Here is a 57,671-nt window from a genome sequence, read left to right as displayed (position 1 = left end):
TTATCTTTCTGGGTAACTTTAATTGCGTTGAGTTTGGCTGTAAATGTCTCGGCTACTTGTTTACTTTGCTCAATATGGCCCGTTATTTGACCTAGTTTTAGTATTTCCGAGGCAACCCCTTCAATAGAACTTGGATCACTTAAATATAATTCAATTCCTAAACGCTTTATTTGTGCTAAATCTTCAGCCTGATTACCACTTTTCCACGCAATCACCATGTCAGGTTTTAGCATGAGTAACTTTTCAATAGAAATGCCATTGTAGCCACCAATACGCTCAATTTTAGTCGCCTCTTGCGGGTAATCTGCGTAATCCAGCGTGCCCACTATTAAATCACCAGCACCAATAGCATATAAATTTTCAACTATGTGTGGTGCTAAAGCCACTATACGAAGCGGCTTGTCAGCTAGGGCTTGAGGTACATTAACAGCAAACAATAACAGCCCAAAAACAATACGCTTTAACATTAGTAATCAAAGCCTTTCAATGCTTTTACGCCCGACTCAAACGCATGTTTTACATTACGTACTTCACTTACCGTATCGGCAAGCTCTATTAAGGTCCGATGCGCAGCACGACCAGTAATAATTACCGATTGCATAGGCGGTCTATTATTTACAGCAACAACCACTTCTTCAAGGTCGATATAACCATAGGTCACCATATAGGTGAGTTCATCGAGTAATACCACATCGATACTGCTGTCGCTTAGCATCCGCTTTGACTCTTGCCATGTTGCTTGCGCTGCCGCGGTATCGGCCTCTTTATTTTGCGTATCCCACGTAAACCCGGTGTTCATAACAGCAAATTCAACCCCAGCACCTTGCAGTAAATTACGCTCACCACACTCCCATGTGCCTTTAATAAACTGACATACCGCAGCTTTTTTACCGTGACCAACACAGCGTGCAACCACACCAAAACCAGAGGTTGATTTACCTTTGCCATTACCAGTAATAACCTGAAAAATGCCTTTTTCTTGCTGTGCCGCTGCTACTCGAGCATCAACTTGTTCTTTTACTTTTTGCTGGCGCTGTTGGTGCTTGTCGTTTGTTGATTCAGTCATTGTTATGTCCTTGGTAAATTTTAATAATTTGTTCAATATTTAAATGTGTTTGGCACATTTCAGCGAGGCGTTCTAGCTGGCGCTCGCGATGCTCATTGATGCTGATACCACTAATTTCACTGTCTGGTTTTAGCCACTTTAATAGCAGCTCTGTAGCAGCTGCGTTGTCAAATAAGCCATGTAAATAAGTACCAGCAATAGCATTATCATCACTAATAAAACCATCAGTTTCAAAGCCATTTGGGTGTTTATTAAAGCGAATAAGTGGTTTGTTGAGCGCTTGACCTTTACTGATCCCAGCATGTATTTCGTAACCCTGACAAGCAACCTGCTGCTGGTTTAAATTGAGTATTGCATTTACTTGGCTTAGCACTTTTTGCTCACCTAAAATGGTATTAAAATCACTAAGCGCTAACCCAGCTATTTGCCCTAATGATGATTCCACCGCATTAGGGTCACAAATCGTATTACCTAGCATTTGCATACCGCCGCAAATACCCAATACTTTGCCACCATAGCGTAAATGGCGTTTTATTTGCTGATCCCAGCCTTCATTTTTTAAAAATACCAAATCGCTAAGTACATTTTTACTGCCAGGCACAATAATTAAATCAACATCAGGAATTGTTTGAGTATGGCGCACATAGGTTATATTTATATTTGGGTGTAATCGCAGTGCATCAAAATCGGTATGATTACTAATATGAGGCACTAGCAGCACCGCAATATTAATGCTGGCCTCGGTCACATTATTATCTATGGCAACGGCATCTTCGGCATCAAGTGCTAAATCGTGTAGGTAGGGTAACACCCCTAACACAGGTTTACCGGTGTACTCTTCAAGCCAATCTAACCCGCCTTGTAATAGGCTAATGTCACCACGAAAACGGTTAATCACAAAGCCTTTTACCCGTGCTTGCTCTGATTCGCTTAATAGCGCCAAAGTCCCTACTAGGTGAGCAAACACACCCCCTTTATCAATATCAGCAATAATAATAACCGGGCAATCGACCTTTTCGGCGTAGCCCATATTGGCGATATCGTTTGCGCGTAAGTTAATTTCAGCTGGGCTACCAGCCCCTTCAACCAACAATAAGTCAAAGCGTTTAGCTAAACGGTTATGCGAGGTTAATACCGCTTCCATAGCCACTTTTTTGTAGTCATGGTAAGAGTCGGCTTCCATATTACTAATAGCCCTACCATGAATAATAACTTGCGCGCCGGTATCACTATTGGGTTTGAGTAATATCGGGTTAAAGTCTATTTCAGGTGCAACTTTTGCCGCAACGGCTTGTAATGCTTGTGCTCTACCAATTTCACCGCCATCATGAGTTACGGCACTATTAAGCGCCATATTTTGCGGTTTAAACGGCGCAACATTAACACCTTGATTAGCAAACACTCTGCAAAGTGCTGCAACCAGGGTACTTTTACCCGCATCTGAGGTAGTGCCTTGTACCATTAGTGTTTTCATTATTGAACCACCAGCTGGCGCTTACGAAAATACAATATACTTAAAAAGAATAGACTGCCGATAGCCGCCGTGATCACCCCGATTGGCAACTCTTGATTACTTAATAGTGAGCGAGCAAGCACATCGACCCATACCATAAATATGCCCCCGACTAATCCGGTCATTAATAACCCAACACGGCTACCTTGAGAGATAAAAAAGCGCACTATGTGCGGCACCATTAAGCCAACAAAGCCAATTCCGCCACAGTTAGCAACCAATACGGCCGTGATCAACGAGCTTAAAATAAGCATTAAAATTCTAAAGCGATGCACCCTAACACCAAGCGTTGTCGCGCTTTCATCGCCTAACAACATCGCATTAAGCTGGCGCCTAAAACCCAACATGATTATTGTACATGCCATAATGACTAAGGCAGGTAACAGCAGCGACTGCCACTGTGCTCTAGCAAAACTACCTAAAGTCCAAAATAAAATAGCCGCGACTGCTTGTGGATCGCTCCAATAAAGTAACAAACTAGTAAAAGCACTAAATAAAAATGATAAGGCCACCCCTGCCAATAACATCGACTCAACTTGAGCGTTGCGCTGGCTACCTGCAATTAAAATTAATAACCCCATCGCAACTAAACTGCCGGTTAATGCCGCCCCAGATAGTGCAATACCCGCCCCAGCTCCTACCAAGGACATTAATATAACCACCCCTAATGAAGCACCAGACGAAATACCAAATAAATAAGGATCAGCTAAGGGATTACGGGTGACTGTTTGTAGTATTAAACCTGCAATCGCTAAGCCACTACCGGCTAAAAAAGCCAGCAAAGTACGTGGCATTCTTAATTCAATAATAATACGGCTGGTAAATGAAGCCTCGTTTGAAAAGGTTAAGCTTTGATATACATCTGCTAGCGACGTAGGTACCGCACCAAAACTCAGTGCAATAAATAAACTTAATAGTGCGCATAGTAGCGCAACGATTAATGCAACGGTATGGTTAGAAAAAACCGTCATATTATTGGTATCCATAATAATAAGTAATATGAGGAATAGCCTCACCCGAAGCTGCTGATTGAGGGTGAGTGCTCACTTGTGCACAAACGCCAAACACCTCATCCAGCATCTGCTCAGTGACCACTTTATTTGGCTTACCTGCATCAACAACTTTTCCATTTTTAATAACCACTAACTCATCACACATAGCAGCAGCTAAATTTAAGTCATGAAATGACGCAAATACCGTAATACCTAAAGATTTAGCCAGCTCCATCAGTTGAATTTGATATTTCACATCAAGGTGACTAGTTGGTTCATCCATAATAAGAAGTTGCGGTTGCTGCACAATAGCGCGGGCAATAAAGGCTCGTTGCTTTTCACCGCCAGATAGCGAATCAAATAATTGAGTACTATGAGATTCAAGCCCCACATGACTAATAGCCTGAGCTATTTTTTGTTTATCTGCTTGGGTGGTCGAGCTAAATAGCGTTTTATACGGGGTAAGCCCTAGAGCTACAACATCGAATAACGAGAGATTAAATTGCGACGGTGTTTCTTGTAGCACTACCGCAACTTGCTTGGCATAGTCTTCGCTTTTTAGCTGCCAAATATCGGTGTTATTAAATTTAACCTCTCCCGCTGACGGCTGATTAAATCGATACAAGCAACGCAGTAAACTCGATTTTCCCGCACCATTAGGACCAATTAAGCCAACAAACTTGCCACGCTCAATACTCAAATTAATATGCTCAAGGATTAAGGTGTTACCCACTCGCCAAGAGACATTATTAACGGTTAGAAGTGCAGTTTTTTTAGCGGTTTGAGTGTGCAAAAAATTATCCTAGGCAGGGAAAACCCACACTCAGTACCACAAGTACCAAAAAGAAAATGAGTTAACCCGCTCGTTATATGAAGTTTTAAGGCACTTGTATCTGACTTACAGTAAAACTGATTACAGTTACGGGTATAGTTGAGGAGTTTCACCTCATTCCAAATGCTTGGCTATTATGCGCAGATAAGTAAATAATTTAAAGCAAAAAAAACCGCACTCAACTGAGTGCGGTTAAAAGGGAGTGTTTTAACTAAGGTTTAGTTAAAACTTATATTCCATACCTAAACCTAGGTAATCTTGGTCAACATTGCTGTCCATATCAAAGCTTGAGTAAAAACCAAATACTTTAAGGTTTTTGTTTAGTTTATGGTCAACACCTACCGATATCGCGCTTTTATCATCGCTGTCATCAAAATCCATTGTTTGGTATTGCACTTTGAAAGTGTTGCTACCCATAAGGTAAGCTGCATTCACTAAGTAACCGTCAGCCTCAGCGCTGCCATCTACTTTTTCTTGTGTTTGGTACATTGCGCCAAGTCTAAAATCTTCAATTTTACCTTGAACTGTTGCACGCACTACATCGTAACCATTGACTTCGCTATCAGCAGCAATGGCAGCATATACTGCGCTCTTTTTAAGGCCTGCATCACCGTAAGTTAACGCCACTGAGTAGCCATTTTTGGCATCTACGTCGTCTTCTGCAATAAATGACGCTAATACTTTAAAACCTTCATATGAGTTTGAAGCATAAGATACTGAGTTACCTAAACGATTTTCACCTTTAAAGGTATTTTTTATATCACCTTCTTCAAGATCGTTGAAAAGATCTAGCTTCCCCTGCGCTTGCTTAAGCGCGGTATCATTTCGGCCTATCACAACCTGACCAAATCCGCCTTTAAAGCCCACATATTGATTACGCGCTGAAATATTGTCGTCATCACCTTTAGAATCGGCATCAGACACATCGACCTGAAATTCAAACTTATAAACCGCTTCTAAACCGTCTGAAATTTTTTCAGACCCTTTAAGTCCGAAACGAGATGCATTACTTTTAATTTCAGTAAACGATCCTTCACCATCGTCAGATGATTGAACGGTTACATTTGCTTTACCGTAAATATCTACCTCTGCAAGTGTATTAAAAGATAAACCACTAAGTAGGGCTAAGCATAAGCTCGATTTTGCAAATTTCATGTTATTTCCTCGATAATCACAAAAGACTAATTTTTAAAACAGCAGCAGTGTGTCACCACTAAATGACAAAAATATTACAAAGGACACATTTTTGTCTTTTTAAATTAATAAAACTGCATTAAATCTGAAATCAAAATAACATGTAAAATAAACTGCCTACCGACTACTTACTTTGTTTCAATAAACTCGGTGTCATTTGCGTTAACAAATTAACCAAGGTTTCTATCAGCTCTTTCTGTTCGTTATCTCTATGATAGGCAACAAATACATCTCTTGAGGTATTTTCTACCCCTTTTACATGAAAAAGTTCGCCTTTTTCTAAATGATCTTTAACTAATACCTGTGGAATAAACGCACTGCCGCCACATTGCAGTATTAAATCAAGCGCAATACGCCCTGTACTGGTTCTAAAATAAGGCGGTGTTTTACCGGTAAACTGACGCGCATGCCAAAGAGAAAACGTGGTTCCCCAATCAACATACACATATTGATTATCAAAAAAGTTATCACTGGTTGCCGTATCGTAACCACTCACCGGAATAATAGGCAGTTCACAAATACGTTCAACCACAAGTTCATCAACTTTAGGGGGATCAAACAAAATAGCTAAATCAAGCGTACGCTCCAACAATAAGCGAGTGCTTTCTTGTTGCGCTTTCACTTCTGCCACCAGCGATACACCAGGCATCGCCGATACAATATTTGTAATACCAAACTGTAAAAATGCATCCCAAATATTAGGCGTACCAGCTAAGCTAATTTGCTTATGCATATTATCTGCAAGTGCAACATCCACTTTGGCTCTTTGCATCCCAGTAATAATCATTTGCGCATGCGGTAACAAACGCTCACCTGGGGCCGTGAGTTGAATATTATTACGCTGACGAATAAATAAATTTACGCCTAAGCCCTGCTCTAGTTGGCGAATTCTAAAACTCACCGCAGACTGCGTTATGTATAGGTTTTCTGCCGCTTTACCAAAATGGCGAGTACGCACCACTTCAACAAATGTTTTTAATAAATCTATGTCCAATTTTTTATCCTCACGATAAAAATTTTTTGTTTAAAAAAATAGCGATTATGTCCCATACTCCAGCTAATAATTGGTATGAGGGTACAGCTATGAGCAATGATATTTCACTACTTCGTCAAGCATTCGTAAGTCAACGTCAATTTTATGATGACCAAAATTTTCCACGCGGATTTAGCCGCAGCGGACACTTTACCCTGTTAGAGGCAAGTATTTTAGAGCAGCATGGTGTTGTTTTAAAAAGCCTGTATAACAAAACAGTTGAGCCACAAAACGAACATCAGCAACAATTTGTAAATGCGGTTAGTGGCGCAATAGAGCCAAGTAACCCAATTGAACGAGCATGGGTTAAATATTTAAAGTTAACAACCTGCAAAACAAAATTCCATACATTATTTGGACGCTCAAAAATTTCAGGGCCAACACCAATAAGCCAAGATTATTATTCTGAGGCAGACAATCTATAAGTCACTACAATAGTTGCTTTTTGGCGTTTTAGCAGTTACAACTTGTATAAGCAAACACTTTTGCAAAATTTAAACAGGCTGCCACGTGACGCACAGAATACTTATTGTTGAAGACACCCCCACTATTGCGCGAGTGCAAAAGCATATCGCGCAAAAAATTGGCTATGAAGTTGATATTGCCCAGTCGCTGGCTGAGACTAAAGAGCTAATAAGTAAACATGCTTATTTTTGCGCAGTCGTTGATTTTATATTGCCTGATGCCCCGAAAGGGGAAGCGGTTCCCTGCACGATTGCAGCAGATATCCCTACCATTGTTATGACTGGCAATATCGATAATCAAACTCGCGACACCGTCGAAAAGTACCCTATTATTGATTACATTATCAAAGGCAATAAACAAGCTTACGAATATTTAGAAAAGCAGCTTTATCGCCTACCTCGCAATAAGCAAGTTAAAGTACTGGTTGTTGATGACTCAGCGTCTACACGCCAATATATTTGTAATTTATTAACGCGTCATAAATACCAAATATTACAAGCAGCCGATGGCCTAGAGGCACTTAAAGAGCTTGAAAATACCCCTGACATCTCTGTGATTATCATAGATAAAGAAATGCCTAATATGGGCGGTATTGAACTGTGTAATGAAATTAGGCGCATTTATAGTAATGAAGAAAAAGCCATTATTGGTATCTCAGGCGCTACATCGTCTAATTTGTCTGCCTTATTTTTAAAAAATGGGGCAAATGACTACTTGTATAAACCTTTTAATAGTGAAGAATTTTACTGCAGGTTAAGCCAAAACGTCGATATGCTAGAGCATATCGAAACTATAAAGCGCCAAGCCAATACTGACTATTTAACTAAACTCCCTAATCGCCGTTACTTTTTTGAAGAGGCTAATAAGTCATTAAAGCAGTTTAAAAAAGCAAAAGCACCAGCCATGTTAGCTATGCTTGATATTGACCATTTTAAAGCTATTAATGATACCTATGGCCATGATGCCGGAGATGAAGTTCTTAAAGGGCTTGCGATATGCTTTAATAAATATTTTGAAAACCAATTGGTTGCCCGTTTAGGCGGAGAAGAATTCGCGGTATTTTTTACTGAACTGACCAAACAAGAAGCGCTAAAACGACTAGAAAGTTTTCGATTATTTATTGAGCTTAATAGCCATGAGTTTAGCCAAGCACAAATCAAGTTTACGCTGTCGATAGGCTTCAGCTACAGTGAAACCTATCAAATTGACGAGTTATTAAAACAAGCCGACTTAAAGCTCTACAAAGCCAAAGAGTCGGGTCGTAATAAAGTGGTTTAGTTTAACTAAACCACACCTGAGGCGACAATGGCTGCTTTTCTGCGTTTACGCGATTGATGGTATGAGTCCCAACTAAAAATAGCCAGTGCACTCCAAATACAGGCAAAGGTAATTACACGCTCAGCATCAAACACCTCATCGTAAAACACCACTGCTAAAATAAACATTAAGCTAGGCCCTATGTACTGAAAAAAACCAAGCGTAGTGTATTGCAATCGCTTAGCTGCGCCGGTAAAACACAGCAATGGCAGTGTAGTCACTATACCTGCACTTACTAATAGCGCATTAGTTAGCCAATCATTCGCTGGTAAATTAGACGTTTCAGTCGGCGCCATTAACCACCAATAGGTCAGTGCCACCGGTAATAATATTAATGCCTCAATTAAAATCCCAGGCAGGGCATCAACCTGTAGTTTTTTACGTAATAGGCCATATAACGCAAAAGAAGTCGCTAACGAAAATGCCACAACCGGAAATGAACCAAAACTAATTAACTGTAATAAAACACCTGTAAAAGCCAAGGCAACAGCAGCTCCTTGCAACTTACGTAACCGCTCGTTTAAAAACACCATACCAAGTAATACATTTAACAAAGGATTGATATAGTAGCCTAAGCTGGCATCTAGCATGTGGTTGTTATTAATAGCCCATATAAACAACCCCCAGTTAAACCCCAATAAGGTCGAGGTAACAACTAGCATCAGAATTAATTTAGGTTGGATTAAAATGCGTTTAATTTTATCCCAGTAGTTGAGCACACTCACCACCAAAATAAGAAACATCACTGACCAAATAACACGATGCATTAAAATTTCAAATGCTGATACATGTTGGATCATCTTAAAATAAATGGGTGCTAGGCCCCACATAAAAAAGGCGAGGCAGGCAAAAATGGCGCCCTTTCGCTGCTCGGTATCAATCGACATAGTAACCACTTGATGATTTAAAAGGCCGTAAGTTTAACCCCCTCTCACTTTTTAGCCAACTAAATACGTGCCCGTTCCAAACGCTATTTGTACCGACTGCTCGTTATGTAACTCCATTCGGCACACGCACACTTTATTTCCTGAGCGAATAAGTGTGGCGCTGGCAATAAATACCTCCCCTTTACCTGGGCGTAAATAATCAGTACGTAAATCTATGGTGCCCAGTGTTGCTAACTTTTTATGCACACTGGGTAAGTCGGCATCATCTAGTTTTCCTATTACACTTGCTGCAGCAAGCATTCCGCCTACATTGTCGAGCACCGCAGAAATCACTCCACCGTGAAGAATCTTTTGCGCCGGATTACCAATTAATACGTCTTGCCAAGGAAATGATATTTTAGCTTGTTCAGTACTAAGTGACTCTACTGCTATTTTTAAAAACTGGTTAAAGGGCATGTTATTAACAAACAGCGCACCTACTTGATCGATCAACATTTCTTTATTCATTATTATTCTCTATGTTTTCAGTGGTACGATGAGTAAAGCACAGCTTGAGGCTATTGTAACCCCCTGCAGATTTTAGTTTATCACTACAGATGTGTGTACCAAGTAATGAAAGCTAAAGACATCCTGATAAAAAACCACTAAAATAGCGCCGATGAATACACTAACTCCTTCTCCTAATACGCTCGTGCGTAAACCCGAAACTGTACTCAAACAAGTGTTTGGTTACAGTGAATTTCGCGACGGTCAAAGTGCAGTAATTGATGCCGCCATTAATGGCCAAGATTCATTAGTATTACTACCCACCGGTGGTGGTAAATCGGTGTGTTACCAAATACCCGCGTTGGTATTAGAGGGAGTCACCATTGTTATTTCGCCGCTGATCTCTTTAATGCAAGATCAAGTTGCCCAATTACAAGCATTGGGCGTAAAAGCCGCTTATATCAATAACAGTTTAGCCCGTGAAGAACGACAATTAGTATATCAACAGCTACATCAAGGGCTGATAAAGCTACTTTATGTCGCTCCCGAAAAAGTGTTACAGCACGATTTTTTAGAACGACTTTCTCATTTAAATGTGAGCTTGTTTGCTATTGATGAAGCTCATTGTGTTTCTCATTGGGGTCACGATTTTAGACCACATTACTTTAGATTAAATGAGCTTAAGCAGCGCTTTGCACACGTGCCTATGATGGCACTGACGGCCACCGCCGATAAAGCAACTCGCTTTGATATTGTTGAACAACTAAAACTACAGCAGCCTTATATTCATACTGGCAGCTTTGATCGCCCTAACATTCGTTACACCATAGAAGAAAAATTTAAACCTATGGTGCAGTTGCTGCGTTACTTAAAAGAACAAAAAAACCAAAGTGGCATTATTTATTGTACCAGCCGTAAGCGCGTTGATGATATCGCTGAAAAACTCGCCGATGCAGGCCTTAATGCTGCCGCTTACCATGCGGGAATGAGTAACGAACAGCGCCAATTTGTGCAAACCGGATTTGCCCGTGACGACATTCAAATTGTGGTTGCCACCGTTGCCTTTGGTATGGGAATTAACAAGCCTAACGTTCGCTTTGTTCTGCATTACGACATTCCAAAAAGTATTGAAGCTTATTATCAAGAAACAGGCCGCGCTGGACGAGATGGGCTGGCTGCAGAGGCCATCATGTATTTTGACCCTGCCGATATAGGTCGGGTTAGACGCTTTTTTGAAGATATTGACGATGAACAACGCCGCCGCGTAGAAGAGCAGCGCTTTAATGCCATGGCCAGCTTTGCCGAAGCACAAACGTGTCGCCGTCAAATATTATTGAACTACTTTAGTGAGTACCAACGCGAGCCCTGTGGTAACTGTGACATTTGCTTAAATCCACCTAAAAGTTTTGATGGCACATTAGTCGCACAGCAAGCACTTTCGTGTGTGTATCGCGCACAGCAACGATTTGGGTTAGGTTACATTGTAGAATTATTACGCGGCGCGAATACTAGCCGCATTCGTGATAACAACCACCATGAACTCAGCACCTATGGCATAGGTAAAGATAAAAGCAGTGAATTTTGGCTTAGTATTTTACGCCAACTTATTCATCAAGGGCTATTAAGCCAAGATATAACCCAAGGCGCTTCATTGCGTTTAACTGAAGCTGCACGGGCTATTTTAAAAGGTGAGTATGCACTGCAATTGGCCGAGCCTCGCTTACAAGCTAAACACGTTTATCAGGATAAATTAGCGCAGTTTAATTACGATAAAAAACTATTCGCTCGCCTGCGTGCATTGCGTAAAGAATTAGCCGATGCCGATGATGTGCCGCCTTATGTAGTATTTAACGATAAAACGCTAGCCGAAATGGCGCAGCTTATGCCCACTAACGACAGTGAATTTTTAAAAGTGTCGGGGGTTGGTTTTACTAAATTAAACAAGTATGGCGGTGAGTTTTTAACCGCAATTCGACATTACCTAACAACGCAATAAGCCCCTTATGACCGAACTTGAATACGATCACACACATCAATGTATTATTGTTAAACCGACAGAGCTGCCGCACGATGAAGACTTTGAATTGTGGGGAACGTTATTTTTGCATAGCGATGAAATTAGCATTAATGAGTATGCCGCTGGGGCAGATCGTCATCAACTGCGTTTTAACTATGCTAACCACACATTTAATTTAAATTTTGAGCATTACAGCCAAAGTGTATGGATCAATGGTGAAGGACAAGATGCCGACAACCTATTGGCAGCGTTAACATTTTATTTAAGCTAAGGCCACGTCTATTTATCGCTAATACCTTATAATTGCTATAAAAAATAAACTAAATTGGCACTTTTACTTACATATTAATAACAATGATGTAAGCTAAGAGTAAGTGTTTTATTTTGCAAAATAGCGCTAAAGAGGGTCAATGCTAAATAGAAAATGGATTGCACGTAGTTGTTTTAGCCTTTCTATTTTGAGTATGTTTATGCTCAGCGTTTGCGCGCACGAAGCGCCACTAGCCCAAACCTGCCAAAATGACGATTCATTGAAAACTTCTGCAATTAACTTGCGTCGACAAATCGAGTCTCAACCTCCACCGCTTACGATAAATAGTAACGCTAAAATTGCCTCAATTAATCTTAAACAACTTAATGTTTTTAATACCGAACTCGAAGCTGAAAACAACGCACTATTTCGCTTTGCTAACCGTGCACATATACAAACTGAGCCTGAGGTTATTAAAAGCATTTTATTGTTTAAAGCGGGTGATACTTTTAATCAAAAAACGCTAGCGGAATCTGAGCGGCTACTGCGTAAACAAAACTATTTATATGACGCACAAATCATTGCCAACGAAAACTGCGATGGCGATGTTGATGTAACCGTGGTGACTCGCGATTTATGGACTTTATTACCAGAGCTTAGCTTTAGCCGCAGTGGCGGCGAAAATAAATCAAGTATTGGCTTTCGCGAGTCGAACTTATTTGGTTGGGGCAAACGGTTATCGTTTGCACGTAAAACAGACAGTGACCGAAATGGTTATTTATTTGTTTACGATGATCCTAATATCTTATCAACTCGCTACCGAGGGCGTTTAGAGTATGCCGACAACAGCGACGGCAAAAGTCATTTAGTTGAACTAACCTACCCGTTTTATGCCATCGATACACCCTATAGTTATGGCGCCCTGAGTTACTCAACCCAACGAGAAGAAACCTTATACATCAGAGGTGAAAAGTTTAGTGAGTTTGAACAAAAAACCGACCTAAACCAGGTGTTTTTTGGCCATTCTAAAGCCCTTAGTCATAACTGGACCCAGCGCTTGAGCCTTGGTTATATTGATGAGCAACACACTTTCAAAGCGATTGATTCTACCACTACAGCAGTGGCTGAAAACAGAAGCTTAAGTTACCCCTACATCAGCGGTCATTGGTTTGAAGATAACTTTATAAAAGTACGTAACTTTGACAGTATTTATCGTACTGAGGATTTAAATTTAGGTTGGAATATCAAAGCCACCCTGGGCTACTCCGATGAATCAATGAGTAACGACGATAGCCGCGCTGTGTACTCGTTTAATTTTAACAAAGCCCATTTTAGCACTAACCATACCCTTTGGCGTTTTCATGCAGATATTCAAGGTTATTGGAATAAAGAACAAAAACAACTTGAAAACTTAATCACCACCAGCCAAATTCAATATTATTTAAATACCAGTATTGATCAATCTTGGTATGTAAAAGCAAGGCTGCAATACGCAAAAAACCTCACTAATGATAAACAGCTCACCCTAGGGGGCGAAACTGGACTTCGTGGCTATCCTATGGAATTTCAACATGGGGATCGGAGTTTTTTAGTCACTTTAGAAAAGCGCTATTACTGGGAATATGACTTACTACAGCTGTTTAAAGTGGGTGGTGCAGCCTTTTTAGATGTAGGCCGCGCATGGTATAACAACGACACGAATACCCTGTATCAAGTTGAAAATACCCCTGTACTTAAAAATGTGGGTTTAGGTTTACGCCTTGCGCCAATGCAGGTACCATGATCCACCTTGATATTGCCGCGCCACTAAATAAATACAACGATGTTGACTCGGTACAGTGGCTACTGAGCGTCAAAAATTCTTTTTAAATCACTACTGCGCACAAAGCTAAAACGTTAAACTGTGCGCCTATCATTATTGTGAGAATACGTTTTGGAATTAATCACTGTTTTAGAGCTTGTGGGCACACAATATAAATTAATCGTAACCATTATTGCCCTTTTAAGCTTTCCGTTGCTGTTAAAGCTAACTAAAAAATTACTCGAAAAAGCCATTCGAGGTAAAATCGATTTACACCGAAAATACCGTGCAGAGTTACTATTAAAAATAATACTCGCCTTTGTTATGTTGTGCTTAGTGTTGGTTTTTTGGGGAATAGAGCTGCGTGGTTTATTAGTATTAGGCTCTTCCTTATTTGCCATGTTAGGCGTTGCGCTGTTTGCCGCTTGGTCATTATTAAGTAACTTAACCGCATTTTTACTGATGTTTATTCAAAATGACTGCCGTGTAGGTTATTGGGTAAGAATTGTGGATGGAGCCAACGCCATTGAAGGGCGTATTATTGAAATGGGGCTGATGAATGTCTTACTCGAACACGTTGATGGCCACAGAGTGATTTACCCTAATAACTTATTTGTTACCCGCCCGGTGTTAGTGCTTAATACGGAGCCTAAACCAACAAAAGCGCCTAAAATTAAACGCATTATTGGCCCTAAACCGCGTAGCTAAACAACATCTATTAAAAAACCGCGTTAGCTTAAAACTAAGGCGGTTTTTATATCTACAGATAAAGTCATACCAATTCACTTAATTGAGAAAATTGGTATTAATTATTTAGTTCAGCCGTTTTCAGCTCATCATCTAAATCATTTATCTCATCAATAAAGGTTTCTAACTGCTGCTCTACCAAACTATTTGCATGCGCAAAATAAGCAATATGGAATACGGCATCGCCTTCATTTACCAGTGGCATGGTCTGCTGGCCAATAATAATACCGCTTCGAGGAGCAAGGAGTTCAAGTTCTGAATCGCCAAGCGGACTGCTAATATAAGCAAGCACTTGGCCTTTCATTACTCGCTCACCTAACGATACTTGCGCTCTTACTATGCCGTCTACTTCTGCACGCACCCAACTAGTGGAGCTTGCAATCACAGGATCAGGCAGTTTTTTAGGACGTTTACCGCGTATCATTTTTAAATGTCGCATCACATAATCAACCCCTTGCACGCCTGCAGCAATCGCAATAGGGTCAAAGCGCAGTGCTTCACCCGCCTCATAAGTAATAACAGGTATACCTAAATTAGCGGCTTCACTACGCAGCGAGCCATTACGTAATGACGCATCTATAACCGCAGGCGTACCAAAGGCTTTAGCCATTTGCGCTGTTGCTTCATCGGCTAAATTAGCGCGAATTTGCGGTAAGTTAGTACGGTGAATCGCCCCCGTATGCAAATCAATAATATGCGTACAATGCACAGCTACTTGGTTAAAAAACATATACGCCATGCGACCTGCTAATGAACCACGCTCAGACCCCGGAAAACTTCGGTTCATATCACGGCGATCGGGCAGATAACGCGATTTATGAATAAAACCAAATACATTCACAATCGGAACCGCAATTAATGTACCACGCAGCTGATTAGGGTCGATTTTAGCCAGTAACTGGCGCACAACCTCAACCCCATTTAGTTCGTCGCCGTGTATAGCCGCACACACCATCAATACAGGGCCTTCCATTACACCGTTAACCACTTCAATAGGAATATTAAGCGGTGAATGGGTGTAAAGCTTTGCAGCTTCTAGCGCGAGTGTTTTACGTTCACCTACACCAATACTTTCACCTAATAGGGTGAAAGGTCGGTTAATTTTAACCTTTGCCACGAGTTGCCGTTCCTTTACTTGCAGCATTTTTCTCGATGAAATCAATCACCATGCCCGCAATGTCTTTACCTGTTGCCACTTCAATCCCTTCAAGACCTGGCGATGAATTTACTTCCATAACCAAAGGACCACGAGATGAGCGAAGTAAGTCAACGCCAGCAACGTTTAAGCCCATTGCTTTTGCCGCTGCAACCGCTGTTTTACGCTCTTCTGGCGTAATACGCACCAGTGTAGCGCTACCACCACGGTGAAGGTTTGAGCGGAACTCACCTTCTTGTGCTTGACGTTTCATTGCAGCAATCACTTTATCTCCGAGTACAAAGCAACGAATATCCGCACCACCCGCTTCTTTAATATATTCTTGTACCATGATATTGGCTTTTAAACCCATAAACGCTTCAATAACACTTTCAGCCGCTTTACGTGTTTCAGCAAGTACCACACCAATACCTTGAGTGCCCTCAAGTAGCTTAATTACGACCGGTGCGCCACCTACCATTTCGAGTAAGTCTTTTACGTCATCTGGCTTGCTAGCAAAGCCTGTTACTGGCATGCCTACGCCTTTGCGTGATAATAATTGTAGAGAACGTAATTTATCGCGCGAACGAGAAATAGCCACAGATTCATTAACCGGATAAACACCCATCATTTCAAACTGGCGTAATACAGAACAGCCATAAAAAGTAACTGATGCGCCAATACGCGGAACAATGGCATCAAAATCTTTTAGGTTTTCACCACGATAATGAATTTCAGGCTGCTCTGAGTTTATATTCATATAACAACGTAGCGCGTTAATCACTTTTACTTCATGACCACGTTGCTCAGCCGCTTCAATTAAACGACGCGTTGAATATAAATTTTTGTTGCGAGATAAAATACCAATTTTCATAGTTAAAACCTTAACTAAATTATGTTGAGCAAGCACATATAAGTATGTTTGCTACTCAACGAATTCTTATAATAAATGTGATAAAGCCGGATCAACGACTATACGATTTTCCATAGCTGTGCGTCCTAATAACATTCTAAACTTCATTGACGCACGACTTGTTAATGTAATTTCTATTGGCCAACTAAATTCGCCGGCATGTAATGTAGTTTCAATAAAGTAACGCAATTCTTTTTGGCCACTAGAGCTGGTAACGTACTTCATCTTTTTAACTTTGGCATTGCAGGTAATTTGCGTTTGCTCGTCTTCTTGCAATGGTTGGGCTGTAAATTTAACCCATTTTTCGCCTTCCACTTCATATTCTTCAATATTAATTGCATGAATACAGGAAGTACGTGCACCGCTATCTATTTTTGCTTTAATTTGCTCGATGCCCAGCTCGGGTAAACTCAACCACTCACGCCAACCAACTGTTATTTTTGTCGTCATAAATGTGCCCTTAGTAAAAAAAGTGTTTTATACGCTACAGTCAACAAAACACCAACAAAATAAATTCATCTACTCGATAAGCCGATTTGATTGACCTTTTAAGTTAACTCGTTTAACAATGCACCCCTAACGTATGCACTTAACCATAGGCTAAAAAACAATTTTTTGTTGATTAACTCTACAAAGTAAAGCTAAGTTAAATACACTACAGTCAACTGTATTAAAAATATACTATCTATGAGAAATTATTATGATCAATGGTTTACTTCATGCGCTTATTCTTGATGAACAAGGCGGGGCTCGCCCAATAGAAAACAGTAAACAGTTACACCAATGGCAACCTACTGATGGAAAGCTGTGGGTGCATATGGATTACAGTCAAAAAGAAGCCGTTGATTGGTTAAAAAACTGCGGCCAATTAAACGACTACGAACTTGAATCACTCACCGCAGATGAAACACGTCCTCGCATTACTCCTACAATGAATGGCCATATGCTGTTTTTACGTGGAATCAATTTAAACCCAGCGCAAAGCCCTGAAGACATGGTGTCTATTCGCCTATTTATTAATAAAGACGTGGTGATCACTACCCGTAAGCGCCGATTATTATCAGTGCAAGATATTCTAACCTCGTTAAATAATAATGAGGGGCCAAGCAGTATTTCTGAACTAGTGTGTAGCTTAGCGCAAAAGCTCACTTCACGTATGCAAACGGTAATAGATGAACTAGATGAAAGCTTAGATGATTTTGAAGAAGAAATTGATGAGCCTAGTAAAAAGTTTGATAACCAAGGCTTGTCGCAACTTCGCCGCCAAACAATCGCGCTAAAACGTTACTTAAAACCGCAAAAAGAAGCGCTCAGCAACATGGTTAATAATCATTACCCATGGCTGTTTGACGATGATAAAGCCAAGCTAAATGAAACCACCAATTTACTTATTCGCTATTTAGAAGAGCTCGATAGTTCAATAGAACGTGCACTCGTTATTCAGCAAACCATTACTAACCAAGTGTCTGAGCAATTAAATCAGCGTATGTATGTGATGTCGGTGGTGGCTGCTTTATTTTTACCGCTGGGCTTTTTAACTGGATTATTGGGGGTCAATGTCGGCGGTATACCTGGAACAGAAAGCCCCTATGCATTTACTGCATTTGTGGTCTTTTTGGTTGTTTTGACTGGTGGGATTGGTATTTACTTTAAAAATAAAAAGTGGCTGTAATTACAATACAGATCCAACAAGGCACAAAAAAGGCGAACATCATTGTTCGCCTTTTGCATTGGACACCCTTACTCTTGAAAGTAAGTGCCCCAACCGTCGTATTCTACGTCGCATTCAACCGCAAGCTGTGCAAGCTTATCAACGTCTTCCATTATCACGTCAACATCCAATTCGGCTTCAACAACAATGTCAAAACTCCAAATCTTTTCGCCGTCTTCAAGCTCAAGTTCTGCTGGCTCTTCTACATCGTAACCTAGTTTAAACGCAGCCAATGCCGCTTGTTCTAACTTAGTAAAGTCTTCACATACAAAGTGGTGTTCTACTTCATAAAGAATTTCTGGATCGGAACCATCTTCAAGTAGTGAAGTTACGATGTCTTCACTTATTTCACGCCAGTTTTCCATTATTTCTCTCTCACTTGAGCATCTAATTCTGTTATTTTAGCAGCCATAATACTGTGCACACTTTTAGCATGTTCACGGGCACTGATACTGTTATCAAGTGCTATGGGGGCTAACATTTCAATGTAAATTGTACCATTATCCCAGCGATTTAGTTTAATGGTTTTATCGGTTGTGTTCATACATACTGGCACAACAGGCGCCTCTGCACTCATTGCGGTATGAAATGCACCGGTTTTAAAGGGGAGTAAACCACGACCATAACTACGCGTCCCCTCAGGGAACATCCACACCGATAAGCCTTTTTGTTTTATTTTAGCCGCTGCTTTTGAGATTGTGCCAGCAGCTTTTGAACGATTTGCTCTGTCGATTAAAATATTACCCGATAACCAATAAAGCTGACCAAAAAATGGGATCCATTTAAGACTTTTTTTGCCAACGCTCACACAATTTTTTGGTACCATGGCTGGAATAGTAAATAAATCGTAGCTATTTTGATGATTCGCTACATACACAGCAGGCCCTACCTTAAGCGCATCGGGATGATATTTTAGTTCTAATTTAACCCCAAGCATTTTAGTCATTGAGCCAAACCAACTTGCAATAACATGCACATTATTAGGATGAAATGGTCTAAATATTGATAACAACAAACCAAAAAAACAACTTAATAATATAAACAACAGCATTATTAAAATACGTATAACAGCTAGCAAGTGCGCCTCTCCAATATAACCACAATCATGTATTGTTTTATTATAACGTTATTTTGTTACGCAGACGAGAAAATAGCGCACAAGCGTGCGCTGAAATAAAACAGTCATAAAAAAACGGCTTACCTGAGTAAGCCGTTTTCTAATTTGATCTCAAGATTAACTTGGCTCTGCGTCTGAATTTGGCTCATCAACTTGTTGCGGTGTTAACTCTACCACAGCTTCATCAACGCGCTGTAAACCACGAGGTAACTTGTTCCCTCTGCGGCCTCGCTCGCCATGGTAATGCTCAAGGTCGCTTGGTTTAAGGGTCAGCTTACGCTTACCTGCATGCAGCGTTACACTGCTGCCTTGCGGCACAACAGCTAATACTTTTACAAACTCTTCGCGGGCTTGTACTTTCGCACCCGGAATAGAAATAATTTTATTACCCTTACCTTTACCTAACTTAGGTAGGTCACGCAGTGGGAATAACAACATCCGCCCTTCGTTAGAAATCGCCATACAGTAGTCAGTAGCCACGTCGTTAACGCGAATTGGCGAAAGTAACACACCACCTTTTGGCACACTCACTAACGCTTTACCGTTTTTGTTTTTGCTGACTAAATCTTTAAAGTCAGTAATAAAGCCATAACCGGCATCAGAAGCCATTAGCAATACTTGAGCGTCTTCACCCATAACTACGTGCTCAAAGCTTGCGCCTGAGGTTAGATTAAAGCGCCCTGTCATTGGCTCGCCTTGGCTTCTTGCAGAAGGAAGGCTGTGGGCATCGGTCGCAAATGCACGCCCAGCTGAATCTAAAAATACCGCAGGCTGATTACTTTTACCTCGCGCTGATGCTCTATAACCATCACCAGCTCGGTAATTTAATCCTTCTACATCTAAGTCATGACCCTTACCAACCCGTGCCCAACCTTTATCAGATAAAACAACAGTCACAGACTCTGAAGGGATTAAATCTTTTTCGCTCAGAGCTTTGGCTTCCACACGCTCAATAACAGGTGAGCGACGATCGTCGCCATACATTTCTGCGGCTTCTTGAATTTCTTTTTTAAGCAACGTCGACATGCGACGGTCTGAGCCCAATGTTTGCTCTAATTTGTCACGCTCTTTGGCTAATTCGTCTTGCTCACCACGAATTTTAAACTCTTCAAGTTTTGCCAAATGGCGAAGTTTTAATTCTAAAATGGCTTCCGCTTGAATATCAGTTAAATCAAAGCGCTCCATCAATATTGGTTTGGGCTTATCTTCAGAGCGGATAATTTCTATAACTTCATCAATATTTAAAAAGGCAGCCAGTAAACCTTCTAAAATATGTAATCGAGCCAGTACTTTATCAAGTCGATATTGCAAGCGACGACGTACTGTTTCGCGTCTAAAGGTTAACCATTCAGTTAAAATACTACGTAAATCTTTAACCTGTGGACGGCCATCTAAGCCCAGCATGTTTAAGTTTACGCGGTAATTTTTTTCAAGATCGGTGGTGGCAAATAAGTGCGCCATTAATGGCTCAGCTTTAATTCGGTTTGAACGCGGCACAATCACAATACGGGTTGGATTTTCGTGATCAGACTCATCACGTAAGTCAGCCACCATTGGTAACTTTTTAGCGTTCATTTGCGCTGCAATTTGCTCAAGTACTTTTGCACCCGAACATTGGTGCGGCAAAGCGGTAATGACGATATCGCCCTGCTCTTCACAATACACTGCACGCATTTTAATTGAGCCACGGCCGGTTTTATAAATTTTGTGAATATCAGCTTTAGGCGTAATTATTTCAGCATCGGTTGGGTAATCTGGCGCATGCACTAAACCCAGTAACTCTTCGAGCTCTGTTTTTGGCTTATCAAGTAATAAACAACAGGCACTGGCCACTTCACGCACATTATGCGGTGGTATATCGGTTGCCATACCCACAGCAATACCAGTTACCCCATTAAGTAATATATGCGGTAAGCGCGATGGCAACACTAAAGGCTCATCCATGGTGCCATCGAAGTTTGGCGTCCAATCAACGGTCCCTTGGCCTAATTCTTTGAGTAATACCTCAGAGAATTTAGATAAACGCGCTTCGGTATAACGCATTGCCGCAAATGACTTAGGATCATCAGCTGCACCCCAGTTACCTTGACCATCCACCAAGGGATAGCGATAAGAGAACGGCTGCGCCATAAGTACCATGGCTTCATAACAGGCACTATCACCGTGAGGATGGTATTTACCTAATACATCACCCACGGTACGGGCTGATTTTTTGTATTTAGCACTTGCCGATAACCCCAGTTCACTCATCGCATAAATAATACGACGCTGAACGGGTTTTAGGCCGTCACCAACGTGCGGTAAGGCACGATCCATGATCACGTACATTGAATAATTTAAATAGGCGTCTTCGGTAAAACGCCCCATTGTTTGCTGTTCAATTCCTTGCATTAGCAAGGTATCTGTATCACTCATTAAAGCTTACCTAGTTTTTCTTATAGCTTACGCGGTAAATTACGTTTGCGTAATCATCGCTTACCAATAGACTGCCATCATTTAATTGTGCAAATGCAACAGGGCGTCCAAATGTCGTTTCGTCTTGCATAAAGCCGGTGATCAGTGGCGTATACTTTGTTACCTTGGCATTTTCTATAGTTGCCACAGCCACTTTATAACCAACCTTTTTAGAGCGGTTCCATGAACCATGCTCAGCTACAAATAACTGTTGTTTATAGCTATCAGGGAACTGCTTGCCGGTATAAAAATGAATACCTAATGGCGCAACATGCGCACCTAATGCCAATGCAGGTTGAGTGTAGTCAGCAATCTTTTTGCCTTCACCAAACTCCGGATCAACAATAACGCCACCATGCACGTATGGAAAACCAAAATGTTCTTCTTCTTTAGTGATGCGGTTTAGCTCATCGGGTGGAATATCATCCCCCATCATGTCGCGGCCATTATCGCTAAACCATAGCATTTGCGTGCTAGGGTGAAAGTCAAAGCCTACAGTATTGCGCACACCTTTGGCTAAAGTGGTTATTTCTTTGGTGTCGGTGTTTAACGAAAAAATACGACCAAACCGAGGATCTTCTTCGCAAATATTACAGGGAACACCCACCGGAATAATCAGCTCGCCGTTTGGCGCAAAGCGTAAAAACTTCCAGCCATGGTGGCGCTCTGACGGTAAATCGCTATAAAACACTTCATACTCAGGGTTTTTGAGGTGCTTATCGATATTTTTAAAACGAATAATACGGTGCACTTCACCAACATATAAGTCACCGCCTTTAATTGCTAAACCCGAGGGCATATTCAGTCCCTCTGCAATCACTATTTTTTTATCTGCCACACCATCGCTGTTATGATCAATCAATGCATACACATTACCCGCATTACGCGACCCTGCATACACTATACCTCGGCTTGATACTGCAATTTGCCGAGCATTTTCAACATCATCAGCAAATAAGCTTATTTCAAACCCTGGGGCAGCCGTCAGCTTGTCGAGAATATTTTTCGCCATCACTGGCGATGACATAAAGCAGAGTAACAACAGTGTGCTAAATAGTCTTTTCATTTGCCTCTCCTGTAGCCCAAAGGCTTATCAAACTTGTGCTTTGTTACCGTGATCTTCAAGCCATTGGCGGCGATCTGATGATCGCTTTTTAGCAAGTAACATATCCATCATTTCCATTGTTTGTTCTTCTTCATCAAGTGTTAGCTGCACTAAACGACGGGTATTTGGATCCATGGTTGTTTCACGCAATTGTAGCGGGTTCATTTCACCCAAGCCTTTAAAGCGTTGCACGTTTACCTTACCGCGTTTTTTCTCTGCTTCTATACGCGCTAAAATGCCCGTTTTTTCATCTTCATCAAGCGCGTAATAAACATCTTTACCAATATCAATTCTAAACAGCGGTGGCATAGCAACATACACATGCCCAGTTTTTACCAATTGTGGGAAGTGGCGCACAAATAAGGCACACAATAAAGTGGCAATGTGCAGTCCATCCGAGTCAGCATCCGCTAATATACATATTTTATTGTAACGCAGCCCTGATAAATCACTTGAATCGGGGTCAATACCCAATGCCACTGAAATATCATGCACTTCTTGAGAGGCCAAAATTTGCCCTGATTCTACTTCCCAAGTATTTAAAATTTTACCTCTTAGTGGCATAATTGCTTGGAACTCACGATCTCGCGCTTGTTTAGCTGAGCCACCCGCTGAATCACCCTCTACTAAAAACAATTCTGTGCGGTCATTATCAGCAGCACTACAATCGGTCAGTTTGCCTGGTAATGCAGGGCCTGAAGTAACACGTTTACGAACTACTTTTTTAGCCGCGCGTAAGCGACGCTGTGCATTTGAAATACATAATTCAGAAAGTAACTCTGCGGTGTCAGTGTGCTCATTTAGCCATAAGCTAAAGGCATCTTTTACGACACCCGATACAAACGCAGCACATGAACGTGATGAGAGTTTTTCTTTGGTTTGCCCTGCAAATTGTGGGTCTTGCATTTTTACCGACAATACATAACTACAACGTTCCCAAATATCATCTGGGGTGAGCTTTACACCACGTGGTAATAAGTTTCTAAATTCACAAAATTCACGCATCGCCTCTAAAAGCCCTTGGCGCAGGCCATTTACGTGGGTGCCACCTTGTGCGGTAGGAATTAAGTTTACATAACTTTCGGCTGTTGACTCACCGCCTTCAGGCATCCATACAACGGCCCAATCAGCGCCTTCAATAGAACTTGAAAACTCACCTACAAATGGGTCTTTAGGCAGTATCTCATAGCCTTTAACTGCTTCTACTAAGTAATCTTTTAAGCCGGTTTCATAAAACCACTCTTGGGTTTCTTTCGTTTGTTTATTTACAAACTTAATACGCAAACCTGGGCATAGTACCGCTTTGGCTTTTAATAAATGATTAAGCTTAGTCAGTGAAAAGTTAGCAGAATCAAAATAGCTGGTATCTGGCCAAAAGCGCACGGTAGTACCGGTATTGCGTTTACCCACTGAGCCAATAACATTTAAATCTTCAACTTTATCGCCATGCTCAAAAGCCATTCTAAATTGCTGTGCGTCACGGCGAACCGTTACTTCCACGCGGGTAGATAGCGCATTAACGACCGAGATACCTACCCCATGCAAACCACCAGAGAACTGGTAATTTTTATTTGAAAATTTACCACCTGCGTGTAATTTGGTGAATATTAGTTCAACCCCAGGAATACCTTCTTCAGGGTGAATATCTATCGGCATCCCCCGACCATCATCGCTCACTTCAAGTGAGTTATCTTCATGCAAAATGACATCAATACGCGTCGCATGCCCGGCCATTGCTTCATCAACACTGTTATCAATAACCTCTTGGCCTAAATGATTGGGGCGCGATGTGTCTGTATACATGCCTGGGCGGCGTTTTACCGGCTCTAATCCATTAAGTACTTCAATAGCTTCGGCGTTATAATTTTGTTGAGTCATAGTTTTTATCTTTATATACGCTAATATCTGATTTTAAGAAAATCGACAATGCTTGAAAAAGCTCGCTCAAAGCCATTAAAGCTATGATCGCCGCCAAATTCAATTAACTGTTTACATTGTGAGTAATACTTTATTGCGTGCTGAAAATTTAACACTTCATCCCCTGTTTGCTGTAATAAATACAACAGTTCAGGGTGTTTTAACTCTGTCACCGTTAATGCTTTTAACGCATCTATATGACGAGATTGTAATTGGTAATTATAATCTTGATACGGATTATAATTAGGCCCAAGTATAGGCTCTAATAATGTATATGGGGCAACGGCAGGATTAATTACCACCGCAGGAATTTGATAACGCTGCGATAAATACGTGGCAAAAAAACCACCTAACGAGCTGCCCAATAATACGGTATTCGGTGTTAATAGTTGTTCAAGCGCTATAATCGCCTCTATAGGTTCATGATTTAAGCGTGGCACACAATAATCAACATCATAGTGTGCCATAAGCTCACCAAAGCGCACAGCTTTATATGATTTTTCAGAGCTATTAAAACCGTGAATATAGATTACTCGTTTAACCATACCACGTCCGTGCGTATATGCACCTTTTGTTGCTCAGCATTTAAGTGCAGCATACGATAAGCCGCCCCTTTATCTTCTTGCTGCCAAGTAGCACTGTGCTTTGTAAACTGCACGGAACTGGCCGGTGTCGCGTAAATATCAAGCTCTCTAAATTGCTGTTGGTAGTCATTGTGAACATGCCCATGAAACAGCGCATCAACGCAGCCATTATTAACTAATAAATTTAATAGCTGCGGCCCATTTTCTAGTATGTGTTTATCTAGGTAGCCATTAATAGGCAATGGGTTATGATGGCAAAATACAATATGACGATTATCTGAATCGACTAAACACGCCATAATTTCCTCTAAATGCGAGGGCGTCACCCACCCAGCAGGGGTATTTCCTTTAGAATTAAGTAATAAAAGCTCAAACCCTTGGGCCACAATATGTTTAGCGCGTTGTATTTGCCCGCCACTAATTAAATTGAGCTGATCAATTTCATCATGATTGCCGGGAACCCAAAATACGGGGCAATCAAGGTCACTATTATGAATCAGTTCAGCAAATAATAAATAGGAATTAAAGCTGTGATCTTGGGTTAAATCGCCACCAAATATCAAGGCATCAGGCTGCTGTTTTGCTATATCTGTAAGTGCCCTAGTAAAATGTTCTGCGGTGTTAACCCCAAAATACTCGCCCTGCTTATCGCTAAAAAGGTGACAATCCGTTATATGGGCTATACGAAGCTGGGCTTGCTCAAAATAATACGTATCATCAAACCAAGCCATTATTTACATCCCAATTAAGTGTTGATTGACCTCGCTCTACACAGGCAACCAACCAATCATATAAAAAAGCATTCAACTGATACTTTTCATCTTTTTGATGCATCTTAGGATTAGGGTAGCCATAGGAAGGTTTGATTCGTTGGTGGTAATCATGATGGACAATTTCGGCTACTTTAGCATCATTATATAAGCGCACTGTTAAATACAAAGGCGAAATACCACGTACCATTCCTGATAACTGTTTAATAGATACATCAAGGGTGTACTTGGCATTGTCATCTATGTTGATGGCAAATTCACTGTGGCCCAGTTTGATTTCTCTAACACTGCCAATCGCTCGTTCACGAGGTAGTAATTTTAAAAGGCGTACGTAATTATGCTCACAAAGTGTTAAATACTTTGGAAGGCTTTGAATGTATCGATTAGTGGTTAAAAGTGCTGTCAAAATACCGCCATTACTATTAAAAAATTAAAAACTATGCCCACTTCTTACGTATTCTGTCGCGATTTAGTGCTAACCATTGCAAGCAAATTACCGTAGCCGCATTATCTATTTCACCACTATTAAGTCGCTGTAGTGCTTCGTCTACGTGCATAATATGGGTTTTAATATCTTCACCTTCGGTGTCTAAGCCGTATATACCAGTAGTCATTTGGCTTAAATCGGCGTGAGCTAAATATAAATATAAACGCTCTGTAGTACCGCCGGGGCTTGAAAGGTAAGACAACATAAATTCAAGCTCTGTTAAATTAAGCCCAGCTTCTTCGTACGCTTCTTTCTTTACGACCGATTCATAATCGTCACTGCCGTCAGTCATTCCAGCAATACATTCTAGTAGCCAAGGTGAATGTTTGCTTTTAATAGCCCCTATACGTATTTGTTCTATTAAAAGCACAGTGTCTGATATGGGGTCGTAAGGCAACACAGCAATGGCGTCTCCACGCTCTAAAATCTCGCGACTAATAAGTTCTGATTTACCGCCCGCAAACAAGGCATGTTCAAACTGATACAAATCAACCTGAAAAAAGCCTTTATACAAATTTTTGACCGGCTTTACGCTGACATCTTTATGCGTAAACTGAACAAGTTTTTTATCTGGCACGTAAGCATCCTCTACTTATTAAAAACTTTGAAGTACGTTAATATATTCTGTTACATTTCGACGCACTGTTTTACTCTTTTTATTTTTAGTTATTACGTAAAACAGGTTACCATGGTTTTAGTATAAAAATTGTCTAAGGACCGAACAACATATGAAAAAGAACATTCTTGCGGCGCTAGTTAGTTTATCATGCGCATTAGGCACAACAGCAGCAAGCGCTGAAGATTTACTACAAGTTTTTGAAATTGCAACGGCCAACGATCCTACCGTTTTAAAAGCAAAAGCCCAAGCAGACGCACAATCTTACCAAGCAGATACTGCAATGGCTGCATTATTGCCGCAAATTGGTTTAACAATGGGTTATACAAAAAGTGACTCAACCTCTTTTCAAAGTGTGACGGACCTGACAAGCCAAGTTAAAGTCGAAAGCGACTCTGATCAGTTCACCCGTGGTCTTAGCTTAAGCCAAACTTTATTTGATTTAGGCGCATGGAACTCATTAGACATTGCAGACAAACAAGCGTTGCAAGCAAATGCTCAATACGACTCGGCGAAACAAAACTTAATTGTTCGTGTTGCGGAAGGCTACTTTAACGTTTTAAGTGCGATTGATAACCTTGAATTTATTAAAACGGAAAAACGCGCCATCGAACGCCAGCTTGAACAAACTAAACAACGTTACGCTGTTGGTTTAACGGCAATTACCGATGTACACGAAGCACAAGCACAGTTTGACAACTCTGTTGCACAAGAAATTATTGCTAATAACTCAGTAGAAACAGCGCGTGAGCAACTACGAGAAATTACGGGTAAATATCACGCTAAGTTAGACTTTTTAAATACAGAGACATTTTCTACAACTAAGCCAGCTCGAGACTCTAGCGACTTTTTAAATATTGCTAAAGATAAAAATATTAGCTTGCAAGTTGCTAAAGTAACCGTAGATATAGCGCAAGATCAAATTAAACTGGCAAGAGCGGGTCACTATCCAAAGCTAACCCTAAGTGCAAGTTATGGCGACTCTTTAACAGATACAGATATAAATGGTACAAGCCTAACTAGACAACCTCGTGCAGACTCAACCTCAGTAGGCCTTAACTTTAGCCTGCCTTTATACTCTGGAGGTGCAACAGTTGCAGCTACTGATCAAGCACGTGCATTTTACGTTGCAGCTAGCCAAGATTACGAAGCCAATTACCGCGCAATTACCCGCACGGTTATTACCTCTTATAATCAAGTGGTATCTGATATTGCGACCTATAAAGCGCTTGAACAAGCAGTTATTTCAGCACAAAGCGCATTAAAAGCCACGGAAGCGGGTTTTGAAGTGGGTACACGTACCATTGTTGATGTGCTCGTCAGTACGCAAAACTTATACAATGCAAAGCGTAATCTTGCTGATGTGCGTTATCGCTATGTTATGTCAACGCTTCGTCTAAAACAAGCAACAGGCACATTAAGCCGCGAAGACTTAGTGGGTATAAACCAAGGGTTAAACACGGTTAACTAAACACTATATTTCATTATATAACCACTAAAGCCAGCTTTTTGCTGGCTTTTTGTATTTTTGGGCGCATAGCGTTAAACTAGGGTCTGTTGACCTTTCAAGGTTAAATTTGCAGCAGCCTGTTTGGTATTTAGGCAAGGCAGAGTCTATGTGGTGTGGTTATTCCCCATAAATAGGCGATAACGTAGCATCAATGCCAAACAGGCGCTGCCTGAAGGGTTCTGCCTAGGGACAATTAACTCTTTGTTGCTCGGTTTTTACTTAGCCCACTAGGTTACAAACCTCGCGCCGCGATTAAATTGTCCCTAGTTTGAACAAATATTAATCCGCAAAGGTCACCAGACCCTAGCCTTTTATTTTTAGAGAAATTTTTGTGGTCAACTCATCCCCTTTTAAAGCCTCTTTTTTAGGTCCTCGTTATTGGCTAACTTGGATTGGTGTCTTATTTTTATATCTCATTTCATGGTTACCACAAAAAATACAATTAGCTATGGGTAAGCAGCTAGGACGCTTGGTTCATAAATATATGAAGCGCAGAAGGCATATTGCTGAAGTTAATATTAAACACTGTTTCCCCACGATGAGCGAAGCCGAGCAACAACAGCTGGTACTTAAAAATATGGAAAATACCGGTATTGCTATGGTTGAAACCGGTATGGCTTGGTGGTGGCCACAATGGCGGGTCAAAAAAGTATTGGGATCAATAAAAGGGCTTGAGCACTTTGAGCGCGTACAACAATCAGGAAAAAGCGTTTTATTACTTGTTCCACATATACTTCACCTTGAAATGACAAGTCGTGTAATGGGTTTGAAGTGCCAAGGTATTGGCTTTTACCGCCCACATAATAATCCGCTTATGGAATACTTTACTACCAATGGGCGTCTTCGCTCTAACGAGTACATGGTTGGAAAAAAAGACGTAAAAGGATTATTAAAATCATTAAAAAATAAAAAACTGTGTTATTACTTACCCGATCAGGATTATGGCCGTAACCGCTGTGAGTTTGTGCCTTTTTACGCAGTACCCGATACAGCAACCACCACTGGTACACTAATGTTTGCAGGTAGTAAAAACTGCGAAACAATGAGCTTAATTGCTTATAGGGATAACAACGGAAAGTACCACTTAGAAATCGTGCCTGAGCTTGAAAACTTCCCGAGCGGCGATGATAAAGCCGATGTAACACGTGTTAATCAGCGCATGGAACAATCAATAAATGCCGCCCCTGAACAATATATGTGGTTGCATAGACGCTTTAAAACACGACCCGATAAAGACGCCCCCTCTTTTTATTAAAGATGGGTTATTAAAATAACAAAGATGAGTAACAGCCATGTGGTTTTGGATTAGATATATACTTTTAGCTTTATTGTTAATTGGTGCAGCTATTTACTTTCTACTAAATGGTTCGTCGTCACTTAATTATCAACAAACCACTAACGCTGCGGCTGAAGGGTTATCGCGGTTTTATGCATCAATCCGAGATAGAATTTCTGTCAATAAAGACAATGACAAATTTGTCATTGAACTCGAAAAACCCGATCTTAGCCTCGACAGAGCGCTAAACCAACGCTCTTTTGTAGTAGAGCCTATGCCTTTAAATTGGAGTGGAGAAGTAGGCCCGCGTCGCTTTCAACGTGACTCAACCTTGCGTACTGTACTGACCCAATATGCTAATAACGAAGGTATTACTTTAATGTGGTACTTAGACAAAGATTACGTAATAAAAGATCACTTTCGTATAGATAGCAGTTTTAACTCCGCTTTATACCGCGTTAGCCGCTCTATTAATGATGACTTTTCAAATGAAGTGTATGCGTTTTTCTGCCCTAAACAACGTGCAGCGGTGATTACCGAGCTACCGTCTGAATTTGTACGCTCAAACTGTTTAAAGCTAAGCAATTAACTACATTCGGTTTAATTTTGTTGATATGCGCTCAAATATTGCTGAGCGCATAACATTAAATTGCTCAATCTAGCCCAAATATTGCCTTCCAAACCGTGCTAACATTATTGATATTTTCACTAAACTCTTCGCGTTTAACGCAGCGACCTTGCTGGTCTAAGCTCAACACATGATAGCGTGAGCGATAGTCTATATACGCTTGAATAAGCTGCTTTTTTTGAATATCGCTGATACAGCCAATTTTAGCCGCGTCCGTTAAAATTCTCACATTGTCAGAATTATCGCATAAGTGGGTAAACTCATGGGCATGTTTTAATACCAAGTATTGCGTTATAAACTCAATATCGGTCATGGCACCCACATCTTGTTTTAAGTCAAATTGCTGCGCATTGCCTTTAGCCAAATGGCCACGCATTTTTTCGCGCATTTTAATCACGTCTGCTTTTAAAGTATCTTCATCACGTTGTTGGCACAATATCTCGGCGCGAATTTGTGCAAATCGTGTTACTAATTCAGCTTGACCTAAAATCAGCCTCGCTCTAACCAGCGCTTGGTGCTCCCATGTCCATGCTTGCGTTTGCTGATAATGATTAAAGCTTTCTAGATTAATAGCTAATAGCCCTGATGCACCTTCTGGACGCAGACGAGTATCTAACTCATATAAAATACCTGAGGCGGTACGGGTATTAAATAAATGCATTAATCGTTGTGCGAGTTTTAAATAAAACTGTCTTGAGTCAATCGCTTTATCACCATTAGTGTAGCTTGTACCATCATGGTTATGCACAAAGACTAAATCGAGATCAGAGTCATAACCCACCTCAAAACCGCCAGTTTTACCATACGCAATAACCGCAAACCCCTTGTTTTCATCATCGGTATTAGGTGGCATACCAAAGCGTTTTACGCAGTGGTACCACGCAATATTTACAGCCTGATCGACTATCGCTTCAGCCAATGCTGTTAAGTGATCGCTTACTTTCATTACATCAATAACGCCCGTCGCATCAGCTGCGGCAATGCGTAATTGATGGGTTTGCTTAAACTGACGCAGCGCTTCCATTTGCTGCTCTAAATCGTCATGTTCAATGCGTAAAAAATACTGCCTTATTTCATCTTTATACGCAGTTAATGGGGTTGGCTTGTAAAGCACTGCTGGGTCGATAAGTTCATCGAGCAAAATGGGGTATAATGAAATATGCTCGCCAATCCATTTACTGTGACAACAAAGTAAAACCAATTGTTTTAGCGTTCCTGGATTTTCATACAGCAACTCTAGATAAGCGGTGCGCGAAATAATTTTATTTAATATTTGGCATACCGTTGCAAAGGCGCTAGCACTGGCATTAAAGTCGTTTAACTGTTTAAGTAATGCCGGCATTAATTTATCAAGAATATCGCGCCCACGATTGCCTACTTTAGCTTTAGAAAGTCGTTGTTTAAAGTCGTATAATGGTGTTTGCCACTCATCTCTGGGCTCATTTAAAAAGCTAACATCGCCGTGATCCCAAGCACTAATAAACGCCCCTTCACAGGTATCAAGTGGTTCAGTTTCTTCGCCTATAACCTGTGTAAATTCGTTATGTATTTGGCTCATCACATGATCTATTTTAACAAGCGTTGCCGCAAAATCTGCCTGAGCGAGCAACACATTGAGTCGCTGTTGATTGAGCTCATCCTCGGGCAGTGTTTGTGTTTGTTGATCATCAAATATTTGTAGGTATTGCTCTACTTTGCGTAAATATAAGTAATTGCTTTTTAAATCTTTAGCTTCAAGCTCATCAATAACTTGGCTAACTGTTAGCTCTTTTAATGCAATTAGTAAAGATTGCGTTTGTAAGTTGGCCTCTCTGCCGCCTCGCACCATTTGCAAAGCCTGAACAATAAACTCCACTTCGCGAATGCCACCACCACCTAACTTAATATTATTGGTTAAGCGCTTACGACGCACCTCTTGGGCAATCATAAGCTTCATTTTTCTTAGTGACTCAATAACCGAAAAATCAATATAACGGCGATACACAAAAGGCTTTAATAACGTATTAAATTCTTCCCAATAAATGTTAGGCGTGCCAATTAAGCGCCCTTTTAACATCGCGTAACGTTCCCAATCACGCCCTTGTTCTTGGTAATAATCTTCAATCGCGTTAAAGCTCATCACCAATGGGCCACTTTCACCAAATGGTCGCAAACGCATATCTACGCGAAAAACTTGGCCATCGACCGTACATTGATTAAGCGCTGTGATCAGCTTTTGCGCGACCTTGGTATAAAAAACGGATGCCTCTAGTGAGCGACGCCCTCCTTGGGTTTTAACATTGCGAGGATATGCAAAAATAAGGTCAATATCTGACGAGTAATTGAGTTCTTGTCCGCCTAGTTTACCCATTCCTAATACCATTAATGGTAATGGGTTATTGTGCTCATCTAATGGCTCACCATTGGTTTTCGCGACATTTTTATAGGCCCATTGATTAGCACTGTCGATCAGTTTATTAGCAAGTTCACTAATGTATTTAATACTATTTTCAATTGGGTTTTTGCAGCATAAATCTAAAAAAGCCACTTTTAACCAGTATTTTTCTCGGTATTGGCGCAGTAACTTATGGCATTCACTCTCTTCTATTTTAGTTATATCAAGCTGTGCAAAAGGGTCTAAAATTTCTCTATTTTTAATTTCGTGCTCACACAGCAACCAAGACAGTAGCGTAGGTTGAGAGCTTAAACTGCGCCAAGCAAAATCACTTAACGCTAATAACCGCACTATCTGCTGCTGGTTTTTCTGCTCTGGGTACAGCGCTGCAAAGCGTGTTTCACCGAGTTTTTGTAATTCAATAGGAAGCTGCGTGTCGTTACTCATCAATACCCTCTTTTATCTCACCAATAACCATACTAGAATGGTTAAAAACCTATCAAGGTAAATCTATTTAGGAACACCATGTCATATTTGTCATTATCTAACACTAGTTTAGTTGCGATTGCTATTAGTTTTGTGGTTATTTGTATCATCATCATCAGTTTAAGAATTGTTACTCAAATAAAAGCAAAACAAGCACTTAAAGAAGAATTGGCGCAGCATGATAACTTTGCAATGGGGATTAGTTTTGCCTCTGAAATATCTGTTGTTATAGCAACCATGGCGTTTTTATTTGATGAAATAAGTATTAGCACCGCACAATCAAATCCATTAAAAGTGATTTTGTTAATTGTGCTGCTATTTTCATTTATTAAAATGGGGCATTTAATCCACCGTAAATGGATATTGCGCCGCTTTAATGAAGAAGCCGCAATACTAAAGCAAAATGTCTGCGCAGCACTGGTTGACTCGGGGATGCTTATTGCCAATTGTATTTTAGCGCTGGGTTTATATACATGGACACACACTCAGGGGTTTAGTAATTTATTAATTGCCTCAGTGAGCTTTTTTGTGTTGCAGGGAATGTTTGCTTTGGACAGTAAAATACGTGAAAACCGCTTCGCTAAAGCAAATCAAGGCGCCTCATTGCAAAGTAATTTTGGCTTAGAAAATACCTCTATTGGTATTCGCTATGCGGGTAAGTCAATTGGATTAGCACTTGCGGCGTATGCTGGTTTATCTAGTGCGGCATTTCAAAATGGTAAAATGGTAGAAAACTTATTTACCTTGGTAATGCATTGCGGTGTGATGTGGCTGTTACTATACTGTTTAACGTATATTATAAAAATTATCTCAATGCCTAATATCGACACCGCACTTGAAGTCGATCATCAAGATAATATTGGCATTGCGTGTATTGAATTTGCTGTATTTTGTGCTATTGGTTACTTACTTATAAGTATGTTTTCAATTTAGTACCAAACTGGTTAAATTAAGCCGTTACTAAACGTCCCTATTTAATAGTCTGGTAAATTAACAGGGACTTTAGGCATATGGAAATAAAAACAGCGAGTTATCTCTTAATTGATATAGACAACGAGTTTAGCCGTTCATTTATTAAACACTATATAAATTCAAATGATCCAGCTAAAAAAGATATCGTTATCGCCGGGGCTAACACCCAAAAGCTGGTTAAAATGATGTTTGATGAACTCGTTAAAGATTATTGCTATTGCGATATTGAAAACGAAATAAGCATTTCTGAGCTGGCCAGCTATCTGCATGAGCACCACGATATTCAGGGTGTGCTGTTTAACCAAACAGACTATTTACTCGCCGATGATACACAGCGCTTTATTTATAATTCACTGCATGAAAAACGCTATATGGTTATTCAGACAGATCAAGGGTATGAAATTAAGCCCATAAAAGATGAATGCCATTCAAACCATTTATCGTGTGATACCGACATAGCCCAAACTGCACAAGAGTTAACAGAGCTTTTAACCCCCGAATATGAAAAATAAATAATTGCACCCAAGCCTTTGCTTACTTACCATAGAGGGATATAACTTCTATGTAAAAAAGTGATTTGCCATGCGAGTGCCCCATATTTATCAATCATCAGCGATTGCTCTCAACACCCCTTTAAATCTTGACGATGACGCTGCAGGCCATGTAGGTCGTGTGCTACGTATGAAAGTGGGCGAACAGGTTTCTATTTTTAATGGTGAAGGGGGTGAATTTCTCAGTGAAATTATTGAAGTGAGCAAAAAAACCGTTGTTGTTATGCCCCTTGAATTTAATCATCATGACGTTGAATCGCCATTAAAGATTCATTTAGGCCAGTGTGTATCCCGTGGCGATAAAATGGATTTTACCATTCAAAAGTCGGTTGAATTAGGGATCACTGAAATAACGCCTATTTTTAGTCAGCGCTGCGGCGTAAAACTCAGCGGTGACCGCCTAGAAAAAAAACACCAACAATGGCAAAAAATAGCCATTGCTGCTGCAGAGCAATCCGGACGCAACTTTGTACCAACCATTAATCCTCCCGTAGATTTAAAACACTGGCTTGAACAGCAAACCGATGCAATTAAATTAACGTTACACCCGCGCGCCGAACACAGTATTAAAACCATTACCGTTCCTGATGGTGGCGTGCGCTTTTTAGTCGGCCCTGAAGGGGGATTTACCGATGATGAAATGGCGCAAACTAAACAACAAGAATTTGTAGATATTCGCTTAGGCCCGCGAGTACTTCGTACAGAAACAGCAGCTTTAACTGTTTTAAGTGCACTGCAATTACAATTTGGCGATTTAGCTAATTGAAATAACTAAAAGCACCCACATATCAAGATTACAGTTGTAAAAAACACATAAATTAAGGCACAGCGCATGGCAATTAAGTTAGGTATTATTTCAGATCCTATTAGTGGATTTAATATTAAAAAAGACACCGGTTTTGCAATGATGATGCAAGCGCAAACCCGTGGCTACGAAATTTACTACATGGAAATGGATGATTTATCGCTGCGTCAAGGCAATGCCTACGCCACTGCAGCAAAAGCTCAAGTTTTTGATAACGAACAAAAGTGGTACCAACTTGAAGAAAAAGAAACCATAGCGCTGGCTGATTTAGACGTTATTTTAATGCGTAAAGATCCGCCTTTTGATACTGAATATATTTACGCAACGTATATTTTAGAGCGTGCAGAACAAGCAGGCACATTAGTGATTAATAAACCACAAAGCTTGCGCGACGCCAATGAAAAACTCTTTACAGCTTGGTTTAGTGAACACACGCCAGATACATTAGTAACACGCAGCCAAAAACAAATTCGTGAGTTTTTAGCCCAGCATAAAGATATTATTTTAAAACCGCTTGATGGCATGGGTGGCGCCTCTATTTTTAGAGTAAAAGCCGATGATGCAAATATAGGCGTAATATGCGAAACCTTAACCGAGCATGGTAGCCGTTTTGCTATGGCGCAAAATTATATCCCAGAGATCACTCAAGGCGATAAGCGCGTATTGGTTGTTGATGGTGAAGTGATTCCTTATTGCTTAGCGCGTATTCCACAAAATGGCGAAACACGCGGTAATTTAGCCGCAGGCGGTCGTGGTGAAGCACGCCCAATTAGCGAATCAGATCTTAAAATTGCAAAGGCGGTCGCCCCTACTTTGAAAGAAAAAGGCTTAATATTTGTTGGTTTAGATATTATTGGTGATAAGTTAACTGAGATTAACGTAACAGCGCCAACCTGCGTAAAAGAAATTGAAGCCGCTTACGATATTTCAATTACCGGCATTTTATTTGACGCCATAGAGAAAAAGCTTAATAAATAAATTATCACTGAATCAGTTCAAAGATATAAAGCGATGACGCTTATCGTGTCATCGCTGAAAACTCGAATAAATTTTTAGTGTTAAAACATGGGACTATGCCATACTCAAGATTCAATAACTAAAAGGGTAAAACTTATGCAGTCATTAGAAAATCACTTTTTAATCGCAATGCCATCAATGCAAGACCCTTTTTTTAAACGTGCCGTCACTTATATTTGTGAACACAACGAAGAAGGCGCTATGGGATTGGTGATCAATCAGCCGATTGATGTCACCGTAGGTGAGTTACTCGACAAAATTGATATTGATAACGATAAATCTCAACATGCCGCGCAAGTGACTGTGTTTGCTGGCGGGCCGGTAAAAACAGACCGTGGCTTTGTGCTACATTCACCTAAACCTGGGTACTCGGCAAGCCAAAAGTTGAGCAGTGATATTATGATCACCACCTCAAAAGATGTGTTAGCCACGTTAACCACAGCCCAAGCACCTGAGCAATTTATTATTACTTTAGGCTACTCCGGTTGGGAACAAGGCCAATTAGAGCAAGAGCTATTAGACAATAGCTGGCTGATCATTAAAGCCGATCCTAAAATAATTTTTGATACTCCAGTAGAAAAACGCTGGGAAATGGCAGTCTCTATGCTTGGTTTTGATATTGGCCAATTAAGCCCCGAAGCTGGACATGCTTAGGGTCTGTTGACCTTTGCGGATTAAAATTTGTTCAAACTAGGGGCGGTTTAATCGCGGCGCGAAGTTTGTAACCTAGTGGGCTAAGTAAAAACCGAGCAACAAAGAGTAAATCGCCCCTAGGCAGAACCCTTCGGGCAGCGCCTGTTTGGCATTGATGCTGCGTTATCGCCTATTTATGGGGAATAACCACACCACAAAGGCTCTGCCTTGCCCAAATACCAAACAGACTGCTGCAAATTCAACCTTGAAAGGTTAACAGACCCTAATAACATAAAAGATACACATGACTAAAAAAACAGTAAAGCCGCAGGGTGAGCGCACCGTTATGGGATTTGACTTTGGTACTAAGAGTATTGGTATTGCTATTGGTCAAGAGCTCACTGGCAGCGCCACCAGCTTAAAGGCGGTGAAAGCCCAAGATGGCATCCCTAATTGGGACGACATTGCTGTGCAAGTAAAAGAATGGCAACCCGATTTAATGGTTGTCGGTTTACCGCTAAACATGGATGGCACCTCGCAAGAGGTTACCTTTAAAGCTAAAAAATTTGCTAATCGTTTGCACAACCATTACGGCATTGCAGTTCATACTCAAGATGAACGCTTAACGACTGCAGATGCAAAGGCACGGTTGTTTGAACGTGGTGGCTATAAAAATTTAGGTAAAGGTAACGTAGATAATATGTCTGCGGTGATCATTCTAGAGAGTTTTTTTGAAGCCAGTTATAGTGAATAAAGTACTTAAACACACATAAAAAAAGCGCCCAAGGCGCTTTTTTTGTTTGTATCTAGGTCATATTGCCTTTGTCATCAAGGCCATCAATGGTCACACCTTGTAAGAAGCCTGCGCCTTGTTGCTCGTTATTACGTAGTTTAATCATCAAGCGTAAGTCATTTGGCGAATCCGCATGATGCAGCGCATCGGCATAATTAATACGTTGCTGTCTGTAAAGCTCAAACAGCGCTTGGTCAAAGGTTTGCATGCCCATCTCTGTTGATTTGGCCATGGTTTCTTTAATACCCCCAATATTACCGTTTTTAATTAGCTCACTGACCATTGGCGTATTAAGTAATACCTCAATGGCAGCAACACGCCCTTCCCCATCAGAGGTCGGAATAAGTTGCTGAGCAATGATAGCGCGTAAATTTAATGCTAAGTCATATTTAAGCTTATCGTGCTTTTCTTTTGGTACTAAGTGCATAATGCGGTCAATAGCTTGGTTAGCATTGTTGGCATGCAGGGTGGCAACACATAAGTGACCTGTTTCTGCGAAGCTCAACGCATATTCCATGGTTTCTTGCGAACGAATTTCACCAATTAAAATAACATCAGGCGCTTGGCGCAAAGAGCTTTTAAGTGCCGATTCAAAACTTTCAGTATCTAAACCCACTTCACGTTGGGTAATAATACTTTTTTGATGTTCATGCACAAATTCAATCGGATCTTCTATGGTTAAAATATGCCCACGTTGATTGCGATTTCTATAACCAATAAGTGCCGCCAAAGACGTTGATTTACCGGTTCCCGTACCACCTACAAATAACACGAGTCCGCGCTTTGACATAATCACATCGGTCAATGCAGAAGGTAATCCAAGCTCTTTAACATCGGGAATTTTAGTGACGATTCGGCGAATAACCATGCCCGCTCTGTCGCGTTGCCAAAAAGCCGAAATACGAAAGCGCCCTTCGTTAGTTGCAATCGCAAAGTTACATTCTTTAGTGTTATGAAACTCTGCTTTTTGTTTTTCACTCATCGCTGATTCAACTAACTCTAGCGCTTGCTCATCTGTTAATTTATCGTCATTAAGAGGAGTTAGCTCGCCGTTAATTTTAGCGCTAATAGGAAGTTGGCTCGATACAAATAAATCAGAGCCTTTTTTGTCGATCATTATTTGTAAAAAGTGATTTAAAGATAAAGTCATAATAATTCCTTAAGCGCTAAACTGCGTCTTATCTTGCGCTTTTGTATACGCCGCTGAGTGAGTGATAATGCCACGGTTAACTAAGCTTGTTAAACATTGATCCATGGTTTGCATGCCTTGCGACGCACCTGTTTGAATTGATGAATACATTTGTGCAATTTTATCTTCACGGATTAAGTTACGAATAGCAGGCGTTGCCAACATAATTTCGTGTGCAGCCACTCGCCCTCCCCCTACTTTTTTTATCAGTGTTTGCGAAATAACTGCACGTAATGACTCAGAGAGCATAGAGCGGATCATATCTTTTTCTTCGCCAGGGAATACATCAATAATACGGTCAATGGTTTTAGGTGCAGAGGTCGTATGCAAAGTACCAAACACCAAGTGACCGGTTTCCGCAGCGGTCATAGCAAGGCGAATAGTTTCTAAATCTCGTAACTCACCCACTAAAATAACATCAGGGTCTTCACGGAGTGCGCTGCGTAGTGCGTTAGAAAAGCTATGTGTATCACGATGAACTTCCCGCTGATTAATTAAGCTGAGTTTATTATCGTGAACAAATTCGATAGGATCTTCAATAGTCAGCACATGATGATGCTTAGTTTGGTTAATGTAATCGACCATCGCCGCAAGCGTGGTCGACTTACCTGAACCTGTAGGGCCCGTGACTAACACTAGGCCTCGTGGGTTATCTGAAATTTGTTTAAATATTTCAGGTGCGCCTAAATCTTCAAGAGTGAGTACGTCACTCGGGATAGTACGAAACACAGCAGCAGGGCCACGATTAGAGTTAAAGGCATTTACACGAAAACGTGCTAAATTAGGGACTTCAAAAGAAAAATCCACTTCGAGATTTTGTTCATAGTCCTTACGCTGGTTATCGTTCATAATGTCATAAACCAGACTGCTGACTTCTTTATCTCCAAGTGCTGGTATATTAATACGTCGCACATCGCCATCAACACGTATCATAGGTGATACCCCTGATGATAAGTGCAAATCTGATGCTTTATGTTGCACACTAAATGCCAATAATTCGGTGATATCCATTTATGACTCCACAACTAACTGATAAATATATGGTTACAATAGCAGAACGACTCACATCCGCCTACGCTAGAATTGCAGAGGCAGCGCACAAAGCACAACGTAATAGTAACGATATTACGTTACTTGCAGTATCTAAAACCAAACCCGCTACTGATATTATGGCAGCTTATGAGCAAGGGCAACGTCAATTTGGTGAATCTTATGTTCAAGAGGCTGTAGATAAAATAGCGCAACTAGACACATTTAGCGATATTGTTTGGCATTTCATTGGCCCTATTCAGTCAAATAAAAGTGCTTTAGTCGCTGCCAATTTTGCTTGGGTGCAAAGTGTAGACAGACTTAAAATAGCCAAGCGATTAAACAGTCAACGTCCTGAGACAATGCCGCCACTGAATGTACTTATTCAAGTGAATATTAGCGAAGAAGAAGCAAAGTCTGGTTGTCACCCCAATGAAATCACTGAGCTGGCGCAATATATAGATCAATGTGCCCATTTACAGTTGCGCGGACTGATGGCTATTCCCGCTAAAAGCGACGATGCAAACACGCAAATTCAATATTTTGAGCAATTACAAACTTGCTTTGATAAACTACAGACCCAATATCCTCATATAGATACGTTGTCGATGGGGATGAGTAACGATGTAGAAGCTGCCATAGCGGCAGGTTCAACCATGGTGAGGATCGGCACAGATATTTTTGGAACACGAACTTAAAAGGTGATAACAGACATATGTCAGATAAAAAAATCGCATTTATAGGCACAGGTAATATGAGCTACGCCATCATTGGTGGCATGGTAAAAAACGGCTTTAACGCAAACAATATTATTGCGACTAACCGCAACCAAGAAAAACTAGCTAAGGTAGCCGCGGATTTCAAAGTGCAAACCACCAGTGACAATAACGAAGCTATGCGCGATGCAGATGTCATTGTTCTGTCTGTTAAACCACAAATGATGGGCGACTTATGCCAATCATTTCAAGATTCAGGCATCGACTTTAGTGATAAATTATTTATCTCAGTTGCTGCGGGCCTAACCGTTAAACGCTTACGTGAAATGCTTGGCCAAGATGTGAAAATGGTGCGTTGTATGCCAAATACGCCATCATTACTTGGCCGTGGTGTATCTGGCTTATATGGTGCAGGCGAAACCCAAAGCGAGCATGATTTTGTACAGCAAGTATTTGAATGTACAGGTATTGTTGTATGGGTTGAAAAAGAGTCGCAAATAAACGACGTGATTGCTGTTACCGGCTCTTCACCGGCTTACTTTTTCTTATTTATGGAAGCCATTGAAGAAAAAGCCAAAGCGCTTGGGTTTAGTGATGAAGACGCGCGTCGCTTAGTACAGCAAACAGCGCTAGGCGCAGCTGAAATGGCACTTAGCCAACCAGATATTAGCATTTCGCAACTGCGCGCTAATGTAACCTCAAAAGGTGGCACCACGCATGCAGCTGTTGAGCATTTAAAAGCGCAAGGCTTAACCCAAACTGTGGGTGATGCAATGGATGCGTGTATTGCGCGCGCAGTGCAAATGGAACAAGAACTTTAAAACCATTTTTTATTGAAGGTTATACTATGAATGCCATGCAATTTTTAATTAGCACCTTGTTTGATCTATTCTTGATGGTGGTACTACTGCGTTTTTGGCTACAGTGGGCAAAAGCCGACTTTTACAACCCAATGAGCCAATTTGTGGTCAAAGCCACTTCGTTTGCAGTTAATCCACTGCGAAAAATCATTCCAGGGCTAGGCGGGCTTGATTTAGCCTCTTTGTTACTGGCATTTATAGTAGCGGCTGCAAAAATAAGTACATTAATGTGGCTCATTTATAGCTCTTGGGCTATTCAACCTGTACTTATACAGGCGCTAATAACTGTTTTAAAAGAAGGTTTAAACTTAGTTTTTTGGGTGTTAATCATTCGCGCTATTTTAAGCTGGGTAAGCCAAGGCTATAACCCAATTGAAGCGGTATTCCATCAGCTAACTGAGCCAATGTTAAAGCCAATCCGTAAAATTTTACCGCCATTGGGGGGATTAGATTTATCGGTATTGGTACTGATTATCGGCATTCAGTTTTTACAAATGCTGCTAATGGACCTTTTAGCTTAAGCATAACGTAATATAAAAGAGGCCTAGCGCCTCTTTTTTACATATTCAGGAGTTAACCATGCAACATTTAATCAAGTTTTGTTTTATTGCTTGTCTCGCTTTAGCATTTAATGCACACAGCGCTCAAGAACAAGGTGCCCAATACAAAGAACTAGGCGCTTGGCAAGTTCACTACATAGCCTTTCCATCAACGTTTATTCAACCTCAAATAGCTAAAGCGTATGACCTTGAGCGTAGTGGCTATAAAGGCATTGTTAATATTTCAATATTAAAAAATGATGCCGATAAAACCGCTCAAAAAGCGACATTACAAGGCACCGCTAAAAACTTATTAGGTAACAAGCAAACCCTTAACTTTAAAGAAGTCGTTGAAGGCGATTCTGTTTATTACCTAGCACAAGTAGATTACACCAACGAAGAGATTTTACGTTTTGAAATTGAAATCCAACAAGGTAATCAGTTTCAAACATTAAAGTTTAAGCAAAAATTTTACGTAGATTAAATATGACCAACACCTTAGTACTTGCAACCGGCAATCCCGGAAAAGTAAACGAGCTGGCTAACATGCTCAGCTCACTTAATATTAATGTTGTACCGCAAAGCGACTTTAACGTCAGTGACGTTGCCGAAACAGGCACCACGTTTGTAGAAAATGCGATAATTAAAGCGCGTCATGCAGCTAAAATCACCGGACTGCCCGCTATTGCAGATGATTCAGGTTTAGAGGTTGATGGCTTGAATGGCGCTCCCGGTGTTTACTCAGCCCGCTTTGCAGGTAAAGGCGCAAGTGATCAAGATAATATCGATAAATTACTGGCTGACTTAGGCGACAACCCTAATCGCAGTGCCCGTTTTTGGTGCGTATTGGTTCTAATGCGTCATGCTGACGACCCTACCCCGCTAATATGCAGTGCTAGCTGGGAAGGTGAGATTACCCTTAGCCAACATGGTGAAGGCGGCTTTGGCTACGATCCTATCTTTTTTGTACCATCAGAAAATTGCACCAGTGCCGCACTGACTAAAGAGCAGAAAAATGCTCTGAGTCATCGTGGGCAAGCACTTAATAAATTATTACAAGAGCTACAACACAAAGGCGGCCTGTGAACCTTCCTCCACTGAGTTTATATGTGCACGTACCTTGGTGCGTGCAAAAATGCCCTTACTGCGACTTTAACAGCCACGGACAAAAAGGTGACATCCCTGAAGCTGAATATGTGCAGCATTTAATTGACGATTTAAAAGCTGATTTACACTTAGTGCAGGGGCGAAAAATTCACAGCATTTTTATTGGCGGCGGCACGCCAAGCCTATTAACCGGCGCGGCATACACCCGTTTACTCAATGAAGTAGATAGCCTCATAGGCCTAGCCGATAACTGTGAAATAACCCTTGAAGCAAACCCCGGCACAGTCGAAACTGGCCGTTTCAAAGATTATGTAAAAGCAGGGATTAACCGTATCTCTATCGGCGTGCAAAGCATGCAAAACGATAAATTAAAAGCCTTAGGCCGAATTCATGGTGCCGATGAAGCCAGTTATGCCGCACAACAAGCTAGTGAAGCAGGGTTGAATAGCTTTAACCTTGATTTAATGCATGGCTTACCAGGGCAGTCACTCGATGACGCACTCAGTGATTTAAAACAAATCATTGCCCTCAACCCTCCACATATTTCTTGGTATCAGCTCACCATTGAGCCTAATACGCAATTTGCTTCAAAACCGCCCACGTTGCCACAAGATGAAACCTTATGGGATATTCAAGAACAAGGCCAAGCATTATTGGCACAAGCAGGCTATCAGCAATACGAAATCTCAGGATATGCAAAACCGGGCTTTCAATGCCAACATAACTTGAATTATTGGCGGTTTGGCGATTATCTTGGTATTGGCTGTGGCGCCCATGGTAAGGTTACTGATGCGAAAACGGGGGTGATAACACGCACTGAAAAGGTTAAACACCCACGGGGCTACATGGACATTATTAAGCCCTACTTGTACAAAAGCTGGCAAGTAGAACAAGACGACTTAGCGTTTGAGTTTTTTATGAATCGCTTTCGTTTAACAGAGCCATGTCCGATTGAAGACTACAGTGCACTGACTAATCAGCCATTACAAAGCCAACAAGCGGCTTTAAATAAAGCTATTAACACAGGTTTATTAATAGAAAAAGACGGCCATTGGCAAGTAAGCCTTAAAGGCCATCGCTTTTTAAATGACCTGCTAGAATTGTTCGTATAACGCTTTTGGCGTTATGCGCATGTAAAGTAAATACATGAAAAATTAAAATACCCTAATGGGTTTCTAACAACAAAAGGGAAACGAATGCGTAAACTTACTCTAATTGCTGCCACGGTAAGCGTGGCACTGCTTGCAGGTTGCCAACAAGCAACACAACAATCAACGCCTGCACCTGCGGTTCAAGCTCAACCTGTACAAAGTGAAATTGATAAAGCGAATGCTTTTTTTGAAGACACTTTTAATCGTGATGTAATGAGCAGCCCAGTTTATCAAACCTACATGGGCATCAAAAAAGATTACGATAAATGGGATGACAACAGCGAAGAAAAAGCGCTTAAAGACTTGGCACAAACTAAAGCCGATTTGGTCACGCTTAACAGCATTGACCGTGCGCAATTAGATGCAGCTACTCAAGTAAGTTATGATTTAAAAAAACAAGATTTAGAAGCTAGCATTGCTGATTTTAAATGGCGTTACCATAACTACCCAGTAAACCAAATGTTTGGTACGCACTCTATGGTGCCGGCTTTTTTAATTAACCAGCATCAAATTAGCAACGTAAAAGAAGCAAACGATTATATTGCTCGTTTAAATGGCGTGCCGGGTGTATTTGATCAACTTATTACCGGCTTAGAAATTCGCGCCGATAAAAACATCATCGCGCCTAAATTTGTATTTCCACACGTGATTGATTCAAGCAAAAACATCATTAAAGGTGCGCCGTTTGAACAAGGTGAAGATTCTACGCTTTTAGCTGACTTTAAACGCAAAGTTAATGCCTTAGAAATAGACCAAGCTGAAAAAGATGCACTTATTAGTAAAGCGGCTGAAGCATTAAAAACAGCGGTTAAACCTGCTTACTCTAAGTTAATTAACTACATTGCACAGTTAGAAAAACGTGCTGATGACCGTGACGGTGCTTGGAAATTCCCTGATGGCGAAGCGTTTTACAATAACGCACTGAAACGCACCACCACGACAGACCTTACAGCAAAAGAGATTCATGCCATTGGCCTTGCTGAAGTATCACGTATTCATGATGAAATGCGTGCCATTAAAGATAAAGTCGGCTTTGAGGGCGACTTAAACGCCTTTATGCAGTTTATGAAAACCGACAAGCAATTTTATTTACCTAACACTGAAGCTGGTAAAGCACAGTACCTAAGTGAAGCTAAAGGTTTAATTGATAACATGAAAACACGCTTAGATGAGCTGTTTATTGTAAAACCAAAAGCCGACATGATTGTAAAACGTGTTGAAGCATTCCGTGAAAAAGCGGCAGGTAAAGCGTTTTATCAACAACCTGCGCCAGATGGTTCTCGCCCAGGTATTTACTACGCCAACCTATACGACATGGAAGCAATGCCTACATACCAAATGGAAGCCTTGGCTTATCATGAGGGGATTCCGGGTCACCATATGCAAATTGCCATTTCACAAGAGCTTGAAGGGGTACCTAAGTTCCGTAAATTTGGTGGTTACACAGCCTACATTGAAGGCTGGGGGTTATACTCAGAATTACTACCAAAAGAAATGGGGCTTTACGAAGACCCGTATTCAGATTTTGGTCGCTTAGCCATGGAATTATGGCGTGCATGTCGTTTAGTGGTTGATACCGGTATTCACGCAATGAAGTGGACTCGTCAAGAAGGTATTGATTACTACGTTAACAACACCCCTAACGCCACTTCTGACGGTGTAAAAATGGTTGAGCGTCATATTGTAATGCCATCTCAAGCAACGGCTTACAAAGTAGGTATGCTGAAAATTTTAGAACTACGTGAAGATGCTAAAATGCAACTTGGCGATAAGTTTGATATCCGCCAGTTCCACGATGTAGTGCTTAAAAATGGCCCTGTACCATTAAACGTACTAGAAAACTTCGTTAATGAGTGGATTGCCAGCAAACAAGCTTAATTTTTAAGTATTTACTTAAAGGTTATAAAAGGTCGCAATTGCGGCCTTTTGTTTTATAAAGCAAAAAATTAAGCTAGGATAAAGTTGGAATTCAAGGAGAACAGAATGGATCTAAGCATACAGCTACTCAATGCGCGTATTAAACAACAGCAGTTTGATGAGCTAGATAACGATTTTAAAAAGCTCACTGAGGCACAGCAAGTAATACAGCTTAATTACCTGTTTGAAAGTGCGCTACGCATGAGTATTAAATACGATTTTATGCAAAACATCGCCGTGCGTATTTTAACCACTAATACGCCACCAGCGCCGTTTATTGAAAAACTAACCAGTTTAGATGCGCTGAGTTTTTTTACGCCTGCACTTAAATTAAATAAGGGATTTATTAGTACAGACGACTCTGGCAATAACGCCCTGCATAATGTATTTAAGCAAGCAATGCCCACACAACTGCCTTTTAACTATGTTCGCTCGTTAATGTTATTTGAATCTAACGAAGAGTTACTGCATGCATTAGCACATACAAATAAGCAAGGGCTCACTCCGGTTGCCAGTTATATTGCCTATGCACATAAGCCAAATATTCCGGTAAAACATGAATTTTCGGCCTTGCTGGCATTAATGGAAATAGAGCAAAAACAAAATCCTGCAGCAAAATTACAAATACTTGAGGCATTAAAAAATAATACCCCAAGCGAGATAACCTTGCTACTGAGCGCCGCTTATTTACAGCGCTCTACTGAACAAGTGGCGGCTCTAATCTGATAAGTAATATTCTACGCTGGTAACAACACGTACGTTTTTAATTTGCGGCGTGTTTGAATCCCGATCGCTAATGCTAAACTGCCCTTGGCGAGCGGTTTTAATTTTACCTAAGCGTGAATTTGAATCTTTAGCAAACTTATCTGCCACTTCTCGGGCTTTTTCTGTGGCTTCTTGCACCATGGCTGGTTTTATATCGTTAAGCCCAGTAAAAATATACTCAATACGAGTTTGATAGTTGTCTTGCACAATAGCTATATTTTGTTTAGCTAGCTGACTCACTTTGCTCAGTGCGTTTTTAATTTTATCAGGAGCATTGGAGTAAACAATAATATTTGAGCTAATAACATACCTAAACTTTTGGTTATCATTCGCGTATTCACGGGCTTGCTTATCAATAATAGATTGAGTACCTGTCGATATTTCTTCATCGTCAAAGCCGTGTAACTTTAAAAAAGCAATCACCGCATCATTTTTTTGCTCAACTCGCTCAACAAGCTTTTCAAGATTGTTGTCGGCATCGTTAAACTGCAAAGGCCAAATAACGGTATCTGCCACAACTTCACGTTCAGCTAACCCTTTTACCTGCACCGTGCGCTCCATCCCTTTAATATCAAGCGCAGCCCCTTTTATAATAAAACCCAATGCAATTAGGCCAATGCTTAAACACGCCGCTGCCATAACAACGGTTACATTCGATATTTTATTCACCTTAGTCTCCTTGACCGATATCAATAATAAGCACGTTCACGCTCGAAAAAACACTATAAACAGGTTACATTGAGAAGGTATAGATAGCAAAACTTAATCAGCCAAGGAAACGCAATGAGTCTAAAACGTATTAGCCAGTTTTTTAATCCAAGCTCAGTCGCTGTTATTGGGGCATCAAACACCCCCACTCGGGCTGGTAATGTGGTAATGCGTAATTTATTACAAGGGGGCTTTAAAGGGCCCATCATGCCTGTTACACCCAATCATACTGCAGTGCATGGCGTATTGGCTTACCCAAGTATTGAAGCCCTTCCCAAAGTACCTGATTTAGCCGTTATCTGTACCAATAAAAACACCTTAATGAAAATTATTGAACAGCTAGGTACGCTGGGGTGCCATAGCGCTATTATTATTGCTGATGGTCTAACAAGTACTCAAAAACAAGAACTTAAAGATAACGCTGCAAAGCATAAAGTGACGCTGCTTGGCTCAAATTGCTTAGGGTTACTTATTCCGCACATAGGTTTAAACGCGAGTTTTTCGCACACTGTTGCCACGCCAGGTAAACTGGCTTTTGTGTCGCAATCAGCGGCTGTTTGCTCAACGATTCTTGATTGGGCTAAAAATAAAGAAATTGGCTTTTCATACTTTGTATCAATGGGAGATTGTTTAGATATTGAGTTTGACGAAATACTCGACTTTTTAGGCCGCGATGCTAAAACCAAAGCTATCCTACTTTACATAGATAACATTAATGATATTCGCAGCTTTATTTCTGCCGCGCGTGCGGCGGCATTTTCTAAGCCCGTTATTGCCATTAAAACGGGCAGAACCAGTGCAGGCGCTCTTGCCGCTGAAATACACACCGGCGGAAAACAAAGCTCAGATGCAGTATATGATGCCATGTTTCAACGTGCAGGGATGTTGAGAGTAAATGATTTGCGTGAACTCTTTGCCGCCACTCAAACCTTGGCAATGCACCCCAAATTACTGCAAGTAGAGCAGCTAACTATATTAACTAATGGCGGCGGCCCTGGAGTGATGGCCGTTGATGAACTTATTCAAAGCTCAGGTAAACTTGCTCAGCTTAGTGATGAAACGCGCGAAGCACTCAATAAAGTGATCCCACATTCAGACACAACATCAAACCCTGTCGATATATTTGGCGATTCTGCGCCAGTGCGTTACAAACACGCATTAGAAATACTGCTTAATGCTAAAGAAGTTAAAAACTTACTGATCATTCATACTCCATCGGCATTGGCCCCGAGTGAAAATTACGCTCAGGTTATTGTTGAGGCACTGAACAAATTACCAAAAATGGCACGCCCGTATGTGATCACTAATTTCATGGGAGAAGATGCTGCATTTGCAGCCAGACGCATCTGCGCGAATAACGCCATTCCGACCTATCGTACCCCAGAAGGCGCAGTAGGTGCCTTTATGCACTTAGTAAGCTATCGTCGTAACCAAAAACATTTAACCCAAACGCCAGAATCAAACACCGATGATGCGACTATTAATAAAGTAGCAGCGAAAGCAGCTATTAAAGAGTTTTTAAATGATGAGCAACATTATTTATCAACCCATCAAGCGAGTCAAATTTTAAGTAGCTACGGTATAGACTGTATCCAAACTGAAGTAGCCTACACCCCTACCGAGGCCAAAGAGCAAGCAATAGAGCTAGGTTTTCCGGTCGCATTAAAATTGATGAGCCCCAGTATTCCCTCTAAGTCTGAAGTCGGTGGCGTAGTACTCAACCTCAATGATGCACAAGAGGTCGAGCAAACGGCATTTGCCATGCTGTTAAGAATAAAAAACACCTACCCTGATGCTATTATTGATGGCTTTTCGTTACAAAAAATGGCGCCTAGAGCAGGTGCCAATGAGCTGCGTATAGCCATTAAAACAGAGCCTAATTTTGGGCCAGTTATTTTATTAGGTGAAGCTGGCACAGGGCTTGAGTACGCTCAAGCGGCGGTGGCCTTGCCACCACTGAATATGAACCTAGCTAAATATTTAATTGCCGCCGCCCATGATAAGGGAGTTCTTAAAGATCGCATTCTGCCAGAAAAAGTAGATAAATATCGCTTGTGTTCACTACTAACTCGAATTTCTCAATTAGTCGTAGATCAACCCGATATCACCTCATTAGAGCTAAATCCTATTTTAGCCAGTAATGGGCAGTTTTTAGTCCTTGATGCCACCATGAACCTAAATCAGTATCAGGTTCAGGCGCACCGAAAACGTTTATCAATCCGCCCTTATCCTATTGAGCTGGTTGAAACGGTGACCCTAAAAAATAAGACCTTAGCAACGCTCAGACCAATCAAACCTGAAGATGAGCAGGCACATCAAGAGTTTGACCGCTCCTTAAGCAAAGAAGATAGATACAAGCGCTTTTTTGGTGAATTGCCACAATTTAACCATGATCAACTCGCTAAAATGACGCAAATTGATTACGACCGCGAGATGGCATTTATTGTTACCCAAACACAAGACGAGCAACAGCACACATTAGGGGTTTCGCGAGTGATTATGGATCCCGATAACTTACAAGCAGAGTTTGCCATTGTGGTACGTTCTGATTGCCAAGGACTTGGGTTAGGGCGTATTTTAATGAACGCGGCTATTTCTCACTGCAGACGCCAAGGCGTGAAAACGGTTGAAGGTATCACCCTGCCAGAAAATACCGGCATGATTGAGTTGGCTCGTAAACTCGGGTTTAAAATAAGTCGTGATTTTGAAGAAGGCAGTATCAATATGCTGCTCACATTGTAATAGGTACTATGCGTAAACTAAGACAAACCATAAACCAAGTATTTGAAGCGTCAGGTAAGTATCAGCGAGCGGGGCACATTTTAGATGTCATACTGATCAGCATCATTATGATTAATGTGGTGGCGATTGTACTTGAGTCGGTGCACAGCATCGCAACCGAGTACTATAGCGAGTTTTTAATCTTGGAGCTGGTATCAGTGGCTATATTTAGTGTTGAATACCTAATACGTGCTTGGACTTGTGTCGATCGCGTAAAGTACGCCTCCATGAATTGCTCAAATACACAAAAACGGATTCGATATATTTTATCACCACTGGCAATTATCGATTTAATTGCCATTTTGCCTAGTTTATTAATGTTTTTCTTTGCTATCGATTTACGTTTTTTACGGGTACTGCGGTTGTTGCGGGTATTTAAGCTCACCCGTTATTCTCGAGCAATGCAATTGTTATTGCAGGCGTTTATTGATGAGTCGAGTTCATTACTGGCGGCATTTTTTATTATGTCTGTGGTGCTTATTTTAGCCTCTTGCGGTATTTATTTATTAGAGCACGACATTCAACCAGACAAGTTCGGCTCTATTCCTGCAGCCATGTGGTGGGCAATGGCAACCCTAACTACGGTTGGTTATGGCGATGTTGTACCTATAACGCCTATTGGTAAACTATTTGGTGGCGTAATCACTTTGGTGAGTATGGGGATGGTTGCCATACCAACCGGTTTATTAGCGTCGAGTTTCTCAGAGCAAGTACGCAAACGTCGCCAGCTATTTGAAGATGCCACCCACGAGAAAATAACCGATGGTAAGCTCACTGATGAGCAGATGCATCACCTTGAGGAGTTACGCTACAAACTAGGGCTAAGTAAACTAGAGGCCAATAAAGCAATAAAAGCGGAGCTAAATAAACGCAGCTCACACTTATTTTGCCGTCACTGTGGTAAGCGTCCTTAATAAAATAATGTATTAAGCGGCGCTTTAAGCTTGTGAGAATACAGGATGCCAATCGTGCTCAATAAGCTCAAGCACCTGCTCTTTAGGCACCGCTTTACTAAACAAGTAACCTTGAAAGTAGCTACAACCTTGCGCTTTTAAAAAAGCCAACTGATGTGCGCTTTCAACCCCTTCAGCAATACACTCTTTACCTAAACTGCTTGCTAAAGTTAGTGTAGATTGAATAATCGCTTCGTTATCCGAATCAATACCAATATCTTGCACAAAGCTGCGATCTATTTTTAATACATCAATCGGAAAGCGCTTCAAATAAGTTAACGAGGCATACCCTGTTCCAAAATCATCCATGTACAACTTACAGCCTAGTTGCTTTAATAAGTCCATATTTTTAAGCGCATGTTCTGAGTCTCGCATTAAAATAGACTCTGTTATTTCAAATACAATAGCCTCGGGCGGCAGTGCTGCATTGTTTAGTGCTTGGCGAATTTCAGGGACGAGTCCGATAAATTCAAAATCCAGTGCTGAGAGGTTAATTGATAGGTATAGATCAGGACACACTTTACGCCAACGAGCTAACTGCACCAAAGCACGCTGAAATGTTTGTAGCATTATTTTAGTGATTAAACCTATATTTTCAGCTACGTTTGCAAACTCTTGTGTACTCGCTAACTGATTATAAGGCCAGCGTAGTAACACCTCAAAGCCCACTGTTTTTTGCGTAGATGCATTAATAATGGGTTGATAATAATTACAAAATTCATGTTCATGATAAGCTTTGATCAACTGTGATTCTAAATGCATCGCTCTTTCAACACGTTGATTCATTTCTTGTTTGTAAAACTTATAACACCCTTCCAAGCCATTTTTAGCATAATAAAGCGCCACATTTGATGCTTTCAATAGTGCTTTATAATGCACGGCATCATCAGGGAAAATAGCCACACCAATACTTAGGTGTATATTGACGCTTTGCTGATTCATAACAATGTCTTTACTCACGCAATCCATTAGTTTGGTGCATATAAGTAATACTTCTTCTATTTGCTGAATATCTTCAACTAGAATTACAAATTCATCACCGCCTAAACGCGCGACGCTATCACAAGGACGTAATGCTGTTTTCAAGCGGTTCGCCACCAGCTTTATTATCTCATTGGCGTTTTCTGTGCCAAATGAATCATTAAAATACTTAAACCGTTTTATATTAACGTGTAACAAAGCCACTTTACACTGATGGCGGCGCGCCTGATCGATGGCATGTATAGCTCTGTCGTTAAACAAGGTTCTGTTTGGCAGCCCAGTAAGTGAATCGTAATTAGCCAGTATATGCAGTTCGCTCTCAGCTGACTTTTGTGCATGAATATCCGTTAAAATAATCACGAAACTACTCAGCCTTTGGCTTTCATCAGCTACGGCGCTTATTTTAACCAGTACATGGCGTTGCTCTTTGTTTGCCAGAACGACAGTGTCTTCACATGAAAAATGTTCGCCCACTTCAAGCTTTTGCATAATTCGTAAATAATCAAAATAGCTACTGCGGGACATTCCCAAATTAAGCGCACGGGTTGAACGAGGCTCTGCTGATAAGCCAAAAGCGCTTTGCAGCGATTTATTTGAGGCACGTATGTTAAAGTTTTTATCTAAGATAAACACCCAATCTCGGGTTTGTTCAAACGCGGCAGTAAATAACCGCGCATGCTCTTCAAACACCCTTTCGCGTGTCATATTGGTATACGTACCGGCTACTTTTTGCGGCGTTTTTTTGTCCCATTCAACCACCTTGCCAAAATCTTTGTACCAGCGCCAATGACCTTTGGCGTGGCGTAATCGGTAGGTACAATTAAAATACCCTTTATCTGTTGATAAAAATTCTAACCACTCCAACCTAAAAATAGCACGCTCTTGAGGGTGAATTTTTTCTAGGTAGGCATCTAAACTCACCGAGTCATCCTCGTAGCCTAATTCGTTGACTAATCTAGGCTGATAAATATTTAACTGGCTCGCCTGCCAATCCCATACCCCGGACTCACTTCCTTCTAGTGCAAGCTTTAAACGCGCCTCACTGTCTTGGCTTTCTTTGTGTGCTGCCAATAAGATACGCTGTATTTTGTTGCGCCTCATTACCCATGCAGTCACTATGGTGATCAATAAAATGGCATAAAGCGCTAAAAAGTATGGAGCACGCCATAGCGGATATTTCACTTTAATATTTAACGTGGCTGGCGCAGTATAGTCGCCGGTCAGTGGATCTTTTGCCCAGACTTTTAACTGGTAACTACCGGGGTTTAATTTAGGAAACACCACCCGATTATTTCGGGTATAACTTTTTTTACCTTTATCGAGCTGATATTCATAAATAATGCGCTCTTGGAAGCTAAATGACATCGCTGAAAATGCAATCTCAAGCCCGATATCATCATGATTTAAAGTGATATTTTTTAATGGCTGCTGTAAATTTATAGACAAGTCCCGAGACATTAAGTTGATGCGCGTGATATTGACCTGATCTAATAAACCTTGGCTATTTTTATTGTCTTTAGGATCAAAGTAGGTAAAACCCTTGAGGCTACCGAAGGCAATTCGACCATCCGCTAACTTAGCCATAGCGCCATTATTAAACTCAGCAGAGAGCACCCCATCTGATGTTGTAAATTGCTGAAAATGAATTGTTTCAGGATTTAGTCGCCATATTCCTTTATGGCTACTCATCCAAATCATTCCCTCTTCATCAAGAACCATATCGTACAACAAGGTGCTGAGTTTATTTTTATCTAAATCAATTGTGTGCACTAACTCATAGGTTGTTGCATCTATACCAATCAGCCCAAAATTAGATAACGATAGCCAAAGTATGCCTTGCCCATCTACCACGTAGGAAAGAATACTAACGGCTACATTTTCATGGTGTTTAGGCACTTTATAAATGGTGTTTAAACTTAAATCATTGGGGTTAAATTGATATAAAACGCCACCACTAAAAAATAATGGCTTCTCGGGTTGGTGCGGTAATGGGGGTAAAAAGCCATGCGCTAAAAAAGGGTCAAATTGTGCTAATTCGCCTTTTAAGTGAACTAATTGTCGGCTATCAATATTATATTTAAACATACCATGATCTGGGTGTACAAAATACAAATCCCCGTTTGGTAGCAATGTCAGGCCATGCATCCAATCATTTAAAAAAATCTGATTGGTAGGACTGTTAGTTCTTGGTTGGGTAAGTTGCTGAGTTTGCGGGTCAAAAATGAATAATCCTCGGTTTGAGTGCAACCAGAGTTTATCTTTGTAAGGCATAATTTTGAAAATAGTAAACTCTGTGGTCAGTAAATCGACTTTATAATCTTTTAAATACACCTTTGAGCGATTACTTTTTAAATCAACCGCAGTTAAACCATTGTGTGTGCCTAACCATAGCTTTTCTTGGAACTCCTTAATTGACCATACCGAATGATGTGATAAACCATCCCCAACCAGTGCATTTCCCTCTACATTATAAAACTTGTAATTGTCGCCCGATAAATAAAACGCACCATCGGTTTTAGTGGCTAGCCACATTCCGCCCGATTTATCTTTCACCATATCAATAATACTGTTATCGGCGAGGGTGTACTTACTCTGTTGGATACGTTTATTTTTTACCACTTTTTTAGTAGTTAAATTAAAACAAAGCAGGCCTTTATCTGTTGCTAAATCGAGCACTCCTTGCTGATTATCAATATCCCAAACATTCAAATCGGCCAGTAATTTTTGGCTTGTAAATGATTGTTCGCGGTTGTTAAACATTGCCTCTAAATTACTAATATCAACAGCGTATAAACCCTTAACCGCACCTACAAGCAACTGATTGTTATTACCTAGCGCAAATGATTTCACATTATTTTGATAAATATGTACATCCGTTTCGCTCAAGTGCTCGAGTGGCCTTACCTGCTGTGTTGCGATGTTAAAAACATACGCGCCGTCTGTGCTACCGATAAAAATATAACCGTTATAATGAAACAAAGTACGCACAAACGCATTTTCAAATTGCTCAGGAAGTGTAAATAAGGAGGTAATAGAGCCGTTGTCTATATCGAGTTTTGCAAACTCTCGGCCTTGTCCAATCCATAAGGTTTTATCATCGGTGGCTAACATAGTAAAAACGGACTGCTGTAGTATTTGCTCTTCTGTGACAGGTTTTTCTATGTATTGTTGGTAGGTATCCGTTTTCGGATCGTATCTGAACAAGCCTGCTAATAAGGAGGCAATCCAGATATGCCCTTGTTGGTCTTGATATATGCGATCGATGATCGCCTCTTCTAACTCACCATTAGGGCCATTGATTGGAATAACTTGATAGCCATCGTATCGGTTAAGGCCTCCTTCAGTAGAGAGCCATAAATACCCATTGTTATCGATAAGCATGGTATTAACGTAACTTTGAGATAAGCCTTCGCTTGGGGATAATCGTTTTACTTGCGCTGTTACTTCAACGCTTATGAGCATAAACAGCACAAATATGGCTGTGATAAACCCATTAATACTCATACCCATGCTTATCCTATTGCTAATTTATGTTTTATTGATATTTCAATGCGGTAATATTTCGGTGCTTATAGGCATCAAATAGCGTTAATAATGAAGGAGTATATGTTAACACTTGGTTAAAACCAAGTGCTTGATAAAAATCAGTAAGGCGTTGATAAGCAAAGGTGTAAACAGGTTCTGTTTGCGCATTTAAAAGGGCAACTAATAACTGGGTTGCCACCCCCTTTGAACGATAAGAAGGAGCCACAAACACCGTTGATAAAAATAAAAAAGTGGGCTTATTCTGTAACCGGCAGGCGGCAATAATCGTATTATTATCGTAAGCGACCCAGACTTGATCCTGTTTGTTAGCACGGCCGCGGACGTGATGTAACGTATAAAACTTATTAACTAAGGGCGTTTTAATTGATTCTAATTGTTTAATTACAAGCATAGTAGGCAAACCTAGCTAAGCATAATGGCCAAATACTGCTCAAATTTTTGTTTTAAAACACCTTGCTCTGCAACAGGACGACTATGCAGAGTGTCGTACACTTGCTCACGCGTTTTTTTACCGCGCTTAATTTGATAAGCCCAAAATGAGGCCTCGTAATCTAACTGAATTTGATACTTCTGCTCTCGCGGCAAGTTACACAGATTAAAACTCATATTCACTCCAATTATTAGGGGCTATAAACTTATTGTTGCCTGCATGAATACAGGTAAGGGCCGTGAGCAGCACACGGAGGCTTTGCTCGACTTTTACTAGCCCACTAGGTTAAACAAGTCGCGCCGAGCGCCCCTAGTTTGAACAAATTTTCATCCGCAAAGGTCAACAACCCCTCGCTCAATAAAACGTAGATTATACGTTTAAACTTATAAAAAACTAACTCTATAACTAATAAAAATAAGCGACTGTAAATAATTCAACGTAATCAATAATTGTTGGTGGTAACTTTTGCACGGCTAGCGCATTTTAATCCCAGATTCTAACAGGGTTGAGCGATAATCATCGTCTAGCCCTGCCATTTTCTTTTT

At 40.8% G+C, this 57,671-nt stretch carries 53 protein-coding genes, 1 pseudogene and 1 riboswitch (1 of these 55 running past the window's edge); of the genes and pseudogenes, 26 read left to right on the top strand and 28 right to left on the bottom strand.

Features of this window, described 5'->3' with window-relative positions:
* The 7 genes from AAEY57_RS05700 to AAEY57_RS05670 all read right to left on the bottom strand — a co-directional run.
* A protein-coding gene (locus tag AAEY57_RS05700; protein ID WP_076922091.1) for a cobalamin-binding protein crosses the window boundary here: on the bottom strand, positions 1–467 show its 5' portion. Its footprint begins 382 nt before the window's first position; the window shows 467 of its 849 coding nt (coding positions 1–467); the start codon lies at positions 465–467; its stop codon lies off the left edge, out of view.
* Positions 467–1,066 carry a cob(I)yrinic acid a,c-diamide adenosyltransferase gene (cobO, locus tag AAEY57_RS05695; protein ID WP_076922092.1) on the bottom strand — a complete coding sequence of 200 codons (600 nt, stop codon included), beginning with the start codon at positions 1,064–1,066 and terminating at the stop codon, positions 467–469. Before cobO ends, AAEY57_RS05700 begins: the two co-directional genes overlap by 1 nt.
* On the bottom strand, positions 1,059–2,540 hold the full coding sequence (locus AAEY57_RS05690) for a cobyric acid synthase (protein ID WP_138623697.1): 1,482 nt from the start codon (positions 2,538–2,540) through the stop codon (positions 1,059–1,061). Before AAEY57_RS05690 ends, cobO begins: the two co-directional genes overlap by 8 nt.
* Positions 2,540–3,550: a FecCD family ABC transporter permease gene (locus AAEY57_RS05685; protein WP_350606848.1), complete on the bottom strand. Its 1,011-nt coding sequence runs from the start codon at positions 3,548–3,550 to the stop codon at positions 2,540–2,542. Before AAEY57_RS05685 ends, AAEY57_RS05690 begins: the two co-directional genes overlap by 1 nt.
* A gap of 1 nt (position 3,551) precedes the next feature.
* On the bottom strand, positions 3,552–4,364 hold the full coding sequence (locus AAEY57_RS05680) for an ABC transporter ATP-binding protein (RefSeq protein WP_350606845.1): 813 nt from the start codon (positions 4,362–4,364) through the stop codon (positions 3,552–3,554).
* A 74-nt stretch (positions 4,365–4,438) separates the two neighbouring features.
* A riboswitch (cobalamin riboswitch) is annotated at positions 4,439–4,576 on the bottom strand.
* A 49-nt stretch (positions 4,577–4,625) separates the two neighbouring features.
* The gene (locus tag AAEY57_RS05675) at positions 4,626–5,558 is read right to left on the bottom strand and encodes a porin (RefSeq protein WP_350606843.1); all 933 of its coding nucleotides are present in this window, start codon (positions 5,556–5,558) and stop codon (positions 4,626–4,628) included.
* Between the two features lie 163 nt (positions 5,559–5,721).
* Positions 5,722–6,591, bottom strand: a complete 870-nt coding sequence (locus tag AAEY57_RS05670) for a LysR family transcriptional regulator (protein WP_016900557.1) — start codon at positions 6,589–6,591, stop codon at positions 5,722–5,724.
* Positions 6,592–6,680: 89 nt separating this feature from the next.
* Here AAEY57_RS05670 and AAEY57_RS05665 point away from each other — a divergent pair, with 89 nt between their 5' ends.
* Entirely contained in the window at positions 6,681–7,055 is a 375-nt protein-coding gene (locus tag AAEY57_RS05665; RefSeq protein WP_128583161.1) for a MaoP family protein, read from the top strand.
* An 85-nt stretch (positions 7,056–7,140) separates the two neighbouring features.
* On the top strand, positions 7,141–8,373 hold the full coding sequence (locus AAEY57_RS05660) for a GGDEF domain-containing response regulator (RefSeq protein ID WP_350606840.1): 1,233 nt from the start codon (positions 7,141–7,143) through the stop codon (positions 8,371–8,373).
* 5 nt (positions 8,374–8,378) lie between these two features.
* On the opposite strand, the gene rarD is transcribed toward AAEY57_RS05660, so the two are convergent.
* On the bottom strand, positions 8,379–9,299 hold the full coding sequence (rarD, locus tag AAEY57_RS05655; protein WP_350606837.1) for an EamA family transporter RarD: 921 nt from the start codon (positions 9,297–9,299) through the stop codon (positions 8,379–8,381).
* A gap of 51 nt (positions 9,300–9,350) precedes the next feature.
* Positions 9,351–9,806 carry a thioesterase family protein gene (locus AAEY57_RS05650; protein WP_028835656.1) on the bottom strand — a complete coding sequence of 152 codons (456 nt, stop codon included), beginning with the start codon at positions 9,804–9,806 and terminating at the stop codon, positions 9,351–9,353.
* Positions 9,807–9,957: 151 nt separating this feature from the next.
* Between AAEY57_RS05650 and recQ the strand changes: the two genes are divergently transcribed.
* The 4 genes and pseudogenes from recQ (at position 9,958) to AAEY57_RS05630 (ending at position 14,561) form a co-directional block, all read left to right on the top strand.
* Positions 9,958–11,781, top strand: a complete 1,824-nt coding sequence (recQ, locus tag AAEY57_RS05645; protein WP_350606834.1) for a DNA helicase RecQ — start codon at positions 9,958–9,960, stop codon at positions 11,779–11,781.
* A gap of 7 nt (positions 11,782–11,788) precedes the next feature.
* Entirely contained in the window at positions 11,789–12,073 is a 285-nt protein-coding gene (locus AAEY57_RS05640; RefSeq protein ID WP_350606832.1) for a DUF3630 family protein, read from the top strand.
* A gap of 139 nt (positions 12,074–12,212) precedes the next feature.
* A pseudogene (locus AAEY57_RS05635) lies at positions 12,213–13,921 on the top strand (POTRA domain-containing protein).
* A 64-nt stretch (positions 13,922–13,985) separates the two neighbouring features.
* On the top strand, positions 13,986–14,561 hold the full coding sequence (locus AAEY57_RS05630; protein ID WP_350606830.1) for a mechanosensitive ion channel domain-containing protein: 576 nt from the start codon (positions 13,986–13,988) through the stop codon (positions 14,559–14,561).
* Positions 14,562–14,658: 97 nt separating this feature from the next.
* Here AAEY57_RS05630 and AAEY57_RS05625 read toward each other — a convergent pair whose 3' ends face one another.
* From AAEY57_RS05625 to AAEY57_RS05615, 3 genes are all read right to left on the bottom strand, one after another.
* Positions 14,659–15,717, bottom strand: coding sequence for a succinylglutamate desuccinylase/aspartoacylase family protein (locus tag AAEY57_RS05625; protein ID WP_008110612.1), 1,059 nt, complete (start codon positions 15,715–15,717; stop codon positions 14,659–14,661).
* Positions 15,704–16,609, bottom strand: a complete 906-nt coding sequence (gene rimK, locus AAEY57_RS05620) for a 30S ribosomal protein S6--L-glutamate ligase (RefSeq protein WP_024600802.1) — start codon at positions 16,607–16,609, stop codon at positions 15,704–15,706. Before rimK ends, AAEY57_RS05625 begins: the two co-directional genes overlap by 14 nt.
* Positions 16,610–16,675: 66 nt before the next feature.
* The gene (locus AAEY57_RS05615) at positions 16,676–17,098 is read right to left on the bottom strand and encodes an ATP-dependent zinc protease family protein (RefSeq protein ID WP_350314652.1); all 423 of its coding nucleotides are present in this window, start codon (positions 17,096–17,098) and stop codon (positions 16,676–16,678) included.
* A 250-nt stretch (positions 17,099–17,348) separates the two neighbouring features.
* Here AAEY57_RS05615 and AAEY57_RS05610 point away from each other — a divergent pair, with 250 nt between their 5' ends.
* Complete coding sequence (locus AAEY57_RS05610; protein ID WP_008110605.1) at positions 17,349–18,320, top strand: zinc transporter ZntB; 972 nt, start codon at positions 17,349–17,351, stop codon at positions 18,318–18,320.
* A gap of 68 nt (positions 18,321–18,388) precedes the next feature.
* Here the strand turns inward: AAEY57_RS05610 and rraB are convergent, their stop codons facing one another.
* The 9 genes from rraB to AAEY57_RS05565 all read right to left on the bottom strand — a co-directional run bounded on the left by rraB (position 18,389) and on the right by AAEY57_RS05565 (position 27,370).
* A complete protein-coding gene (rraB, locus tag AAEY57_RS05605; RefSeq protein ID WP_008110603.1) occupies positions 18,389–18,724 on the bottom strand; it encodes a ribonuclease E inhibitor RraB in 336 nt (111 codons plus the stop codon).
* Entirely contained in the window at positions 18,724–19,437 is a 714-nt protein-coding gene (locus AAEY57_RS05600) for a 1-acylglycerol-3-phosphate O-acyltransferase (RefSeq protein ID WP_008110601.1), read from the bottom strand. The genes rraB and AAEY57_RS05600 overlap by 1 nt, the downstream gene beginning before the upstream one ends.
* A 156-nt stretch (positions 19,438–19,593) precedes the next feature.
* Complete coding sequence (gene parC, locus AAEY57_RS05595; RefSeq protein ID WP_008110598.1) at positions 19,594–21,891, bottom strand: DNA topoisomerase IV subunit A; 2,298 nt, start codon at positions 21,889–21,891, stop codon at positions 19,594–19,596.
* Between the two features lie 10 nt (positions 21,892–21,901).
* On the bottom strand, positions 21,902–22,996 hold the full coding sequence (locus AAEY57_RS05590) for a PQQ-dependent sugar dehydrogenase (RefSeq protein WP_008110596.1): 1,095 nt from the start codon (positions 22,994–22,996) through the stop codon (positions 21,902–21,904).
* 27 nt (positions 22,997–23,023) lie between these two features.
* A complete protein-coding gene (gene parE / locus AAEY57_RS05585) occupies positions 23,024–24,913 on the bottom strand; it encodes a DNA topoisomerase IV subunit B (protein ID WP_013465836.1) in 1,890 nt (629 codons plus the stop codon).
* Between the two features lie 20 nt (positions 24,914–24,933).
* Positions 24,934–25,497: a YqiA/YcfP family alpha/beta fold hydrolase gene (locus tag AAEY57_RS05580; protein ID WP_008110593.1), complete on the bottom strand. Its 564-nt coding sequence runs from the start codon at positions 25,495–25,497 to the stop codon at positions 24,934–24,936.
* Positions 25,482–26,267: a metallophosphoesterase gene (locus AAEY57_RS05575; protein ID WP_008110590.1), complete on the bottom strand. Its 786-nt coding sequence runs from the start codon at positions 26,265–26,267 to the stop codon at positions 25,482–25,484. Before AAEY57_RS05575 ends, AAEY57_RS05580 begins: the two co-directional genes overlap by 16 nt.
* A complete protein-coding gene (locus tag AAEY57_RS05570) occupies positions 26,254–26,712 on the bottom strand; it encodes a DUF1249 domain-containing protein (protein ID WP_008467737.1) in 459 nt (152 codons plus the stop codon). Before AAEY57_RS05570 ends, AAEY57_RS05575 begins: the two co-directional genes overlap by 14 nt.
* Positions 26,713–26,743: 31 nt before the next feature.
* Positions 26,744–27,370, bottom strand: coding sequence for an NUDIX domain-containing protein (locus AAEY57_RS05565; RefSeq protein ID WP_138765114.1), 627 nt, complete (start codon positions 27,368–27,370; stop codon positions 26,744–26,746).
* A 151-nt stretch (positions 27,371–27,521) separates the two neighbouring features.
* Between AAEY57_RS05565 and tolC the strand changes: the two genes are divergently transcribed.
* The 3 genes from tolC to AAEY57_RS05550 all read left to right on the top strand — a co-directional run bounded on the left by tolC (position 27,522) and on the right by AAEY57_RS05550 (position 30,784).
* The gene (gene tolC, locus AAEY57_RS05560; protein WP_138765115.1) at positions 27,522–28,880 is read left to right on the top strand and encodes an outer membrane channel protein TolC; all 1,359 of its coding nucleotides are present in this window, start codon (positions 27,522–27,524) and stop codon (positions 28,878–28,880) included.
* 370 nt (positions 28,881–29,250) lie between these two features.
* On the top strand, positions 29,251–30,174 hold the full coding sequence (gene lpxL / locus AAEY57_RS05555) for an LpxL/LpxP family Kdo(2)-lipid IV(A) lauroyl/palmitoleoyl acyltransferase (protein ID WP_350606822.1): 924 nt from the start codon (positions 29,251–29,253) through the stop codon (positions 30,172–30,174).
* 37 nt (positions 30,175–30,211) lie between these two features.
* Positions 30,212–30,784 carry a toxin co-regulated pilus biosynthesis Q family protein gene (locus tag AAEY57_RS05550; protein WP_016900582.1) on the top strand — a complete coding sequence of 191 codons (573 nt, stop codon included), beginning with the start codon at positions 30,212–30,214 and terminating at the stop codon, positions 30,782–30,784.
* A 64-nt stretch (positions 30,785–30,848) separates the two neighbouring features.
* On the opposite strand, the gene glnE is transcribed toward AAEY57_RS05550, so the two are convergent.
* On the bottom strand, positions 30,849–33,644 hold the full coding sequence (glnE, locus tag AAEY57_RS05545; RefSeq protein WP_024600814.1) for a bifunctional [glutamate--ammonia ligase]-adenylyl-L-tyrosine phosphorylase/[glutamate--ammonia-ligase] adenylyltransferase: 2,796 nt from the start codon (positions 33,642–33,644) through the stop codon (positions 30,849–30,851).
* 78 nt (positions 33,645–33,722) lie between these two features.
* Here glnE and AAEY57_RS05540 point away from each other — a divergent pair, with 78 nt between their 5' ends.
* The 6 genes from AAEY57_RS05540 to ruvX all read left to right on the top strand — a co-directional run bounded on the left by AAEY57_RS05540 (position 33,723) and on the right by ruvX (position 38,415).
* A complete protein-coding gene (locus tag AAEY57_RS05540; protein ID WP_024600815.1) occupies positions 33,723–34,616 on the top strand; it encodes a DUF350 domain-containing protein in 894 nt (297 codons plus the stop codon).
* A 77-nt stretch (positions 34,617–34,693) separates the two neighbouring features.
* On the top strand, positions 34,694–35,167 hold the full coding sequence (locus AAEY57_RS05535; RefSeq protein WP_024600816.1) for a hypothetical protein: 474 nt from the start codon (positions 34,694–34,696) through the stop codon (positions 35,165–35,167).
* A 70-nt stretch (positions 35,168–35,237) separates the two neighbouring features.
* The gene (gene rsmE / locus AAEY57_RS05530) at positions 35,238–35,972 is read left to right on the top strand and encodes a 16S rRNA (uracil(1498)-N(3))-methyltransferase (RefSeq protein ID WP_024600817.1); all 735 of its coding nucleotides are present in this window, start codon (positions 35,238–35,240) and stop codon (positions 35,970–35,972) included.
* A gap of 66 nt (positions 35,973–36,038) precedes the next feature.
* On the top strand, positions 36,039–36,989 hold the full coding sequence (gshB, locus tag AAEY57_RS05525; RefSeq protein ID WP_024600818.1) for a glutathione synthase: 951 nt from the start codon (positions 36,039–36,041) through the stop codon (positions 36,987–36,989).
* A gap of 135 nt (positions 36,990–37,124) precedes the next feature.
* A complete protein-coding gene (locus AAEY57_RS05520; RefSeq protein WP_013465848.1) occupies positions 37,125–37,682 on the top strand; it encodes a YqgE/AlgH family protein in 558 nt (185 codons plus the stop codon).
* A 283-nt stretch (positions 37,683–37,965) separates the two neighbouring features.
* Entirely contained in the window at positions 37,966–38,415 is a 450-nt protein-coding gene (ruvX, locus tag AAEY57_RS05515; protein WP_036980183.1) for a Holliday junction resolvase RuvX, read from the top strand.
* 52 nt (positions 38,416–38,467) lie between these two features.
* On the opposite strand, the gene AAEY57_RS05510 is transcribed toward ruvX, so the two are convergent.
* Positions 38,468–39,604, bottom strand: coding sequence for a PilT/PilU family type 4a pilus ATPase (locus tag AAEY57_RS05510; RefSeq protein ID WP_024600820.1), 1,137 nt, complete (start codon positions 39,602–39,604; stop codon positions 38,468–38,470).
* Positions 39,605–39,613: 9 nt separating this feature from the next.
* A complete protein-coding gene (locus AAEY57_RS05505; RefSeq protein ID WP_013465851.1) occupies positions 39,614–40,654 on the bottom strand; it encodes a type IV pilus twitching motility protein PilT in 1,041 nt (346 codons plus the stop codon).
* 2 nt (positions 40,655–40,656) lie between these two features.
* Here AAEY57_RS05505 and AAEY57_RS05500 point away from each other — a divergent pair, with 2 nt between their 5' ends.
* From AAEY57_RS05500 to AAEY57_RS05465, 8 genes are all read left to right on the top strand, one after another.
* Positions 40,657–41,370 (top strand): YggS family pyridoxal phosphate-dependent enzyme, encoded by a 714-nt coding sequence (locus AAEY57_RS05500; protein WP_024600821.1) that lies wholly within the window; start codon positions 40,657–40,659, stop codon positions 41,368–41,370.
* A 17-nt stretch (positions 41,371–41,387) separates the two neighbouring features.
* Positions 41,388–42,209 (top strand): pyrroline-5-carboxylate reductase, encoded by an 822-nt coding sequence (gene proC / locus AAEY57_RS05495; protein WP_350606816.1) that lies wholly within the window; start codon positions 41,388–41,390, stop codon positions 42,207–42,209.
* A gap of 26 nt (positions 42,210–42,235) precedes the next feature.
* A complete protein-coding gene (locus AAEY57_RS05490; protein ID WP_008113334.1) occupies positions 42,236–42,769 on the top strand; it encodes a YggT family protein in 534 nt (177 codons plus the stop codon).
* A gap of 58 nt (positions 42,770–42,827) precedes the next feature.
* The gene (locus AAEY57_RS05485; protein ID WP_008467719.1) at positions 42,828–43,271 is read left to right on the top strand and encodes a DUF4426 domain-containing protein; all 444 of its coding nucleotides are present in this window, start codon (positions 42,828–42,830) and stop codon (positions 43,269–43,271) included.
* 2 nt (positions 43,272–43,273) lie between these two features.
* A complete protein-coding gene (locus tag AAEY57_RS05480) occupies positions 43,274–43,873 on the top strand; it encodes an XTP/dITP diphosphatase (protein ID WP_350606813.1) in 600 nt (199 codons plus the stop codon).
* On the top strand, positions 43,870–45,006 hold the full coding sequence (gene hemW, locus AAEY57_RS05475; protein ID WP_350606811.1) for a radical SAM family heme chaperone HemW: 1,137 nt from the start codon (positions 43,870–43,872) through the stop codon (positions 45,004–45,006). The genes AAEY57_RS05480 and hemW overlap by 4 nt, the downstream gene beginning before the upstream one ends.
* Before the next feature lie 84 nt (positions 45,007–45,090).
* The gene (locus AAEY57_RS05470; RefSeq protein WP_350606808.1) at positions 45,091–46,923 is read left to right on the top strand and encodes a DUF885 domain-containing protein; all 1,833 of its coding nucleotides are present in this window, start codon (positions 45,091–45,093) and stop codon (positions 46,921–46,923) included.
* 105 nt (positions 46,924–47,028) lie between these two features.
* Entirely contained in the window at positions 47,029–47,688 is a 660-nt protein-coding gene (locus tag AAEY57_RS05465; protein ID WP_335675015.1) for a hypothetical protein, read from the top strand.
* Here AAEY57_RS05465 and AAEY57_RS05460 read toward each other — a convergent pair.
* On the bottom strand, positions 47,680–48,396 hold the full coding sequence (locus AAEY57_RS05460) for an SIMPL domain-containing protein (protein ID WP_138627463.1): 717 nt from the start codon (positions 48,394–48,396) through the stop codon (positions 47,680–47,682). The genes AAEY57_RS05465 and AAEY57_RS05460 overlap by 9 nt on opposite strands.
* Positions 48,397–48,510: 114 nt before the next feature.
* On the opposite strand from AAEY57_RS05460, the gene AAEY57_RS05455 reads away from it, so the two are divergent.
* Positions 48,511–51,177 carry a bifunctional acetate--CoA ligase family protein/GNAT family N-acetyltransferase gene (locus tag AAEY57_RS05455; RefSeq protein WP_138627324.1) on the top strand — a complete coding sequence of 889 codons (2,667 nt, stop codon included), beginning with the start codon at positions 48,511–48,513 and terminating at the stop codon, positions 51,175–51,177.
* 8 nt (positions 51,178–51,185) lie between these two features.
* Positions 51,186–52,130, top strand: coding sequence for an ion transporter (locus AAEY57_RS05450; protein ID WP_193049698.1), 945 nt, complete (start codon positions 51,186–51,188; stop codon positions 52,128–52,130).
* 24 nt (positions 52,131–52,154) lie between these two features.
* On the opposite strand, the gene AAEY57_RS05445 is transcribed toward AAEY57_RS05450, so the two are convergent.
* Genes AAEY57_RS05445 through AAEY57_RS05435 form a run of 3 tightly spaced genes read right to left on the bottom strand, consistent with a single transcriptional unit; the run spans position 52,155 to position 57,302 of the window.
* Positions 52,155–56,660, bottom strand: coding sequence for an EAL domain-containing protein (locus tag AAEY57_RS05445; protein WP_138563578.1), 4,506 nt, complete (start codon positions 56,658–56,660; stop codon positions 52,155–52,157).
* A 25-nt stretch (positions 56,661–56,685) separates the two neighbouring features.
* Positions 56,686–57,087, bottom strand: coding sequence for a GNAT family N-acetyltransferase (locus AAEY57_RS05440; protein WP_138563576.1), 402 nt, complete (start codon positions 57,085–57,087; stop codon positions 56,686–56,688).
* A gap of 11 nt (positions 57,088–57,098) precedes the next feature.
* Positions 57,099–57,302, bottom strand: a complete 204-nt coding sequence (locus tag AAEY57_RS05435) for a DUF3283 family protein (RefSeq protein WP_013465864.1) — start codon at positions 57,300–57,302, stop codon at positions 57,099–57,101.
* Positions 57,303–57,671: the final 369 nt, after the last annotated feature.

Source organism: Pseudoalteromonas sp. MER144-MNA-CIBAN-0113, assembly GCF_040308965.1.
Lineage (GTDB): Bacteria > Pseudomonadota > Gammaproteobacteria > Enterobacterales > Alteromonadaceae > Pseudoalteromonas > Pseudoalteromonas tetraodonis.
This window is presented reverse-complemented; position numbering and strand designations above follow the sequence as displayed.

What these genes read in the sequence shown, in the direction of transcription:
- AAEY57_RS05520 (WP_013465848.1), top strand. Translation starts at nt 37,125, where the DNA reads ATGCAGTCATTAGAAAATCACTTTTTAATCGCAATGCCATCAATGCAA.
- AAEY57_RS05535 (WP_024600816.1), top strand. Translation starts at nt 34,694, where the DNA reads ATGGAAATAAAAACAGCGAGTTATCTCTTAATTGATATAGACAACGAG.
- AAEY57_RS05510 (WP_024600820.1), bottom strand. Translation starts at nt 39,604, where the DNA reads ATGACTTTATCTTTAAATCACTTTTTACAAATAATGATCGACAAAAAA.
- rarD (WP_350606837.1), bottom strand. Translation starts at nt 9,299, where the DNA reads ATGTCGATTGATACCGAGCAGCGAAAGGGCGCCATTTTTGCCTGCCTC.
- AAEY57_RS05480 (WP_350606813.1), top strand. Translation starts at nt 43,274, where the DNA reads ATGACCAACACCTTAGTACTTGCAACCGGCAATCCCGGAAAAGTAAAC.
- gshB (WP_024600818.1), top strand. Translation starts at nt 36,039, where the DNA reads ATGGCAATTAAGTTAGGTATTATTTCAGATCCTATTAGTGGATTTAAT.
- AAEY57_RS05640 (WP_350606832.1), top strand. Translation starts at nt 11,789, where the DNA reads ATGACCGAACTTGAATACGATCACACACATCAATGTATTATTGTTAAA.
- tolC (WP_138765115.1), top strand. Translation starts at nt 27,522, where the DNA reads ATGAAAAAGAACATTCTTGCGGCGCTAGTTAGTTTATCATGCGCATTA.
- AAEY57_RS05575 (WP_008110590.1), bottom strand. Translation starts at nt 26,267, where the DNA reads ATGGCTTGGTTTGATGATACGTATTATTTTGAGCAAGCCCAGCTTCGT.
- AAEY57_RS05690 (WP_138623697.1), bottom strand. Translation starts at nt 2,540, where the DNA reads ATGAAAACACTAATGGTACAAGGCACTACCTCAGATGCGGGTAAAAGT.
- AAEY57_RS05455 (WP_138627324.1), top strand. Translation starts at nt 48,511, where the DNA reads ATGAGTCTAAAACGTATTAGCCAGTTTTTTAATCCAAGCTCAGTCGCT.
- parC (WP_008110598.1), bottom strand. Translation starts at nt 21,891, where the DNA reads ATGAGTGATACAGATACCTTGCTAATGCAAGGAATTGAACAGCAAACA.
- AAEY57_RS05590 (WP_008110596.1), bottom strand. Translation starts at nt 22,996, where the DNA reads ATGAAAAGACTATTTAGCACACTGTTGTTACTCTGCTTTATGTCATCG.
- rimK (WP_024600802.1), bottom strand. Translation starts at nt 16,609, where the DNA reads ATGAAAATTGGTATTTTATCTCGCAACAAAAATTTATATTCAACGCGT.
- AAEY57_RS05485 (WP_008467719.1), top strand. Translation starts at nt 42,828, where the DNA reads ATGCAACATTTAATCAAGTTTTGTTTTATTGCTTGTCTCGCTTTAGCA.
- AAEY57_RS05685 (WP_350606848.1), bottom strand. Translation starts at nt 3,550, where the DNA reads ATGACGGTTTTTTCTAACCATACCGTTGCATTAATCGTTGCGCTACTA.
- AAEY57_RS05435 (WP_013465864.1), bottom strand. Translation starts at nt 57,302, where the DNA reads ATGAGTTTTAATCTGTGTAACTTGCCGCGAGAGCAGAAGTATCAAATT.
- AAEY57_RS05675 (WP_350606843.1), bottom strand. Translation starts at nt 5,558, where the DNA reads ATGAAATTTGCAAAATCGAGCTTATGCTTAGCCCTACTTAGTGGTTTA.
- rsmE (WP_024600817.1), top strand. Translation starts at nt 35,238, where the DNA reads ATGCGAGTGCCCCATATTTATCAATCATCAGCGATTGCTCTCAACACC.
- AAEY57_RS05550 (WP_016900582.1), top strand. Translation starts at nt 30,212, where the DNA reads ATGTGGTTTTGGATTAGATATATACTTTTAGCTTTATTGTTAATTGGT.
- proC (WP_350606816.1), top strand. Translation starts at nt 41,388, where the DNA reads ATGTCAGATAAAAAAATCGCATTTATAGGCACAGGTAATATGAGCTAC.
- AAEY57_RS05580 (WP_008110593.1), bottom strand. Translation starts at nt 25,497, where the DNA reads ATGGTTAAACGAGTAATCTATATTCACGGTTTTAATAGCTCTGAAAAA.
- AAEY57_RS05540 (WP_024600815.1), top strand. Translation starts at nt 33,723, where the DNA reads ATGTCATATTTGTCATTATCTAACACTAGTTTAGTTGCGATTGCTATT.
- AAEY57_RS05500 (WP_024600821.1), top strand. Translation starts at nt 40,657, where the DNA reads ATGACTCCACAACTAACTGATAAATATATGGTTACAATAGCAGAACGA.
- AAEY57_RS05610 (WP_008110605.1), top strand. Translation starts at nt 17,349, where the DNA reads ATGATCAATGGTTTACTTCATGCGCTTATTCTTGATGAACAAGGCGGG.
- AAEY57_RS05650 (WP_028835656.1), bottom strand. Translation starts at nt 9,806, where the DNA reads ATGAATAAAGAAATGTTGATCGATCAAGTAGGTGCGCTGTTTGTTAAT.
- recQ (WP_350606834.1), top strand. Translation starts at nt 9,958, where the DNA reads ATGAATACACTAACTCCTTCTCCTAATACGCTCGTGCGTAAACCCGAA.
- AAEY57_RS05665 (WP_128583161.1), top strand. Translation starts at nt 6,681, where the DNA reads ATGAGCAATGATATTTCACTACTTCGTCAAGCATTCGTAAGTCAACGT.
- rraB (WP_008110603.1), bottom strand. Translation starts at nt 18,724, where the DNA reads ATGGAAAACTGGCGTGAAATAAGTGAAGACATCGTAACTTCACTACTT.
- ruvX (WP_036980183.1), top strand. Translation starts at nt 37,966, where the DNA reads ATGACTAAAAAAACAGTAAAGCCGCAGGGTGAGCGCACCGTTATGGGA.
- cobO (WP_076922092.1), bottom strand. Translation starts at nt 1,066, where the DNA reads ATGACTGAATCAACAAACGACAAGCACCAACAGCGCCAGCAAAAAGTA.
- glnE (WP_024600814.1), bottom strand. Translation starts at nt 33,644, where the DNA reads ATGAGTAACGACACGCAGCTTCCTATTGAATTACAAAAACTCGGTGAA.
- AAEY57_RS05470 (WP_350606808.1), top strand. Translation starts at nt 45,091, where the DNA reads ATGCGTAAACTTACTCTAATTGCTGCCACGGTAAGCGTGGCACTGCTT.
- AAEY57_RS05490 (WP_008113334.1), top strand. Translation starts at nt 42,236, where the DNA reads ATGAATGCCATGCAATTTTTAATTAGCACCTTGTTTGATCTATTCTTG.
- AAEY57_RS05615 (WP_350314652.1), bottom strand. Translation starts at nt 17,098, where the DNA reads ATGACGACAAAAATAACAGTTGGTTGGCGTGAGTGGTTGAGTTTACCC.
- AAEY57_RS05440 (WP_138563576.1), bottom strand. Translation starts at nt 57,087, where the DNA reads ATGCTTGTAATTAAACAATTAGAATCAATTAAAACGCCCTTAGTTAAT.
- AAEY57_RS05465 (WP_335675015.1), top strand. Translation starts at nt 47,029, where the DNA reads ATGGATCTAAGCATACAGCTACTCAATGCGCGTATTAAACAACAGCAG.
- parE (WP_013465836.1), bottom strand. Translation starts at nt 24,913, where the DNA reads ATGACTCAACAAAATTATAACGCCGAAGCTATTGAAGTACTTAATGGA.
- AAEY57_RS05505 (WP_013465851.1), bottom strand. Translation starts at nt 40,654, where the DNA reads ATGGATATCACCGAATTATTGGCATTTAGTGTGCAACATAAAGCATCA.
- AAEY57_RS05450 (WP_193049698.1), top strand. Translation starts at nt 51,186, where the DNA reads ATGCGTAAACTAAGACAAACCATAAACCAAGTATTTGAAGCGTCAGGT.
- AAEY57_RS05445 (WP_138563578.1), bottom strand. Translation starts at nt 56,660, where the DNA reads ATGGGTATGAGTATTAATGGGTTTATCACAGCCATATTTGTGCTGTTT.